Genomic DNA, 57,671 nt, shown 5'->3' with positions numbered 1-57,671 from the left:
ACTGCCGATCGTCGCGACCGCGTCGGTGTAGGTCTGCTGGACGTCGTTGAAGACGGCCGCGACCTCCCGTAGCGGCCCGGTGTCAAATTTGTTGGGGTCAAAGCCGATCCGGTCGGTCATTGCGGCCTGTCTCCTTCCGCCCGGCCCAAATCGCCGAACATTTTCGTGACGTCGCCTATCGCGGTGTCGAGGTCCCCGGTGCCGGACAGCGAGCCCAGGCCGGACGGGAGCAGGCCGGTCATCCGCTGCATGCTGGCCGTCCGGGCCCGCCGCTGGGCCTCGGCCACCTGGGTGACCAGCAGGTCACCTAGTTCGGCCGGCGCCATCGACCGATAAGCGCTGATCGGGAATCGCACCTCGGCGAGCTCACCGCGCCCGTTGACTGTCACGCTGACCGCACGGTTCTTGGCGACCACAGTGTGCCGGGTGTCGCCGAGGTCGCGGTTGAGGTCGGCTGCGGCCTCCCGCTGCTTCTCGATTTCGGCCTGAAGTTGAGAGATGTGGTTGAACAGGGCGTCGGTCATCGGGTCCTCCTGGTTCCATCAGTAGCGGCGTCCGGTAGTCCGGCGTTCGTCGCGGGCGGGGGTTCGGGTGGGCGGCCGGGTGGTGGGCATCCACGGCGTACGCGGGTCCTCCTGCTCCTCGGCGTCGGCCTCGTCGCGCCCGATGACCGCGGGTGTGACGTCCGGGTCAGTGCCCCAGACCTCTTCCTCCTCGGCCAGCCAGGTCGTGCGTTCCCGCTCCTTCTCTTGGCCGTTGCCTCCCATGCCACCCATCGGAGGCATGAACGGCGGCGTCCCGCCCAAGCCGTTCGTGGAGCCGGCGGCGCCCGCTGAGCCAGCCGTGCCCGCCGCTCCCACGACATCGGTGAGACCGCCCAACGGAGCACCTCCGGGCGCCAACCCTCCGAACAGGGCCCCGGCGCGCGAGTCGCCGGAACCACCCGCGGGAGCGCCGACCGCACCCCCACCGCCCGAGCCGCCGCCGAGCGGGTCGAATGAGAACCCGCTGTCGGCCGGAGGTGCGGCGGGATTCCAAGCCGAGTCGCCGCCCGCGTCGAAGCCCCCACCACCGCCGGAGAGGTCCGAGGCCGGCAATTGGAAGCCGTTGCTGCTGCCCGGCGTCAGCGGATGGGAAGACCCTAGGTCAAACCCGGATCCGCCAGACGCTCCGGCCGGTACGTTCGCGCCGCCCCCGTCGGGAGCGGCGAGGAACCCGTTCGGGTCGTCGCCGCCAGGGCCCGCGGGCAGCTGGTCGAAGCCGCTGGACCCACCGTCCGGAGCGACGCTGAACCCGTTGTTCGAGCCCCCAGCAGGTGTGCTCGTGAAGCCTGTGTTAGTTCCGCCGCCGCCGGGCGGGATGGTCGCACCCTGGTTGGAGTCGGCGGTGGCCGGTGCGTTCACGGTGCCGACTGGGTCGTTGCCGCCGAGTCCCGGCATCGAGCCGAAACCGGTCGAGCCGGCGCCCAGCGCGCTCGGGTCGATAGTGCTCGGCTGGGGATCGCCGGTGCCGGATGCTTCGCCGCCGCCAGTGAAGTCGGCCGGATCGGGCACGGTGGGCGTAGAGGAGCCGGTGCCGGTACGCCGGTTGCTGTTGCCGGCCCCGGTGGTGAGCAAAGGCAAGCCGTCCGGGCCGAGTCCACCGCCCGCTGGGTCGTTGCCGCCGAGTGCCGGGACGTTGCCGCCGCCGTTGAGCCCGTCGAGACCGGTGCCGCCGCTGAGGTCCAGCTGGCCGCCGCCCGGGCCGGCCTGGGCGTTGCCGCCGGCGATGTCTGGGAGGCCGCCGCCCCCTCCGCCGCTGAGGTTGGGCTGGTTGGTGCCGCCCCCCGATCCGCCGCTGAGGTCGGGGACGTTGCCACCGCCGCTGAGGTTGGGGATATTGCCGTTGCCGCCGCCCAGACTCTTGACGCTGTCGTCGAGGTTCGACTTGCTGTCGTCCGGTTTGGGGGTGGTGACACCTTCTCCGGGTGGGGGGAGATAGTCGTGCGGGTCGCTCATGTTGGTGCGGGTCCAGTCGAGGCTGTCGCGCAGCGATCCGTACGACGACTGCATCCGGCTGTCGAGGACGTGTGCGTTGTTCAGCCACACCGTCTGCATGTCGGTGTTGAGCTTGCCGAAGGCACCCCACTCGAGGATGTTGAAGTCGCGGGTGGTGCCGTCGCCCACGTCGAGGCGGACGTTCCACGTGTGAATGTCGGTCAGCCGCACCGACCGCGCCTGGTTGACCAGCTGATTGACCGCGTTGGTGACCATCTCGGTCGGCTCTGGCTTGCTGTAGAAGTCGTCCCAGGCGTTTCGTATCTCCTGCCAGAACTGGCGGATGTGGGACGCGTTGTCGTGCAGCATCTGCGTCCAGTCCTGGTTGGTCTTCAGGTCCTTCTGCAACAGGCTGAATTCGTCGTGCAGGTTCTCCAGTGTGCGCAGCAGCGCACCGGCGGCCTGGCCCTTGAACTTCGACGAGTCGCTGCCGACCTGGTCGAGCTGGCTTTTGACCTGGTCCTGCGCATGGTTGAGCCAATTCCACAGGTTGTAGAAGGTCTCGGCCGCCTCGTCGAAGGAGGCGGCGTTGAGAACGGTTCCCTCCGGGCCGCTCTTGAGCGCGGCTTGGGTGTGGGCGAGGAATTCGTTGGCGTAGTGGTCGTGCGGTGAGCTGCCGCCCCCGTCGAACCAGTTGATCGAGCCGGTGACCATGAGGTAGCCGGGCAGCGGCGCCGAGTCGAGGGTGTTTTGAAAGCCGTCCACGTAGATGAGATGACCGTTTGCGTCGATGAGCGGGGTGTAGAGGAAGAACTGGCCGGCCGGTGGGTTCTTCGGCGGCTTGAGGGTTACCGAGGCGCTGAGCGCGCTGATCCATGGCATGCCGAGAAAGGTGCTGCGGTCCATCGCCTCGGCGGCCAGCACCTCCATGAGACCCGACTCCCACGTCATGGTCGCGTCCCCCGGTTGCGGCACGTTCACTCCCTCTGCGTGATCTGAGACGGTCAGGCGCTCGGCGGCGGCGTCGGACTGGTCGTGCCGCCGCCGGGCATGTACTTGCCGAAGTCGGTCAATGACATGTTGGTGAGTTCGATGTCGTGGACCTCACGGATGATGTTCTGGAGGGCTTGGCCGTAGTCGGACAGCTTGGTCTCGAAGCCGCGCAGCTTCTCGTCGACCAGGCCGCCCATCGCGTTCGCCTTGGCCTTGAGGTCAGCACCGGGCGGGAACTTCTCTCCGCCGGCGACCACCTGCACGGTCGCCAACTGGAACCCGCGGGGGTGGCCCGAGTCGTTCGGGTTGACGCCGCCACGGACCGGGGCTACCTGGCTGTGGAGTCCGTCCAGCTTGTCCTTCACGCCGCCGATGAACTCCGGGCCCATGGTGATGCGGGTGCCGTCGTTTGCGGGCATCTGTCTCTCCTCCGTTGGGCGAGGGGCGCGGGTGAAGCGACGCCGCTTCACCCGCGACACCGCGGGTCAGGCGTTCGGGATCATCCGGGCAGCGGTCTGGTCACCGTCGCGGTAGTTCGTGGCGACCCGGGTGAGGGCGACCTGGTGGCCGCTGAGTGCGTCGTTCATCTGGGCCAGGCCCTGCTGCCACCTCATGTGCGCCTGCTCGTAGACGGTGACGTTGAAGCCCTTGTTGTCCGCGACGTAGTTTTTCGCGGCGTTGTTGACGTTGTTCAGGGCGTTCTCCAGGTTGTGCAGGATCAGGTGGAGCCGGGCCGCGGAGTCGTCCTGCACAGCGGTGTTGACGTTAAAACCGTCCATGGGTCTGCCTTTCAGATGAGTGGTAGTCAGCCGTTGGTGGCCCAGCCGCCGCCGGCGCTGTGAACCATGCTGCGGGCAGCGGTCTCGCTGTGGTTCATCGTCTTGCCGGCGTTGCTGACGCCAGCGTAGAGATCGTCGAGGGCGGAGGTGACCTTGTCGGCGCCGCTCTCCCACTCGGCGATGTTGGTCTGGAACGCGGACGAGGCGGAGCCCTGCCAGGTGCCGGCCATGTCGGAGGTGGTGGTGTTCACCCCGCTGCGGGCGTTGGCCACCTCCTGCAGGCCGACCCCGAGTGCATTGAGCAGGGTGCTAACCGCGGTGTCTGTGTGCTTGATCTGATCGGGTGTCGCCATGCTGCTTCTCCTTCGCTCGGCCCGGCAGGTTCGTCCGGGATCGCCTTGATGTCGAGGTCAGTTCTGTACGTCGCCGCTCAGCAACGGTCCGGTCGGCAGGAGGTCGAGCAGCGCGGGTGGTACCGGGTGGTCGCCCGACGACGGGTATCCAAGCCGCTCTGCGGTCGCCGCGTCCGGCACCGGATACTTCACCCCGGCATCAGTAACCAGGTAGCGGCTGTTGCCCAAGGCCTGGTCGAAACGGCCGGCCACCACCATGCCGCCGTCGCCGGCGGCGACGGCGACATAGGCGGCCGTCCGTGGCGTCCGGGTGATGCGCAGCCCGTCGGTCACCGCGTCGGAGGCGCCCGGTGTACGGTCGGCGCTGACCTCAATCTGGCCGTCGCCCATGTTTTGCCGGACGCACCAGTCGAGACCGGACGGCGGCCGCGTGATCAGTCGGGGCGGCTCCTGCGGCAGCGAGCCGGACAGCGCGGCCCGGCCCGAGACCGGGAGCTGTGCGAGAGCGGCCAGGCTGAGCGGTATCGTCGCGACGGCCTCGCCGCGATAGAGGGCAGCCGTCGCCGGGTCGGCGGCCACCACCGCGTACGCCATCGGGCTGAGTGTCATCAGCCCGTCGGACTGCAGCACGAACCGTCGCTGCGCCCCGTTCTCGGCACTGGCTGAGAACAGTTCGCCGATCCTCGTCGGGCGTCCATCCACCGACGGCCCGGCGTCGCCGCGCCCGGGCACCGGCACGGGCGCCAGGTCCGGTCCTGCCGGGAGCGCGCCCAGCCAGGTCGGCTGCACCGGCAGCGGAGGACCGTCGGCCCCGAGCACGCGAGCTAGCCAGTCTTCGGTCAGTCGGATCCGCCGCCCCTGCCAGACCATGACGTCGCCGGCCACGAGCAACGCCGATCCGGTGTCCAGTGGCCGGTCGGTACGCGGCCCCGCCTCGGCGATTGACAGCGTGGTGATCGGGACCGCCTTACCGGTCAGATCGCTGGTTGCGGCCGCGCACACCGTCCACGCCTGCCCGCTCACCCGGCCCGCGACCGGAAGCCCGTCGGGGGCGCCGACCACGCCGAGCGGGTCGCCGTGCGGCACAGCGCCTAGTGACTTGGCCGACGCCATGATGACCTGCGGGTCCTTGCCAAAAAACAGCCGCACGGAGGCGTAGTTGAGGATCGGGCGCAGCCGGCCGTCGACCAGCGCGTAGCGGCTTCCGGTCTCCTTCTCCACGATAAGCACGCCGGGCTTCTCCCAAGCCGTCGCACCGCCAGGGCGGACGAAGCCGTACGCGGTCACACCGATCGTGATCAGCGCGGCCAGCAGCAGGCCGCCGACCGTGCCGGTGAGCAACCGCCGGTTCGGGTTCTCCGCCGCGTCGGCATCGCCGGTGACCAGCGCGCTGACCAGACGGCTCCACACGTATGACTGTGCCTGGATCTGGTCGCGACGAGACTGCGCCATCTCAGCCCCCGATCGCCCGGGCGGCGCCGTACACCCCGAGGGCGGCGGCCAACACCGGCAGCAACGCGACGGTGCCGATCAGCTGGACGATGTCACCGACCCGACCCCAGACCGGCATTGCCCGCCGGGTCGGTAGCCGGCGGCCGAGGACGAAGCACACCACCAGGGCGATCAGGAGCGCGCCGGCCACGGCCGCCGGCCGCAACCGCGGATCCAGGTCGAGCGCCGCCACGGCGCAGGGAATCGCGATCGCGGTCACAGCCGGGATTCCGAGCGCCGCCCGGTGCCAGGCACTGATCATCGGCCGGCAGGCAAGCAAGCGGACGAACGCGGCGAGCAGCAGCAGCGTCCGGAACGTCCAGCCGGTGTCCGGTGCGGCCACCACGATCCCGGCGAGCGCCGCTACGCCCAGGCCTGCGTGCAGGCCGGTCATGTAGCGGTCGGCGGCGGCGGCCCGGGGCAATACGTCGTCGGCAGGCTCCGGATCGATGTCCTCCTGCAGATGTTCCGGCCGGGTGGGCAGCGGCGCCAGGTAGATCCCGGCCAGTCGGAACGCGGTCCACGGCACGATCAGGGTCGCCACGGTGGCCAGCACCAGCACGATCCCGGCGCCGGCCGGCGCCGGCGTTGCGGCGTATACGTCGGCGGCCGCCCCGGCCGCGCAACAGAGGCTGCCGGTGACGACCGCAGTGACCAGCGGCCCGGCGAACCCGGCGAGCGCCCCGACCAGCAGTGCTGTCATCGCCGCGACGACGCCCCCGGCGAAAACCTCCGGCGCGCCCGCGGTCAACGCACCGCCACCCGGCAGGACCAGGGCGATGAGAGCCGCATAGAGCACCGCTAGTCCCCCGGCCACCAGGGCGAACACGCGGTCGCCGAAGGCCCGGGCGAAAATGAAGGCGCAGGTCAGCCCGAGCAGGGCCACCAGGCCAGCGGCTGCGGCGCGGGGCGCGAGCTCATCACCAGCCAGTACCACCGGCACACCGGCGAGCCCGGCCGCTCCCAGCACGCCCGCCGCGGCCCAGCGGCCCATCTCCGGCCGCCACCGGCCGGCCCGGACGGCGATGCCGTTCGCCAGGCCGTCGGCGAGGTCGTCGAAGTGGACCGGCGGAATCTGATCGGACTGCGGCCGCAGGTACACCTCCGAGCCGTCGACCAGCCCTTCGCCGCCGACCGTGCGCTCCTCGGCCAGCGGCGCCTCGCCCAGACGCTGCAGCACCCAGCCACCGTGGGCGAGACCGGCGTCGGCCAGATTGACGCCCAAGTGGTTCAACAGGACCGGAAGGAGATCGGCGATCACCACCGATGCGGGGACGGCGATCTCGATGCGGCGGTCGGGCCCCCACACCACCAGTCGGCACATCGTCGCAGACGTGTCCGTGCCCCGGGTCTCCATGGTCACAGCATCTCGACGGGGCCGCACCCAAAAAGGTTCAGCGGGACGGGTGGAATTTCTTCCCCGCCGCATTGAGCCCTGACGGGCCGCCCGCGTTGTAACCGTGTCGGTTGATTAAGCCCACGAGAGGTGCAAGCCCTTGTCCACAGTATTCTTCGGGCGTCCGGCGCGACGTGCCGGACCCGCCATGCCCAGCGGCGAACTTCAGCTGCAGGAGCCGCCGGTGCTGCCGGAAACCCAGAACCAGGGCATGCGCCAGGCCCTGATGGTGCTCCCGATGGCGATGATGTCCGGCGTGATCCTGCTCCTTTTCGTCGGCACGTCCCGCGGGCCGGTAATTTGGGTCGTCCTCGGGATGATGGTGCTGTCGATGGGCGGCATGGCCGTGGCTCAGATGGCCTTCGGCAGCGCCGACCGGCGCCAGCGGGTCGCCGGGGACCGACGTGACTACTTGCGCTACCTGGCGCAGAACCGGCGCCGGGTACGGCAGAACGTGGCCCGGCAGCGAGAGGCCACCGCCTGGACGCATCCGGCGCCACGCTCCCTGTGGTCGCTGGCGATGACCTCCCGACGCTGGGAAAGGCGCCCCACCCACCCGGACTTCCTCGAGGTGCGCCTCGGCACCGGTGAGCAGCGGCTGGCCACTCGGATCGTGCCGCTGCAGACCAAGCCTATCGAGGACCTGGAGCCGCTGGCTGCCAAGTCGCTGCGGCGCTTCATCAACGCGTACTCGGCACTGGCCGACCAGCCGGTGGCGCTGTTCCTGCGCGGGTTTGCCCAGGTGCGGATCGCCGCGGCCGACCGCGAGGAGGCCCGCGCCTTCGCGCGGGCACTGCTGGCGTCGCTGGTCGTCTTTCACGCACCGGACGAGGTACGGGTGGCGCTCTGCGTCGACGAGGACGGATCCGCTGCCTGGGACTGGGCGAAGTGGCTACCGCATGCGCAACATCCGCTGGAGCAGGACGGTGCGGGCGCCGTACGGTTCGCCGCTGACACCGAAGCCGCGGTCGAGCGGCTCTTCGGTGAGGCTTTAGCCGCCCGGCCCCGGTTCGAAACCGGGGCCGCCCCGTCTCGTGACGAACCTTTCGTGGTGGTGCTGCGCGATGGCGGCCGGCTCGCCAGCGGCGCTCGGCTGTCCTCCGTCGGCTACCGCAACGTTGTTTTGATCGACCTCGATGACGATGCGCCGGCGGTCGGCAAGACCCAGCTCACCCTCTCAGTCGACGGCGACGACTTGATGATGGTGCAACGCGACCGGGTGGGCGGCGAGGTACGGCGACGGATGGCGAGGCCAGATCGGCTCAGTGAAGCCGCCGCCCGAGCCGTGGCGCGCATCCTGTCCCCGTACCGGCTCGGCGAGCTCACCGAGACGACTGAGGACACGTTGAAGTCCAATTTCGACATTGGAGCCCTGCTGGGGATCGCCGATCTGACGGAGCTCGATCTGGCCGTGCTGTGGGGGCCCCGGGCCCAGACCGACCGGTTGCGCGTGCCGATCGGCATCGACTCCAACGGCGACCCGGTGGAGCTGGACATCAAAGAGTCCGCGCAGGACGGGATGGGCCCGCACGGCATGCTCATCGGCGCGACCGGATCGGGCAAAAGCGAGCTGTTGCGCACGCTGGTCCTGAGCTTGGCGACCACGCACTCATCGGAGACGTTGAACTTCGTGCTGGTGGACTTCAAGGGCGGAGCGACCTTCCTGGGGTTGGACCGGCTACCGCACACCTCGGCGCTGATCACTAACCTTGCCAACGAAGAAGCGCTGGTCGGCCGGATGCGCGACGCGCTGCACGGCGAGATCGTGCGGCGTCAGGAGCTGCTGCGCTCGGCCGGCGGCTACAGCTCGGCGCTGGACTACGAGCGGGCCCGAGCCCAGGGCGCTGCCGTCGACCCGCTGCCCACCCTGTTCGTGATCGTTGACGAGTTCTCCGAACTGCTCAGCGCCCATCGCGACTTCATCGAGCTGTTCGTGATGATCGGCCGGCTCGGCCGGTCGCTCGGCGTGCATCTGCTGCTCGCCTCCCAGCGGCTCGACGACGGCCGGATCAGCCAGCTCGAGTCGCACCTGTCCTACCGGATCGGCCTGCGCACGTTCTCAGCGATGGAATCGCGGTCGGTGATCGGGGCCACCGACGCCTACGAACTGCCGTCCGCTCCCGGCAACGGATACCTGCGCGCCAACGTCTCCACGCTGATCCGTTTCAAGGCAGCTTACGTTTCCGGGCCATACCGGGCTCCGGCCGCGCGGACGTCGCAGGACGTCATCCAGCGGCAGGTCGTCCCGTACACGCTCGGCAACGTGCCGATGCCGTCGCAGCCCGAGCCGGTCGAGGCCGAGCCGGTCGAGGAGCCCTCGGACCACTCTGATGCCGACACTGTGCTCTCCCTGGTGACCGGCCAGCTCATCAATCAGGGGCCGCCAGCCCATCAGGTGTGGCTGCCGCCGCTGCGGCAGTCACCCACGCTCGATCATCTGCTGCCGACGGTCGCCCCGGACCCGGATCTCGGCCTCAGCGCCGCCGGCTGGGGCGGCAACGGACTCCTGACCGCCCCGATCGGGTACATCGACAAACCATTCCAGCAGCTGCGTGACCTATTGCTGCTCGAGCTCTCCGGTGCCGGCGGCCACGTCGGTGTCTCCGGTGCGCCACGCACCGGCAAGAGCACGCTGATCCGTACGTTGATCTGCGCCCTCGCCCTCACTCACACCCCGCGGGAAGTGCAGTTCTACTGCCTGGACTTCGGCGGCGGCGCCCTCGGATCGGTCGCCGGGCTCCCGCACGTCGGATCGGTCGCCGGGCGGCTCGACGCCGACCGGGTCAGCCGGATCGTCCGCGAGGTCACCAACCTCATCACGGCCCGGGAACGCCGGTTCCTGGCACTGGGGGTGGACAGCATGGCAACCTACCGGCAGATGCGCGCGGACGGCCGCGTCACCGACGACCCGTACGGCGACGTCTTCCTCGTCGTCGACGGCTGGTTCACCCTGCGGTCGGAGTTCGAGCACCTCGACGATCTGGTCCGGCGGATCGCGGCGCAAGGCCTCAACTTTGGCATCCACCTGATACTCAGCGCGGCCCGCTGGTCGGAGGTCTATCACGGCATGCGGGACCAGATCGGCACCCGGCTCGAGCTCAAGCTCGGTGACCCGGTCGACTCGGTCATCGACATGCGGCTTGCAGCCACCGTGCCTGCCGCCCCGGGCCACGGCCTCACCGCCGACAAACTGCACTTCCTCGCCGCGCTGCCTCGGATCGACGGGATTGCCGACGGCGCGAGCCTCGGCGACGGCGTCCGCGCGTTGGTCGCCATGGCCGACGACTTCTGGACTGGCCCCCGCGCCCCCGAGGTACGGACCCTGCCGGCGACCCTGCCGGCCGGGTCGCTGCCCGCGCCCGACGGCGACATCCGGATCGCGCTCGGCATCGATGAGGAACAGCTGGCACCGGTCTGGCATGACTTCGGCGAGCTGCCGCACCTGACCGTGCTCGGCGACGACGAGAGCGGCAAGACCAACGTCCTGCGCCACCTCGCCCACGCGATCACCAGCCGGTACACACCGGCCGAAGCGCGAATCATGATCGTCGACTACCGGCGGCAGTTGTTTGACGCGGTACCGGAGGGCTACCGGCTGGGCTACGCGGTGTCTCCGGACTCGACGGCAGCGGCGGTCGCCGACGCGGCCGCTGGGCTGATCCCCCGCATGCCCGGCGCCGACGTCACCCCGGCACAGCTACGCAACCGCGACTGGTGGCAGGGCCCGCAGCTGTTCATCCTGGTCGACGACTACGACCTGCTGTCAGGCCAGGAATCGCCGCTGCTGCCGCTGCTGCCCTATCTCGCGCAGGGCGCCGACATCGGATTCCATCTCGTGATCACTCGCGGCGCGGCGAACGCGATGCGAATGTCGATGGATCCGCTGATCCGCCGTATCCAGGAGACGAACACTCCGGATCTGGCGCTGTCGTGCCCTCCGAACGAGGGGCCGTTGCTCGGCAACGTCAAGCCGCGGCTGATGCCGCCGGGGCGGGCACTGCTGTGTACTCGTAGAGGCGGACGGCTGATGCAGACCGCCTGGCAGCCGGTAGACGGCCTGGTCAGCACGGCGAGCTAACCGAGTCGAAAGCACCGTTGAGCCCGGTTCGCCGAACCGTCAGGGCCGCCGCCAACGCCGGCGGCGGCCTTCTGCCACGATCCGCCGGCCCAGCCATGCCACCGCCACGACGAGCGCGGCGGCGAGTGCGATGATCGAGGCGATCGACTCCGAGCGCGGGACCCCGGCGGCATGCGCCATTACCAACGCAGACTGTGGACGAGGCGGCACCGTGTCGCCGTCGGGCATGTCCGGGGCGCTGACCGCGGCATACAGGTCAAGGTTGGCATTGTCAGCGGTATTCAGCAGACGCTGACGAACGTGTGCCTGATCGAGGCTCGGGTGGTACGCGCGGACCAGCGCGGCCGCGCCGGCTACGTAGGCTGCGGCGACTGCAGCACCGCCGACGACGTAGTTGCCCGTCCCGGACGGGCCGACCGAGAAAGCTTTGTCGCCCGGCGCAAGCAGATCAAGGCCTGAACGCGCCGACACCGGCTGCACCAGCGCCCCTGCTTGGTCCACTCCGCCCACCGCAAGGACATCCGGATCCGACGCGGGATACCAGCTCGGGGCCTGCTGCGACGAGTCGTCTCCCGCCGACTTGCCGGCCAATGCCGCGACCACAACGGCATCGTGGCCTACGGCGTACTTCACCGCCGCGCGTACCAATGGATCCGGCGTCGGGACCCCCACTGCGACCAAGATTACTTTGCAGCCTGCCCGCGCCGCCGCCTGGATACCAGCGGCCAACGCCGTCGGCGTCGTGTCTCCGCGCTCGTCGACGATGCGCACCGGATAGATGACGCTCGCCGGCGCAACACCAACGAACAGGCTTCCGGAGACCGGGCGAGCTGCGACCAACGCGGCGAGCGCGGTCCCCCGGCCCAAGCAGTCGGAGTCCCCATGCGTCCCATCGGCAATTGCTCGGCCCGCAAGGACAGCCCCCGGCAAACCACCGCCACGCGGGCTCACGCCGCTGTCGACAACGCCGACTTGAACTCCGGCGCCGCGGGTCAACACCCACGCATCGGCCGGCTGCACCCGCTGAAACGCCCACGACACCCCGGGCGCAGTCGTCGGTGACGATCCGACACAACCGCCACTGACCGAATCCGGCAGCGGCGGCACGGAATCGTCCGCGTATGCCGGCACACAGCACCAACCGGCAGCGAGCGTCCCGGACAGCACAGCAGCGCAAATCCGTACACGCCGAAACCCGTCCACAGCAACCTCTCGTCCCCCAGCTTGGGCAGCATTGCCCAGTCCGACCCCACCGGTCACGACGGATGCTATTAGTCAAAGTTCAATGCACCCGCACCCGCACCTGCGGCGCTGTGGTCGTCCGTGCTCGGGTGGTGACCTGCTCCATCGCGTGGCGTACAGTTCGCGGCGGAGGAACATCGACCCCATCGCTCGTTCCCCGGTCCACCTCCGCATGTCCGCGACCGCCGGCAGAAGCCGGCTCCGACATACTGGAGTACAACAGCGATGGACGCTCAACCAATTGCCGACCACAACAGCACGAAACCATTCGAGGCGGCCCCTCCGATCCTGCCGGCCTGGCAGGCGCCGGAGGCGACGACGCCCCAACCGGCAGCTGCCCCTGAGGACGTTCCCACGCCGGCCGCGACAGACCAACAGCCCGCCCAATGGGGTTGGCGCGGCCGCGCCAACCGGTTGTCCCACGGTGTGCTCACCTTCCCTGCGACACCCGCCGAGCAGGTCCATCGCGCCGCCCGCAAGCGGCTGCTGCGCCCGTTCGATCGAGCCATGACCGTGATGGTCGCCAACCCCAAGGGCGGCGCAGCGAAAACACCGACCTCGCTGGTCGCTGCCGCCACGCTCGGGTTCTACCGCGGCGGCTACACCTTGGCCTGGGACAACAACGAGACGCGGGGAACACTGGGGATGCGGGCGGAGTCAGCTCCCCAACCTCGTACCGTGGTCGATCTGCTCAACGATATCGAGGAATTCCTGGCCGCGGCAGCCAGCGTGGGCCGCCTGTCGGCCTATCTGCGTCCGCAAAGCGCCCGGTTCGACGTGCTGGCCTCCGACGAGACCCCGGGCGGCATGGAAATCATCGACGACGCGGCCGTGCACAAATTGTGGACGGCGCTGAGCAGGTACTACCGCATGATCGTGGTCGACACGGGCAACAACGTGCGAGCGCCGAACTGGCGGGCCGCGGCCGAGTTGGCCGACTGCCTGGTCGTGCCGACCACGGTGCAACGTGACGTCGCCGCCAGCGGCTTGTGGATGCTGGACCATCTCGTTCAAAGCGGCCACCGCGATCTGGTCACTAACGCCGTCGCGGTGATCTCCTGCGCCGACTCGCAGACCGACCCGCAGCTGTTCGCCTCGATCGTGGAGCGCTATCAGGCCGTTGTCCGCGATGTAGTGGTGATCCCCCACGACCCGTACATCCGCTCGGGCGGCCGGATCGAGTACGACCACCTCGGCGTGGAGACCCGGCGAGCGTGGGTGCTCGCGTGCACCTCCATCATCGACTCGCTGAGCATTCGCAATCAGGCCTGAGCGAATCCGCGTGCACCGCACCAGGTCAGGAACCGTGGTGCGGTGCACGCCGCATAGCCTCGGCAAGCCGCCACAACGCGTCGCGTACGTACGAATCGGGTGGCCCCTCGGGCTCCTCCGAGGGTGGCACTTCCCGCAACAGGACGATCTGCGACCAGCGGGGGTCCGCGGTCATCACGTCCAGTGTCCGGAACCGCCGATCGGCGGTGAACGCTACCTCACTTCCCGGCAACGCCCGGCCGGTGAGCGACCACACGACGGTGAGGTGATCCGGGGGCGCGGCCGGCGCGGGGGCGAGCGGCGCGGTGATCACCAAGTTCGGCAGCGGGTCGTGGACCGGCCACGTCACCGCGGCCGGGCCGCACACCGCGACCGCGGATGTCTGTCGGTCGGGAGGCGCAGGCGGCGAGGGCGGAATGTGCGCTTGGACGATCGTGGCGGGCGAAACGAGGTCGGACAGCTGGGGGATTCCGGCCGGTGTGTCCTCGAGAGCCGACGTGCCCGGTGCCACTTCGCCGGAGCCCTGCGCACGCGGGCCTGGCCGCATAATTGCGGCTGACTCCGGCCCGACTGCCGGGTTGGTCGGTGAACCAGGCGGAGGTGCCTCGGTAGCTATCGAGGCGGGTGCGGGTGGCACGGGCAGCACGACGAGGGTGCGCGCACCGACCACGGTCAGCAGGTCTCCGAATCGGTCCGTCAACTCCGCCCAGGTATTCTCTTCGCCGGGCTCGGGCGCGCGGGCTGCCACAAGCCGCATAGCGACGACGACCTCAGGTGCGAGCATCGCTGTCGCCTGATCGAGTAACGCGGGCAGCCGGTGAAGGTGGCGCATAGCGAATGAGCCGAGGTAGAGCAACGGATGTTCGGGGTGTGCCGGTACCCATCGCGCGTCTGCGGCGGCGTCCGTGTTGTCGACATCACGCAGCCAATAGCCGCATCGCACGACTTCGATCGCCCAGGTCGGATCGACGGTCCACCACTGCGGTCCCACGCTCGCCACGAGAGTCGGCGCGGAGGCCGCACGGTAGGCGAACCGTACGCCCGCCGGCCGCCACCCGCGGCTGCCTTTTTCGTCGATCGTGCTGACCACCGGCCTGCCGTGCTCATCGGTGTCGGGCACACCGGCGATCACTTCGACTACGCCACCGCTGCGCCGGGCGAGCCGCTCGCCGAGGTCGTGGATCCGGGTGCTGGCCGGACCGTACGGTACGAGCGTCAGCCGCCGCCGCATTGCGCGAGGGAGCAGTTCCAACGCGGCGTCTGCGTTCTCGGGCCAGCCGGACGGGTCGCCGATGAGAACGCTGGCTTGCTCGGGCTGGACCGGTACGGCGAGTACCGGGGCGGGCAGCGGCCCGGCACGGTGTTCCGCCGCCGGTAGCCAGACGCCAGCGGGGATCACGACGAACGGGTGGCCCGGGCCGGCTTCCAGAGTGGTTTCCCAGTCCGGAGCCGGGTGCCGGGCGCCGTAGCGGGCTGTGACTGCTCCGGCGCGGTATGCCTGCCAGATGCCGCCGTCGACGAAGAGCAGCCCGGGCGGTAGGAGGATCACCGTGCCGGTCGGCGCGACCACTTCGATGCCCAGCGCGACGGATAACGCTCCGGCCAGATCCGGCCGAGCACTGCGCGAAAGCACGAGACGAATCGAGCCGCATCCCACCGGTAGATGGTCGGTAAGCAGCAAGGCCAGGCGGCTGACCGTCGGCGGCGGGTCGGCGGTAACGACCACAACGCGACGGCCCGGTTCCAACGGAATAGCACGCAATACCCGCTCGGGCGGCGCGTCGCCGCGGCCCGCGACAACGGTGCGGCCGCCGGCGGCGAAGACCCTAATCGTCGAATCCGCGGAAGACACCCTCCGCATCCTTCTGCGCGGCGGCGGCGAACTCTTCGAAGCCCATGTTGCCGAGGTCGAGGTTGGCGTGGAACACAGGCATCTGACCGGGAACGATCCTGAAGTGACGGCCGTACTCGACGGTCTCCGCGTAGTACTCGCTGTGCGGGTCGGCCGCGGAGATCGCCAGGAACAGGTGCTCGGGCCCGGACATCGTCTGCTGGTCGGCGGCGAACACCACGGACAGATACTCATCGGGCGCCGCCGCCCGCACAAGGTCCTCGACGCTCGCGCCGGCCCAGGCAGCGTCCTCGACGATCACATAAGTCCAGGGGAGTGGTTCGTCGCCGACACCGCTGGTGTCACCGACCTTCAGGGCCGCGAGCACGGCAAGCCAGCCGGCTGCGTCGGAGTAGTCGGTACGCACGATCACGGCGTCATAGTCGCCGCGCTCGGTGCCCGAAGGAATGGCTCGCATGCTCCCTACGACGGATGAGAGGCAACGGGGGTTCATCCCGCAGCGGACCGACCCGGTCATGCCGCTGACCGGTCCTGGGGCGGTTGAGGAAACCTCGGTGCGGCCAGCTGTTGCCGCGACAGACTTACCCGGCTGCGCCCCTAGCAGCTTTGGGAAGGCTCGGGTGTGTGGTTGTCGCCATAGCGGCATCGGCGATTGCCTTCTCCTGGCACGCCGATTTGAAGGACAAGTCCAGTGTGGAGACGGTGCGAGGGTGGCAGTTTTAAGCAGTTTGCCGCACCTTAGTCAGGTCGGCGGCACCCCCTACCGCATGGTCCGCAGCTCCCCGCTTGCTGACTTCATGCTCGGCGCAATACCTGGTAAACATTGCCGCCTACATACGTCGGCACAACGGCCACTGCCTACGCCTGCTCAACCGCACGGTCGGCGACCTCCTTCCTCATCGCCTCACCTGGGCCATTCCCGAGCTCTCGCCTGCGCCGGGGCACCCAGCAGGGGGTCGGCGGCAGTAGAACTGCACCATGAGGTGTCCCCGGCGCGTCATCGATCAGTCGCCCAGCGCAGTTGCCTGGCGCAGTCGACGCGCTCCCATGCGAAGGCGGGTAGCGCTCGTCCGAAGTGGCCGTGCGCCACATGGCCCACGAGAACGGCGCCACCGCCGGCGCCTCGAAGGCCGACGCCGACGCTACTCGCAATCCGACGGTGTCCTGGTCGGCGAGGACGGCCCGGAGGAGGACAACGCCGCCCCCGGGGTGTGACGAGCCGAAGGACTTGGGCCATCGGCGTGCGCTGAGCGATCCTCGGCGCACGGCGGATGGCCCTCGCCGGCTGGGCTGAGTCAGCGGACGAGGCTCCACTGCTGGTCGCGTTCGGCCGAGACGAGGTCCCACTGCTCCAGCCAGTGCCCGTCCCACGTGCCGTCTGCCTTGGTCGGCGGCACATCCGTGCCCAGAATGTCCAGCACCTTGCCGGTGGCGTGGTTGCGCAGGCGTACCTGCCCGCCGCCCGCGTTCTCGATCGACCATTGCTGGAAACGATCGGCGGGGTTCACCGTCACCTGGAGCACCTTAGCGCCGTTCCAGGTACCGCCGGCCTCGACGCCCATCGCCAAGCCGCTGAACGCGTTCACAAAGACGGCGTACCCGGGTTCCGGCGCTGCGGTGAGTCGCCAGTACTGGTCCTGCTGGTCGCCGTTCGCCCACAGCTGGACGTGCGTGCCGGCCGTCCGGCTGGCGTCGAGATCGGGAAGTTCGGCGACCTCCCTCGTCCAGTCGTTGAGCAGGTGGTAATTCACGCCGACCTGGAATCCCCCGATGGTGATCGGCGGAGCGACGTGCGACGGTCCGGCGGGCGGCAGCGCGCTCGACGAGGAGCCGGACGAGGGAGTGGCCGTCACCGCTCGTGACACCGATGAGGAGGCTGCCGACGGAGGTGCCGGCGCCGCCCCGCCAATCCGGCTGTCCTTCTCGTACAGCGGCACGTACGAGGCGGTCGTGTCGGCGAGCTGCGGCACGTTGGCCCGGGGTGCGCCGTTGGCGACCCGTACCGCTGACTCCCCCCATTGGTAGGCGGCGAGCGCCAGCCGGTAGGGATCGGCGCCGTTGAGCTCGTGCAACTGGGCGACGAGGTCGCACATGGCCATGCCGAGGGCCGGGACAGCATCGTTCGGATCCCAGACCGAGGCAGTTTTCGATACCCGGTACTGCTTCCAGAGATCGGGCGGGAACAGGGCGATGCCCTGGCGGCCGTCGGAGGACCGCAAGTTGGGGTCAAACTTCGACAATGCCATCAGCTGTGCCGCGACCTGTGGACCAGTGATGGCGGGGCACACCTGGCCCGCTTTCCGCACTGCGGCCACGTCGGCGTCCGGAACCGGTGTCCCGCCCGATGCCGTGGGCGATGGCGGGGTTGTGGGCTTGCCAAGTCGAAACGGTGGCTGGTCGGCGTACCAGTTCGCATAGGCTTCGGCCTTCTCGACATAGGACTGGGCGGATGCCGGCACGCGCTTGGCCCGGACGACCGCCGAAATGCCGCTCTTGGTGACGGCCAACGCGAGCGGCCACATGTCCCCGGTCAATGTGGCGGCCCGCAACTGACCCACGACGTCACAAGTCTGGTGCGCCAGTGCCAGGACGTTCGCTGCGCCGTCGTTTCGGTTCGCATCGGACTTCGGCCGCCATCGCGTCCATGCTGCATCGCTGAGGCCGGCAACGCCGTGGCGGGCTCCGACCGCGAACTCGGAAGCCATCATGAGCTGGGCGGCGAGTCGCGGCGGATTCAACGTCGGGCAGGACAGCGACGCAGTGATGATCGCCTGTTGAAGAGCCAGCGGGACGTCCTTCCCGGTCAGCTTTTCCGCGCCCACCGCGAAGGGTCCCTCACTGATGATCGACAGAGCCCCGGCCCCCAGAATGAATACGACGGCGGCCGCGATACCGTATCGTTTGCGGCTGCTTGCGGACAGCTTCCATCCGAAATGTCGAAGCTTTTTCGTAACCGCGGTCATCAACGCACCTTCAACTCCGAAGCCTTTTGGTCTCATATTCAACGGTGAATCCGGCAGCAGAGTTCACTACTGCGCACATCCACCCCCTTCACCGTCCCCTCTCAGTGAGCATCGCCGAGCTCTGGGCGGGGCTTGCCGAACGGCTCACGGTCGCAGGGGTGGTTCGGCCGCTAGCGGCCGTGGAGGAGGGCGGTCGGTGTCCTGCGGACGTCGGCGATTGCAGCTCCGCCACGTCGGCCAGCGAGCCTCCTCCGATGCCGCGCGAGTTGTCGCGGACAGCTCCGGCGGTACGCGCCGGCCCCGGCCCATCGTGTGCCGCGCGGATTTTATGCCCCACATTGATGAGCTTCTCTGCAGCTGGCATCATGCCGTTGCCGTAAGCGGAGAGAAGATACCGATCGGACTGGATCTTTTGCCAGGCATAATCTGCCGCCTGCACGATGATGCGGTCCGGCAACGGAACGAACCGGGACGCCCGATCGGACGGTGAGATCGCCATCGCAGCCGCTGGGGACGGGCCGGGGGCTATTGGCTCCACTACGGGCTCGGACGGGCGGCCGGCGGGTGTCGAGGCGCCGTTCGGCCGGCCCGAGACCGTGGTCACGGCCGCCCAAGCCGTTTCCAAGGGCAAATCCACGAGCAGGTTGCTCAGCGTTGCCGCGATCCGACCCAGGTCCGTTTCCGGGAGTCTCCGCCGGTCGTCGACCAACGGCCGGCCGGGCCGGATCAGCCGGCCGAGATACGGCCAGAGCCCCGAGCGTGATGTGATGCCTTCAGCGCCAGCCCGCGGCTCAACCTTCACAGGGGTACTGAGCCGCAGAACGGTGTCGCCCAGGAGCGCGGCCAACCTACGGTCGGCCTCCTGCTGGTCCGCCATCATCGATTCCCTCCGGCTGGCCCTGACGACGGCGCCCTCATCCGACCGCTCCCCACTTGGCGGCGGCTCGCTGCGTCATGGTTTCGACCTCTTCCTTGGCCGCCCGGGAGATCGCCGCCGCGTTGGCCTCCTTGTACCAGGGCCGCAGGCGGATCAGCGCCGGGCGGACACCAGTGGCGAACAACAGTGCGGTGCCTTTGGGCAGAGCCCGGATCTTGTCGGCCGGCAACTTCTGTTCCTGCCGATACGAGATCGAGCGGGACGTGCCGTCCCGCCCGCGCGACCACGATGGTGTCCGCACGTCGTGCTGGCCGACCAGCCGGGCGATTTTGTCGACGAAGTCGGCGTCGTCCAGACCGGCGCCCAGCAGCTTGATCGTAGCCGCGCTCCATAGTGCGTCCATACCGGCCTCGCCCCAGACGCGCGCGCCCTGGCGGTAGCTCTGCAGCAGCGTGACGACGTTGATGCCGCGGGAGCCGAGGTGGCTGTACAGGTCAGGCAGGTCACTGATCCGGCACACGTTGGCCGCCTCGTCCAGCACCGCCGTCATCGGCGGGTCCAACCGGCCCCCCATGCGTTCGGCAGCCACCACACCGGCCCGCAGCGTCGCGTCAGCGAGGCCGGCGATCACTCCGGCCGCGGAGCCACCGCCGTCCTTCGAGAGCAGGTAGAGGGTGTCACGGCCGAGCACGTGCCGGGAGGGTACGAATTCCGGATGGAACGGGTCCGGGCTGACCCAGGCCGTGATGTCGGGGTCCAGTAGGCAGGCGACACACTGTCGGGCGGTCTCGTAAATTCCGTCACGGGTCTGCACCGCACCGCGTACGGTTCCGTTGAGCTGCTCCGCCATCGCCGTCATGCCAGCCCCACGGAGCAGGTCGATCGGCGTTCGGTCCGCCGGGTCGGCAAGCCAGCCGAGCATGTCCGTCAGTGTCATGCCGCCGCGGGAGGCGGCCAGAAACAGCGCGGTAAGCGTGTTCTGGGCCGCGGAGATCCAGAAATCCCGCTTCGAGGCGTCGTCGTTGACCGAGCTGACGAAGTGTCCGGCGAGTCGGCGAGCGCCCTCGATGGTGTCGCAGCCAGCGAGCATGTTCCACCACATCGCGCGCGGGGTGTGGGCGATCCTCTGCGGATCGAAGGTCCAGATTGTCCCGACCTTCGCCCGCTCCCTCCGGGTCACGGTGAATACGTCGGACTTGTTGGAGGTCAGCAGAACGGCCCCGGGAGCACGCAGCATCCTCGGAATGGCGATTCCGGTGGACTTGCCGGCGCGGGGCGCCATCAGGTCCAGTTCGACGTCCTCGAAGGACGAGCGAAGTTCCGGGCCGTCCGGCTCCAGGTCACCAAGCAGGTTGCCGGTGTCGTCGGGGTGCAGGGTGCGCCGGCCCTTCAGCGAGGGACGCAGTTCCCGGGCACGGGCCTCGCTGGCCTTGGACATCATGCTGAGCACGTCGCGCTGACCGGCCAGGCGGGGATTTCCGCCGGACGCCTTCCGAATGACCTTCACCCCAACCAGCAGGACCGGGACAAAGATGACAGCGGCCACCAGCACCATGCCGCCGTACACCGCGTAGGGCGGGGCAGCCGGCCAAACCAGCGAGGTGTGGCCGGTCAGCAGTCGCCAATACACCGTGAGTGAGAACGGCGGAGGGTGCCAGCCATGGCCGGTGACCGCCGCTCCGAGGGTACCGCCGATCCAGCCGACGGCGAGCGCGATGAGGTTTAGTACGGCCAGGCCGGGGACGAGCCAGGGCAGGACGTCGTCGCCCGGGGCGCGAGTGGAGGCACTCATGCCGTCTCCTGTTCCGGAACGCCGGGCTCGCCGGCCGGCTGAAGTTCGGCCGCCGCTGCGAGCCGGGCAGCCATCATCCGTTCGGCCTGGCCGTTCGTCACCCAGCGGAGGTTAGTGTCGTGCAGCCGCTGTTCGGTCTCGGTGATGGTGACCCGCACCGGGATTCCCGGACGGCCGCCGACCTTGAGCAGGAAGCGGCCGCGGCCGGGCGGCTCCTCGTTCTCGCCGTACTGAGCCCAGCCCGGCGGCGACGACCAGGAGGACACCATCTCGATCTCCCGACGGGAGAGGCCGACGATCTTGCCCAGCTCCTCCATCTCGGCCCGGGGCAGCCCGGCGCAGGCCAACATGCCCGCCCGCTCGACGAATCCCCTGGCCTTGGCCTTGTCGGACTCGCTGCCCAACGCCTCCGCGTCCTTCAGAGTGTGCGTGATCTTGGAGTCGGCGAGACCGAGCGAACGGTTCAGGCGGGTCAGCGCGTCGATGCGGTCGACGATGCCGGAGGCCGCCCGCAGAGGTCGCCACAGCTCGTCGAGAACCGTGAAGAACCATCGTCGCGGGGCCAGGCCCGCGTCGGCGAGCGCATGCGACGCGGCCACCGTACCGAGGCCGTCGGACCAGGCCGCGAGCATCGCCGCGGCGGTGAGCTGGCTGTCCGCCTCGCCAATCCGCGAGATGTCGATGCACACGGCAGTAGCGTTTGGGTCGATGTGGGTGGAGGTCGTGGCGGCGAAGGTGTTGCCGAGCGGGCCGTCGAGGATGCCCAGCAGGGATCGGTGCAGCGGATCGACGGCGTCGCGGTATCTCGACTCCTCACCACGGTCGAGCGTGATCTGCCGTACCTCCGGAGGCCCTCCCTGCAGGACCGCGAGAAGGTCCCCGAGATAGATCGGCCGGGCGTCCGGGGTGCGCTCCCGCAGGTGCCGCAGGCACGCGGAGAGCACGGACTGCTCGTGGTCGTCGATGGCGCGGCCACGCACGATGGTAAGCAGCGCGGCAACCATATTCAGCACCCGTCCGTGCGTCTCGGCCGCTAAGGCGTGTCCAGCCTGGCCGCCGACCCTCGCCGCGGCGGCACCCATCGCGCCAGGGTCGAGGACGTTCAGGCCGCCGACGCCCCGGCCGATCGAGATGACCTGCCCGCCGAGCGCCCGGACGGTGTCGGCATAGTCCGGTTTGAGGTCGCCGAGCACCAGGGGGATGACGCCCTGCGCAGCCAGCCCGATCAGCATCCGGTTGATCAGCGTCGACTTGCCGAGGCCGGGCATGCCGAGCATGAACAGCGACGGGTTGGAAATGTATCGCGCCCGGGTGAACCAGTTGAGCGGGTCCCCGCAGACGGTCGCGCCGGTCGACAGATGCTGGCCCAGTGGTACCCCGATCGTGGGCGCCCCGGAGCCGGACGCGAACGGCCAGAGACCGCACGCCTGTACGGTGGTGGCGCGCCACATCGCGGGCGGGTCCATCGGGGCCACCCGGCCGCCGCCGGCGCCGAGGGCACCGCGGTGCGGAATGCTGTCTTCGCGGTCTCGGCTGACCGCCAGCGCCCGGCGGCGCTTCTCGATCTGGTCGAGGCGATGCTGTTCACGCGCCGCCGAGCGCAACGCCCGACGGGACTTTTTAGCAAACTCGTCGGGGGCGCGGTCCTGCAGATCCACTGGCGGAACGACCAGTCCGCTCAACGCCGTCGGCGGCCGGACCGACCCGAACGGCTTGTTCTCCAGCGTCACAGCGCCTCCTGCAACTCGTGCGGGATCATGGTCTGCTCCCACGGCAGAATGCCGACCGGCAAGGCACAGCTGAACGCGGCCGCCTGCATCCGATCGGCCGCCCGCATGGAAAGCCGCGTCGCGCCGAGCAGGTTGCGCATCGTCACGTTCGCATCGGGTATATCGGCCGCCGAGTCCACGGTCACGGTCACCACCATGGAGAACTCGACCAGGCCGGCGCCCGCAGCCTCCTCGGCGGCCGTCTGCTCAGCCGCCGCCACCTCGGAGACCGCCCGCGCCCGCACCAGTCCGCGGGTCGAGTTGGCCATGAACTGGGCGGACCGCCGGTCGGCCTCCACGATCCTGGCCGAGGTCGCCGGGTCGATCGGCCGGTACAGCAACGCGACCCGTTTGCGGCGGATGCCCGGCACCGGATCGAGCAGTGAGCGCAGCACACTCGAGCGCACGGTCCCCCGGGGTGCGAGGGTGAGCAGCCAGCTGCGAGATACCCCGGAATCGTGCTGGTAGGTCGTAACCGTCTCGCGGGCCGCGGCCGGACCGGAATCCAACCATTCCAGACCGGTGGCGCCGTAGCGCGCGCGGAGGTCCAGCACATCGGCGGCGACCGCCGGGTCGTACGCGACCCGGACGACCTCGGCGATGCGTTCGGCGGAGAGCGGAGCCGCCGTTCCCCCGCCCGCGCCCACCAGGCCGCTGTTCAAGCCTTGAAGACGCAAGGCGAGGTCGGTCAGGATCTCTTCCTTGCCGCGCTTCGCGGCGCCGGGCATGCCGTACGTCAGGGTGATGTAGGTGTTCATCTCGGAGGAAGCGTTCGGATACTGGTCGACGATCTCCTCCATGACCGCCCGCGCGACCGGCGGCGCCTCCGCCGAGATGCGCGGCAGCACCTCGCTGGCCAGCCGGGTACCCGGGTCGGGGGCCGTCTCGACGATCACCGCCGCCCCCCGCAGGTCCGGCTCGTGGGCGAGCCGCGACAGCCAATCGCCCCACAGCGCCACCCAGACGTCCACCTGCTCGGGGTCCACCAGCGAACCGCCGTCCGGCTCGCAGCCGAGAACGACCGTGAAGAGGTTCCGATACCGGTGGTGCAGGACGCCGAAGCGGCGGTCGTACGGATCCCGGCCCTCCATCATGGTGACCCGGCTGAGCATTCCCGGTGGCCGGAACCGGCCGCCCGGACGCGCTGAGAGCGGACCGGAGACGTACAGGTTCTGGCGCTTGGCCCGCCGGCGTGACCACCCGATCCGCAACGCCAGTACGTTGTAGACGTTACGACCGTCCGGCGTCCGGACCGCAAGCGGGGCCAGCACCAGCGTGCCGGCGACCGCCATCACCACCGCCGCTGACAGCGAAAACAGGGACGCCAGCAGCACCACGACGAGGCCGCCAAACACGCCGACGGTGCCGACCAGGCCGAACGAGCCCAACCCAGCCTTGCGCGGACGGCGCCAGTTGCCGTACGTCCGCGTCTTGATGACTTCCGTGCTCATCACATCTCCCGCTCGGTCTGCGCCGTACTGGTTGTCGCACTTATTGGTGGTCATGGACGTCATGGACGCCCGGTAGCGCACTCTGGGCGAGGTTGGTGCCGTGCCGTGCCGCCGCCGCGGTCCCGTGCGCTACCAACGCGGCCGCGCCCGCCGCTGCCCCCAGGCCGGCGCGAGCCGCGCCGGCCGCCCGACCGCCGGAGGCGCCACCGGACGAAGGGGAGCCTTTGCCAGCGCTGGTGGCGCCCGTGGGCCTCCCGCCGCCGCCCGACCGGCCGCCGGCTGGCGAGCCGCTTCCGGCGGACCGTCCGCCGGAGCCGCCACGGCCACCGGGGAGGGAGATGGCACCGGTTGCCTGGGCGGCAGCACCGAGGGCGCCACCAGCCATTGCACCGGCCGCATCCGAGGATCCCAGCGCGGCCATCGCCGGCACGATGAGGCGCATGAGCGCCGGCAGTGCCACGGCCGACATCAGCAGCACTCCACAACCCGCAATTTTCTGCTCGGTCGCCTGCGTCCCGGTGTACGCGATCATGGTGGAACCGGCGTACAGGACCAGCCCCACCGTCGGCTTGTACATCAGCCAGGCGGCCATCCAGGCAATGTGCTTACGCCACCACGACGATCCCCATTGGGTCATGGAGGCGGTGGCTGCTAGGGGAAGCGTGCCGAAAAGCAGGACCATCACGCCGAGCCGCAAGTAGAGCAGGATGATATGGATGATCCCGGCGATCAGCAGCAGCAGGCCGACGAAGATCAGCAGAAACGTCGAGATGTCAACGTTGCCGCAGTCGGCGATACTCTTCAGCTGCTGCTCGACGCCCGCCTTGTACAGGTGGTCGCTGTAGCTGTCGGACAGCGTTGCCAGTTCGCTGACGACGAACGAACCCGCACCGGCCACGAGGATCACCCGCACGATTCCCTTGAGGGCGGTCATGCCGGGCTGCCCACGGCGATCCAGGGCCATGCGGGCCGAGGCGAACAGCAGGGACGCCACCGCGACGCCGATCACGAGCCAGTTGATCTGCAGCCCGATCTTGTGATTGAAATCCTTGTCCGGCGACAGCGTCGGCACTTTGCTCGCCACGTTGGCGAAGAGGCTGGCTGCCGCGCTCATGATGGCATTGGCGATCTTGCGAAGGACGCCGTCGATGCCGTCGGAGAAAAACTCCTGCACGCCGCCGAACGCACCGAAATACACGGCGTCACCAGTGCTGCAGTCTGCCATCTCAAACCTTCCACAGGATGAATCCGGCCGGCGAGGCGACGGGAACCACCGGCGAACTCAGGTCACCGGTAGAGAGAGGTTGAACCTTCCAGTCGCCCCCGGACCACACCACCGTGTAGTCGGTGGCGACCAGACTCACCTGCCCGACGCTGACCAGGAGCCGGACCGTGGCCTGGTGGTCCGAGTAGGAAATCAGCAGAAAGCCGGCGAGCGAGCCGGCGGTGTACTGCGGGACGTCCTGCGCCACCGTCGACCGCATCGCGACGAAGATGTCCCGCCCGGCGCCCGGCACCACCTGTTGGTCGGTGACGGCGTTCCAGTAGCGGCCACTCAGCTGACGAGGAATGACATTCGCGGCCATCACGGCGCCCGTGGGCGTGCGCGCGAAACACCACAGGAGCGGGCCCCTTGTCATACGCGGCCCGGCCGACTTGGAGAGCGGGACCGGCGCGCCGTTCAGCGGACGCCACGTCACGTCGTGCGGCGGCTGGACCGGCGCGTGTTGGTCCGAGTCGTCGGTTCGGCATCCGGGGGGGCGCCCGGAGCCCTCCTCGACGCCGATGGCCGGCACCGCCCGCCGGGCGTCGATCGACGGGCCGGCATCCTTGTGGGTGCCGTTACGCACCAGCACGGCCCCGGCGGCCACGAGCACGACGGCGAGGAATCCGGCCGAGAACCGCCATCCTCGCTGCTCCCAATAGGGCCGGTCGGCCGGCTCCTCCGCGGGCCCTGAGAAGATCGGCCAACGAGTCATCGGGCAGGCCCCTGGCTCGGACACTCCGCCGTCATTGGGCCAGCCCGTTGTTGAACACGAACTGGACCAGTGGTCCGGCCACCGCCACGAGAATGCAGCCGCCGAGCACCATGCCGAGCCGGCTCATGTGCTCCGATGCCTCACCGCGCCGGTGCGCCATGGCCATCATGGTTCCGGTGACGATGACGCCGCTGACGCCAGCCGCGGTGCCGGCCCACGCCACCAGGTTGAGACCGACCTTCACTAGATTCACCAGTTCGGTCGGGGCGGCGCCGCCCCGGTCCGGCTTCGGGATGTCGGCGGTCAGCACCAGCCGGGGCAGGAACAGGGCCGAGCGTACCCAGAAGAAGAGATCCGAAATGTTCGACGACATCGTCGTCTCCGATCAGCCGTTCGTTGTTTGGGCTAGAAGAGTGTGAGGTTCAGGAACCCGACGATCGGTCCTGCCGTCACGGCGAGAATGCACGCGACGATGACGATGATGAATTCCTGCCAGATCATCGAGCCCGCTCCCGGCACGCCACTGCGCAGCTGAAGTCCCAGCTGCATGCCGATGATGATCAATCCGGCCACGCCGGCCGCCGAGACGCACCAGGCCAGCAGGCCGAGAAGGTTTCTCTCGACGGGGGTACCGGACTTTCCCTGCGCATCCGGGCCGAGGACGCTGTCGGGGTTGAACGGCTCGACGGAGGGCGGCGGCATCGCCTGTGCGCTGGCGCCGCCGAGGGGTACGTCGCAATTGAACTTGACCGACTGCACCGTTCCGGAGAGCGCGCACCAATTGGCGGCCGTCACGACGATATCCTGTTTGGACGGGCCTGCTCGGACCTTGGCATCGACATAAATCGTGTCGCCGTCGGTAAAAGGCACGGACAGCGTCCAGTTGGCCCCAGCGCCCTTCCACCCAGAGCAGTAGCTCTGGGAGTCGTGGGTGCGAATCGTCGTGTCACTGCGCAAGCAGATGCTTCCCACGTACGCGCCACTGAGCTTGAAATTGATGGAATACCTGCCGCCCACCGCGCCGCGGGCCAGCGGGGCCGCAAAGGCCACCGGCCGCACGGCCTCCGGTCGGGATCCACCGCCTGCGCCGAGGTCGCGAATCGCGTGGGAAGGAGAGAACTCGAGCACGAGGGCAGCCACAACCGGCACTAGGGCGAGCAGGGCCGACGCCAGGCGCCACCATATCCAGGCGGCCTGTATCGGCGCTCCCTGGTCGAAGCGATCGACCCGGCCGGCCATCACGCGCGCCCCGGGGAACCAGCGGTGGGACCCTGCACCAGTCGGCCGAGCTTCTCCAACGGCTGCGGCAGGGTGGTCAAGTTCTGCCCGGAGCGCCACGACGCGACCCACGGGATGCGGTAGACCGGCGCGACTGACCGGAGCAGCCGGATCCGGTCGGCGAGAATCCTCGGCAGCCCACCTGGAGCGTCCGCCACTAGGACGACGGCGACCAGTTTCATGCCGGCCGGGTGGCGTCCCTCCCGCATCGCATTCAACGTCTGCGAAGCAGCCCGGAGGCCGCCGGCGTGCGTACGGGCGACCAGTAGAACCCGGGTCGGTTCGGTACGTTCGGGTTGGGGCCAGCGGCATCCCAGGTCCACGCCGCCGAGGACCGACGCCAGGGTGGTCGCGCCGCAGCCGCCGTGTGCGGCCACCCAGGCGAAACCGGCCGGGCTCAGCCCGCTCCTCTGCTCCGGCCCGATCTCATCGGCGCCGCCCCCAGTGGCGGGAGCACCGACCGCTCGGCTGCCCTGGTCTCCCACGACCGCCTGCGTATCAAGGCTCATCACCAGCTCCATCCCCATCGTCGTCCGGCCCGATGTCTCGCTTCTCGGAAATGTTTCGTCACCCGGTTGTTCGCTTCTCTAGGAACGGCCGGAATTCGTTTCGGTTCACGGAGCTGTTGATGGCGGCCGCTGAACCAAACTCGGGGAAATCCGTTCCTCTTCTGGAGGAACCGACTGTGGAGGTCACCGATCGCTGCCCTCATTCGGGGAGCCGGTTGACCCTAGGAGCAGGGGAGGCGCGGGGAAATCCATGGCCGACACCAACAAGCCGCCGGACGCCATCCAGATTGCTGGCGCCATCGTGTCCCTCATCGGACTGGGGCCGGCTCTCGTCGTCGCGCTGATCCTGCTGGTGGTGATCGTCGCCACCGACAGTTCTTCGAGCGTCTCACCGGATGCTCTGGGCGGCCCGTCGAGCAGTGCCGGCGTGTTCGGAAACGGCTCCGGAGATTTGTTGAGCGCGTTGACCGGTGACGATGGCAAGGGCCAGTTTGCGGCTGACGCCGTTCCGCGCGCCGATCTCGTGCCGATCCTCGAGGAGGCTGGCCGCCAGTGTGACCTTGTCAGTCCGGTCGTCCTGGCGGCGCAGATCCAGGTCGGGTCGGAGTTCGATCCGCAGGCCACCGGGCCGCACGGGGAAGACGGCATCGCGCAGTTGCCCGAGGGCGCCTTCGCGACGTATGGACGCGATGACGACGGCAACGGGCGGGCGAGCGCGGACGACCTCGAGGACGCGGTTTTCGCGCAGGCCCGCTATCTGTGTGCGTTGGGGGACTCGATCGACGGCATGCTTTCCGGTGGGCAGGTGACCGGCAATCGGCTCACTCTCACACTGCTGGCCTGGGATGTTGGTCTGACGGAACTGAAGAAGATGGGCCGCATACCGTTGCTAGGCCCGCAGAGCTATCCCTACCGGGTGCGCGCCGAGTTCGCCCGTTTCGAGGGCGGCCAAGCGGATCCGGCGTCGTCGGACGGGGCCTTCGGCGAGGACCAGTTCACCCGGATGTTCCCCGATGCCAACCCGTTCTATCGCTACACCGCGCTGACCTCGGCGATGGCCAAATATCCGGCGTTCGGGCAAGGTTCCACTGGCAAGCGCGAGATCGCGGCATTTCTCGCCAACGTCGACCGGGAGACGGGCGGATTGGTGTACGCCGAAGAACTGAACCAGTCGATCTGGGGCAACTATTGCGACCTGTCGACGCCGTACGGCTGCCCCGCCGGACGAACCGCCTATCACGGCCGAGGGGCCTTACAGCTCAGCGGGAACGCGAACTACAAGGCCGCCGGCGATGCCCTCGGTGTGGATTTGCTGAACCGGCCGAGCCTGGTCAGCACAGACCCGGTCATCGCGTGGGAGACCGCCGTGTGGTTCTGGATGACCCAGAGCGGGTCGGGCCCCGGGACGCCGCATGCAACGATCGCCGGCGCGGTGGGGTTCGGCGGCACGATCCGCAGTATCAACGGATCGCTGGAGTGCGGTGGCGGTAACCCGGACGCGGTCCACGCCCGCGTCGATGCCTACCGGCGGTTCTGCGCGGTGCTCGGCGTCACGCCGGGCGACAACCTGACCTGTTGACGTTTACGTGCGGCCGGCCCGTTGAGGCCGGCCGCCAGTGTTGCCGACCGGCTTGGGTCTTTGCTGACCCAGCACCCTGTCGCCGACCGGCTCCAGCCGCCTTGCGCTGACCCGACCACGGGTCGACGAGGGCGGACCCTGCTTCGTGATCTGGTGTGTCGCGTCCGGCTTACGCGTCCACGTCCGACCGGTGCGGCGGAGCGGGCGTGGCCGGGAACATCTCGGGCCGAGGCTGCCCCGCGTCGGCGGACCGGTCGGTCCAGTGCGCCGAGCTGTCGTCCGCCACCGCCGCGGGCGGCCGGAGCTGCGACATCACCATCGGGGCGGGTGCGCGGACTTCGGTCTCCGGCATATCCTCGTCAGCGACGTTGCCCCGCCAGATCCGCTGGATACGCAGAACGAGATAGGCGGCGGCCGCGAGCATCATCACGACGACGACCACGATGGTCAGCGTGCGCTTGTGCGGTGGGGCTTGCTGGGCGGCGGCAGGCGAATCCGGGGCATCGGACGCGGTGGCCGCCTCTTCTGGCAGCACCCGGGTTACCGAGGTGCTGGGATTGATCATCCCCCAGCCGAACGAGGTGTTCGGCACCGTGCCCTCACCCATCGGATCTGCGGTCACCTCGATGCGATGGACGACTTGGACGGCCGTCAGGTCGGGATAGGCGGCGCGGACCAGAGCCACTTCGCCGGCGACGAACGCGACCGCGTAGTACGTACCGGTTCCGGCGATGCCGCCCGAGCCGGTGATCCCCAAGCTGGTGACGTTCACGCCGGGCGCTGCGACGTCCACGCTGCCCTTGCGATAGCTGTCCGCGGTCTGCGCATCGACGCTGACGCCGGCCACTCGGATCACGGCGGCACCGTGCGGCACGTCGCGGTCGGTCGGTGCTCCGACGACCACGACCACGTCCTTTCCGGCCGCCTTGACCACGGCGTCGGCGACCTCGGGGGTCGTCGCATCCACCGCCGGCCCCAGGGCGATGATGTCGGCACCGGCGCTGGCGGCATAGGCGATCGCTTCCGCCTGCATCCGCGGCGGCGCCGGCGCGGCGGTGGACTGGACCTTGAGGGGCAGGATGGATGCCTGCGGGGCGATGCCGGTCAGCGCACTGCCCGGCGTCTGGTGGGCCGTCACCAGCGCCGCCATCGACGAGCCGGTGCCGATACAGTCGACGTCACCTCGGCCCGCGCGGTCCACGAAGTTCCGGCCGGCGTTGACCCGGCCGGCCAGCTGCGGCAGCTTCGCGTTGACCCCGGAGTCGACGATGGCCACGCGTTGGTTGCTTCCGCGACTCTGCGGCCACGCCAGGTCGGCCGCCAGCCGAAGGGCCGCCCAGTCCGGGTGGGAGTTGGAGGCGGCCCCCGCACACGATGCTGAATTTGGCACCGGCACGTTGCCTCGCGTTGGCACCGTACGGGGAACTGGAGCGCCGGTCGGCGTTGCCTCCACGCCGCTGCCCTTGCCAGTCCCCCGTGAGGGCCGGCTTGTCGTGCGTGGCGCGGGCTCGGGTGCCGTGCTGGTGGGAAGGTGCCCGTAGTGGACGCCGGACCCGACCGCGTCCCAGGGCATCACGAGCGCCCAGCCGGCGTCCAGCCGAACCGGATCGGTCAGCGACTTGCCGTCGGGCTGCGGTCGTCCCACATTGAGGTCGAAGATCTCGCTCGATCGGGCGTCACTGCGCAGGAAGCGGCCCGCTATCTCGGCCAGGTTCTCCGGCGAGCCGGAGTACTTCGACTGCACCATGTAGTACTTCACGTATTCATCGTCCGTTCCGGCGGCACGCGCGGCGCCCGGAACGGACCACAGGATCGCCATTGCCGCACCGCACGAAAGAGCGGCCCTGGCATGTTTCCAGATCATCGATGCGGAACCCTTCTGTCCGGGCCTACGGGATTGCGCCGTCACCGTTTCGACCCATCACGGTCGACGAAGCCCCGCATGATCAGAGCCTCCCGCAGAGCGCGAAGGGCATGGTTCGACCGCGACTTGACCGTGCCCGGAGGAATGTCGAGCAGCTCCGCGGTCTCGGCGATCGACCGTCCCATGTAGTAGAGCTCAATCAAAGTCGTACGCAGGCGCTCCGGCAGGGAAACCACCGCCTCTCGAACCTTGCTGGAGTCGAGCAGGCGGTTGACGGCGTCTTCGGTGCCATCGGCCGCGGCGGCGTCCACCGGCTCGGCGACGTATTCGATCGGGCGTACTCGGGCGGCCCGGATGTCGTCAATCGCCAGGCGCCGGGCGATGGTGAAGAGCCACGCCCGGTTCCAATAGCCCTCTGCGTTACGCGCATCCGGATGCCGCCACGCGCGGGTCATGGTCTCCTGCACGATGTCCTCCGCCCAGTGCAGATCACCGTTGGTGAACCGGAGTACGTAGGCGAGAAGCACCGGACGGTGCACCAGTTGTAAGTGCCGAAGGGCTGCCGCCTCGTCAGCGCTCGCCGGAACAGCCGGCTGTGGTTTTCCCTCCGGATCGGCGTCGGTAGCAATGGATAGGACCGGCGCGGCTCGGGCTTTCTGATGCGCATCGTCAAGGCCCGGCTCATCACGAGTTCGATGCAAAACTCAACCACTCCCCAAGGTCGTTGTGCACCCGGGACAGGCCGACCTCGGCAATGCGGACGCCTACCGGCCGGCCGTACGGCATAGACCTTCGCGGCATCACGCCATCGGATTCGCCGCCCCCGCAGCGCCGGCGTTACCGCGACTCCTCCACCTCCACGTAGGACGACGTTCATCGAAGGCGAAGGTTCATTCAGGACATTGCTACGTAGCAAGCAAAGGCGCCGGACCCGATTCAGCGGCCGAATGTGACCGCACCGCCGAGAACTGAAGGTCTACACCGGAAGGTCTGTCAGCGGCTTCCCGTTACCCCGGTCAGGTAAGCCGACACGACCGCATTGCCGTCAGCCCGGGTGACGGTGACGAACCCGAGTGCGCCCACCGCCACCGGCAGACGCCCGGAGATGTCCTCACTGTCCCGTCGACATGTCCAGTTCACGATGGGCACCGACCGGCCGGCCGTCGTCGAGGCGAACAGCCGGTAGCCGGTTCCGGGGTGCAGCCCTGCCACCGTGGCGTTCACGGTGACGCCGTGCGCATCGGGCGTGACGATCACCGATATCGATACGCCGGTCGAGCGGTCCGACGCCTCCGCCGTCGCGGCCGTGGTGACTATCCGCTGGTGTGCGCCGGTGCCGCCCTGAACCAGCTCGGCGGTCGCCACTCCGCCCGCCGTCAGCACGATGGCCAGCATCACAGCGGCGTGGACCAGCCCGCGGGCGCGGCCTCGACGAGGCCGGCCGGTCCGTCCGGCCGCTCTCGGCGTCGTCGGGCGCAGGCGGCTGACCACCGCCGCGCCGCTCAGCCATCGCGGCGATCCCCGGTCGGAATGGGGAGGTCGGTCCGGGCGGCGGGCGGGCTCAGGGGCGACCGTCCGCGGTGCGCTGGGCTCGGACGACCGGGCTGCGCGAGTTTCCCGGTGCCGCACCGGCCCGGTGCCGGGGTTGTCGTCCGGCTCCCGTCCCGGGGCGGCGCGGTTCTCGTCCCCCGGATCCGGGTCGACATCGGCGCCGAAGAAGCGGCGGAAGGACTCAGGCACCGGGCCCCTGCGGCCGAGGGGCCCGAAGTTCTCGAGGATTTCGTCAAGATCGGTCTGCGAGACCAGTGCGAGCGCGGCGAGGGTCTCGCAGACTTCCTGCGCGGCGGCGCGGCACTCCGCGCAGGCCGCTAGGTGCTCCTCGACCACCTCGCCGTCGATGGCGTCGGAAGTGCCCATGTAATAGAGCCCGAGCGACTCCACGACGTGGGACTCACCGCTGGTAATTTGGCTCACCTGCCTCCAACTCCCTGCCACGAACCTGGTCATCAAATGAGACGGTCGAACCCGATGGCAGGTTCACCGGAGCCGGCGATCGAGCTTGCGCCGGCACGCCAGGACTCGTGCTCCTCAGCCGTGGTAGCCGGCGAGGATCTTGGTAAACGCCCAGTCTGCCTGGCTGATACCGCTGCAGGAGTCATCGTTGTTGTACGAACCGCCACATTGCCGGTCCCTGTTCACCGACCAGAACGCGAGCCGGCCGAGGTGGTGCCGACCGGCATACTCGGTGATCGTCTTGGCGTCCTGCAGGTTGACCACGGCGTTCTGGTCGGTCCGGCCGTTCATCGAGGAGATCCCCGTGTGGCGGTATGCCTCATCGGTCGTCATCCCGTAAGCCTGGCGGAGCCGCGCCATCAGCCCGTCGGCGGCTTGGCCGGTCAACTGGCCCTGGTCGCCGGTGGTGTTCTCCCAGTCGAAGGTCATCGCGGACCAATTGTCGACGGACAGGCCGGCGCGCGCGGCCCGGGTGATCAGGGAACCGTCGGGCCCCCCCGTCCCGCTGCTCAGGGTGATGTAGATCTTTATACCCGCGTGGCTGCTGTGCAGAGCCTTGAGCGCGTCGATCATGCGTTGTTGCACATCCGCCTGTCCGTACGGTGCGCCCTCGATGTCGATGTCGATCACCTTGAGCTGATAGGCGTCGACGACCTTTTCGTAGGCGGCCGCCAGCGCCTTATCGTCGGGACAGAACGCCTCCAACGATCGACCGTTGGCACCGCCGAAGGACACCACCACGTCACCGCCGGCCGCCCGGATGCGGCGAATGGCGGCCTCGTCCGCGCCGCCGAGGAGCGGTCGGCCGGCATCCCACTTGGGCGTGCAATTGCCACCGTCCAGCATGAAAGCCATGGTGAACGCCTTGACGCCGGTAGCGTTCATCACCGTGGCGGGGTTCGGCGGGTTGCCCCACCCGGTGTAAAGGTATGGAGACACTGGGGGGAACTTACTGGAGGCGGCGTCGCCCGGGCTTGGCGCAGCGCTCGGGTCCGCGCTGGCCGACCCGCTCGGGCCGGGCGTAGCGTCCGGGGCGCCGGTGTTCGAGCCGCTCGGCTCCGGCGTGGCGCTCGAAGTGCTGCCCGGATTGGTCGTGGGATGGTCCTGGTCTCCCGGCTCGATCGTGCCGGCGCCGGGACGGGTCCACCTCTGATTCGCGCCGAATGTGCAGGTCCAGATCTGCACGGGGGCGCCATCCTCGTCCCGGAAGTCGGTGACGTCGAGGCACTTTGCCGCGTTGCCGTTGACCCACTCACCGCCGGAGAACCGGAACTGCTGCGACTCGCTGTCGGTGCAGTCGGCGAGTTGGAGATTCGACCCGTTGGTAATGGCGGACTCCGCCACGTCGAGGCACTTGCCCAGAGCCTGCAGCCGGTGTTCTTTCGGGTCTTCCGTCCAGCGCTGGCCCGGCGTATCCGCGCAGGTCTTGACCGTCACCCCGGCCGTGGGGTCCGCCTCGAGACAGAGCCCGCCGAATCCGCGGATAGCGCCGGCGGCCCCCGGCGCCGCGCCCGTCGACGCCTGCGCCTGCGCGAATCCGACGATGCCGACGGCAAGGGCTGCCGCCACCGTTCCTAGCACGACCAGCGTACGTGGTCTCGCAATTCTAGCCCGCATTGTTTTTTTTCCTTTCTGCAGGTGTGAACCTTGCTGTCAAGGAAACGGCCGGCGTCCGGATCGGGTTCACAGAAGCGCTTGATTCTTTATTCGGCGACGACGTATTGCTCCGCGAAAGGCACGTCCTTGTCCCGGTGCATGCCAGCCTTACAGCCGGCGAAAGGACCGTCGGGAGCCCGCAGCGTGGTCATGGTCGGAGCGAGAAAATCCCGGTGCCAGGTCGCCGGCCCGGCGAGCGTGGCGTCGGCTCCGGTGAGGTCCTGCCACGCCAGCCAGAGTCCGTGTAAATGGGCGACGGCCGCCGCGTGCTGCCACCACTGCGGACACCATGGCCGGCCGGAAGTCGCTTCCTCGGCATAGATCGGCAGAAGTAGCTGATGGACCCACATGGCCAAGAGCGCCAGCTCCTCGGAAAACTGCGGCTGTTGCATGTAGACAATGAAGGGTGAGCTGGCCCGCGCTTTTTCCGGTGCCGCTTCGGCTTCCGTCCGGGCCTCGTCGCCCGTGTCCTTTACCGCGGTCGCCGGGCCGGCCACCGCCTGCTGTTGATGTGTCTCTTGGTCCTCCACACCTCAAGGACGGAGAAGCACGGGCATTGGTTCACATCACCGGCGGCGGCCGTAGGTGAACCGATTGCCGGGTTCAACGTTTTAAGGGGACGCGGTGTACGCCGGGCGGAAGCGCCGGTCGGGCACGTTCCCGCTTCCATCGGCCTTGGAGGTGTCCGTTGCCACAGTTCCCGTCAGCGCTCAAGCATCGCTTCCGCCGAGTCCTCACTGCCTCGACACCGAGCCGAAGCGATGAAGCGGCAGCCGTGGAGAGAATACAAGTTCTCGGCGTCCGCTGCATTGGTGCTTGCTCTCTCAGGCGCGCTGTGCAGGTGCTCGATGTTCGTCTCCATCAGGGGTTTCGTCTCAGCCGGTAGAGATGGGCCGGCATCCGCCGTGGCGTCAACACGGGGATGAGCGGGTGTCCTCGGCACGCGTATAGCTCCACTGACCGGTGCTGTAAGGCGCCAGTCGCAATGTGTGGCGTCGAGGTCAGCGCTTGCTGTCCTCACACGAGAGGGTTATCGGCCTTCAGAATCGTGCGCCTCGAACTCTTTCGGCGTGAACCCGGACGGCCCCGACACCGTTTCTTCTATGCAGGGCCAGAAAGGCCTAAGCACTCCCCATTAAGGAGAACCATGGCTTCACCAACGGGAAACCCACAAGGTCACGACCCTACCTTTGGCGGCGCGGTGCAGGGAGCCCTCGAGCGCCATGGGGGCGACCCAACCTCGCGCCTCCGTATGACCAAGGCGGAAAAAGCCATCGGCCACGTGGCTAGCGGCGCGGGCGTTGCCGGTCCCGCCGCGCAACTCTTCAAAGGTAAGCTGGGGTCGGCCGGCGACAAAGTTCCGGGCACATTGACCGGCGCCGGCAATGTTTTGGCCGGCGGGGCCGACCTCATCAGCCATGCCACGCAAGTTTCACTGGGGAACCAGGGTCCTAACCGTACCCGAATTGCCGCTGACGTTGCTCAGGCAGGCGCCGGTGCGGCTCAGATTGCCGGCACGGTAACAGGAAACGAAACGGCGTCAAACGTTGGGGCTGTTGTCGCCAGTACCGCGTCGCTTTTGGGTGCTCATGCCAGGGGCAACCCCAAAGAGCCGCGACCGCTGAATGAGATGCCCTTGAGCGCTATTCCACCCCGCGCTCCGGGTGCTGCCCCGCTGACGAGCATAGCCGAGGGCATTGCCACGACCACTGCCACAAGCGCTGCCGCTGGCGGTTCAGCCACCGTTGCTGATCTCAGCGGGTCGACGCCCGGTCGATCGTCGGCCGGAAGGTCAACGGCAGCTCCTCGACGTGCCACATCGACGAGCAGGAGCCCGTCGCAGTCACATGGCCGTTAGGCGCCAGTAACCCGCCGGTCCGCACTCGGCTCTGCCTCGTGCGGACCGGTCATTAATGCGCCACATTAGATTCATTCGGACCGTTGACCACAGTCGCGGCACGAGGCACCGAGTCCCGAACCCGCACGGAGCCGATCGTGTGGGCGACTTCGTCCACGATCTCGGCGGCCGATGAAACCGGCGCGACGCTCAGGCGCTGCTGGCCCACCGCCTGGGTGCAGGCGGGCCGGGGCGGCACCTCGGCCGAACAGGCCGGCGACGCCCCCGGCGCCGCCGCTCTCCTCCCGCCAAGCGGTGCCCTCCGGGTCGGCGACGTGGCGGATCCAGTGCAGCAGCGCGAAGCTCGTTTTCGCACCTTGCCAGCCCGGAGCCGTGTCCGGTGCCGCGGCGGGCGACCGGTGGATGCCGAGTTCGCGCACCATGACGCGGTACTTGTCGTGGTCGTAGCCGCGGTCGGCGTCGACCTTCCGGAGGCCTGGACGGGTTGCCGCGGATCGGCGGATGGCTTGCAGGAGCGGGATGAGTTGGGTGACGTCGTTGTGGTTGCCGCCGGTCAACAGCACCACGAGCGGCACACCGCCGGCATCGGTAATGAGGTGATGAGGTGGTGTTTGGAACCCACCTGGCGCCTTCTACCGGACTCCGGCCGGTTTGGGCCGCCGTTAAGCTCCCCTCATGTGGCCGGCGTCGACAATCGGTCGCGACAAGGCGAGCTTGCCGGCGGCGGGCAGTTCGGCCAGCAGAAAGTCCGCGACGACATCCACGAAGCGCTACCCACACTCGGTGGCGCCCTGATCTGCTGGTGGCCCCTCCACCACTCAAAGAGTTAGAAGTCTTTCAGTCGTCAGCGTGTACTTCACCCAGCGTGCGACAAGAGCGGCGAAGGAAGCTAGCGCAGCTGCTGAAACCACAGCGGAAATGAGCCGCTTTCACAGCGAACTGGCATCCCGCTTGATCGCGGCCTCGATCGGGCGCGATCAGGGCAGCAATCGTGTGGTTCTTGCTGGCGCGGGCCAGCCGACGAGTCAGGCGCGGATGAGTGCGGACAGCACATCTGGGCCAACGCCTGCAGCAGTGAGCGAATCACGGCCTCCGAGAGGTGCCGATCTGGGGCGATTCCCACGGCGAGAATGGTCGTGTCCGGCACGTCTGCGATCCACTCGGTGATCGCCGTGTATGACCAACACAGTCGGCCACCACGGCGCTTCTACCCCGAGCCATTCAGGTCAGACACCATCACGACTTGCCAGGTCCTGGGCCAGCGCCCAATCAGACCAGCCCGTCCGATGTGAACTCCTCGACGGTATGCACGTTGTCCACATGGTAGAGGAGACGCTGCCAGAAGGAGCTTTCATGTCGCGGCCACTTGCCTGTTTTGTCCCGCCGCACGTCTTGGACCAGATGAGTCGTGCTGACGACCCTGAGATTGCCGACGCCGCCCGCGCCACATTGCGCACAACCGCACAGGTGCGCGGCCGGCGTCTTCGGACTCGCCCCCGGATTGACGGTGCAACGGTCGGCGCACAGCGTAGAGTATTCGACTGTCGGAACGTAGACAATATCGACGGAGCCATTCTAGTCCGCATCGAAGACCAGGCACCGATCGGCGACACATCGGCCAATCGCGCGTTCGACGCATTGGGCCTCGTGCGCGATTTCTTGCGGGAGGTTTTTCACCGTGATTCTGTCGATGGCGCTGGATTGGAACTCAAGGCCTATGTGCACTTCGCGAGCCAGTTCAACAACGCCGGGTGGGACGGAAGTGTTATCAAAATCGGCGATGGCGACGGCAAGGTGATGCGAGATCTGACATACGGGATCGATGTCGTCGCCCATGAACTGGCGCACGGCGTGACCGCAAATACCGCAAACTTCGAGTACCGAGGCCAGCCCGGAGCCCTCGATGAATCGATTGCTGACGTCGTCGGCACCCTGGTGCGTCAGTGGTCGCTAGATCAGTCGGTGGATGAGGCCGACTGGTTGCTAGGTGGGGCGATCTTCACCCCGGGAATTGAGCTGGACGCGATGCGATCGATGAAGGCGCCGGGCACCGCGTACGACAACAAGCTAGTCGGTAAGGACCCGCAACCCTCCCACATGCGTGACTTCATGGTCCTGCCCGAGACCGAGGATAGAGACCTCGGCGGTGTGCACATCAACTCCGGGATCCCCAACCATGCGTTCTACCTCACGGCCACTGCTTTTGGTGGTCACGCGTGGGAGAAGGCCGGACGGATTTGGTATCGCGCGCTGCTCAGTTCTACGCCGACGACTCAATTCGCTGACTTCGCCTCGTTCACAGCCACCGCAGGGGCTGAGATGTTCGGCCGAGCCAGCTCCGAATGGTCGGCTGTGGTCAACTCCTGGCACGCGGCGGGCATCGACGTGGAGTCCCGGCAGTAAGCTTGTTGTTTAACCCTGCTGGCGTCGCTAGCGCCCTCCTAGTTGATCATGGGAACCGCCATTGGTTGATGACGTTCATGCCGAAGAACGCAAATTCATGCCAAGGGCTGGAGCCTGAGGGAATCGCTGTAACGAAGCGGTTGATGCCGGGAGGTCGGCGTGTTCGGCGCGGTGGGCCATTCGCCGAGGCGGTTGCCGTGTCGTTTTGGGTCATGATCGCAGCGAATGGCCAGGCCCGCTCACTGACGGTCCATAGGTCGGGGCGGTGGGTGAAGATCACGGCGAGGCGTTCGGTGTCGCGGTCGGTGAGGTTGTCGGGCTGCTGGCAGGTTCAGCCGGTGGCCTGCTGTGTCGATAACGGAAGGCTCGGCGGGGCGATGATAGGAGACGGGGCGGAAGGCACGCGCGAAACATGGCGTCGAGAGTTTGATCCGTCGAGAACGAGTTGGGCAGCTCGCTCGGCGAGGCGCATGCCGTCGGGGGCAGCTCGACCGACTAGTTCGAGGCAGCTCCCGTATCGCGGCCGACGACCTAAGATTGGCCAATCTGTGCGCTCAGTGATGGCCCAGCTCATGTCTGAGCGCCCCGACAACCATCGCCGCTCGGCCCAGCACGTGCACCATTCACGTGGCGTGTGGGTGCGGCCTTGTATTGCACGGACACTGCCGGCGATCTACGTGACGACGGATCGAGCTTCGCCGGGCGGCTGTAACGCGGTTGGTGGTCCGGTCCGGGTGGCCAGGCATCGGCGGCGTCGCAGTGCTGTACAGCCAGCCGGTCAGGAACGACGCGAGGTTCTGGCCTGAAATCTTCGACGCCAGGTGGATAAAGTCGTCGGTTGAAGCGGATCGACCCCGGTAGACAGCCGGCCACTTCTTCTCGATCTCGGCCAACTCGGTGTCGTCGACCTTCAGCCGCAGCGCCTCGAACGCGAGCGCCCCGCCGTCGTAGACGTTCTCGTTGAAGACGTCGAGCACGGTGACCGACGACCTCGGCATGGCAACCGGCCGGTTAGCCGCGCGTAACTCGTCGCTGTGCTGGTAGATGTCCTCCAACGTGCGCTGACCGTAGTAGTCGGGGCCGCCCCCGGTCTCATCGGCGTACTTCAGTTCGCAGAACGCGGCCTGCCCCTCGTTCCGCCAGACGTCGCTCCACGTATACGGAGACACACTGTCGCCGTACCACTGATGCGCCAGCTCGTGGGTCAGCATCGGGTTCAGAACGTTCACCGGCCGGTCCATAAACGGCCTGCCGTAGGTCGGCAGCGTCTGCGTCTCCAAGCCGAAGCCGAACGGGCCGTCGACGAGCAGCGAGCCGAAGATCTCAAACGGATACTTCCCGGCCTGCTTCTGCATCCAGCCGACTTCTTTGGTTTCGTCGGCCAGCTTCGGCAGCTCAGAGCCGGCCAGCGAGCGCGAGACGCTGGATGTCGCGTCATGCTGCATCTGACAGTGCGGCGCCCGTTCTCTCCGGGAGCACCTGCAGTAGAGCCAGTAGCGCGTTGGTGGCCGGGGCCGGGGTGCCGTGGGTTTCGGCGACCCGCGCCACCGCGCCGAGGATCAGGTCGTGTTCGGTTGGGCGTCCGGCTAGGTGGTCGTACAGCATCGAGGTTCCGGTGCTCGGAGCGAGTTCGCGGATCATCTGGCGGGCGTCCGCGGCGTCTTGGTCGCTCAGCTCGACACCGGCGGCCCTCCCCGCCATTACGGCCTCCTGCAGCAGCGTTCCACCCAGCGAGACGATGCCGGGATCAGCGAAGACCTCCATGCGGCGGCCGGTCAATGTGGTGATCGGGTTCGTCGCGATGTTGACCATGATCTTCTTCCAGGCCGCGACGGCGAAATCAGGCCGCCGGACAATCCGCAGGCGTGCTCCGGTGAACAGCCGGGCGAAGTCCTCGGCTGCCGGGTCGTCAGGTACTGCGACGGTCTCGCCGAACGTCCAAAGCGCGTGCCCTGTCTCTATCAGTTCTGCGGCGATGTACATCACCGCCGGCACGATCGAAACCGCGGGCGGGAGCAGTGGGCGCACTCGGTCTACCTGGTCAATACCGTTCTGAAGGACGGCGACTTTCGTGCTGGGTCCGAGGAGGCCGCGCAGCCACGCAGTTGCCGTGTTGGTGTCGTAGGCCTTCGTGGCCAGCAGAATCCAGTCCACGGGCTGTGCCCGGGCCGGATCCGTGATTGCTTCGACGGGCTGAAGGAGGGTCTCGTTGCCGTGATCTACACGGAGTGTTTGCCGAGGATTGGGACGACGCCCGCAAATTACAACTTGGTGGCCAAGTTCAGCCAGAACAGCGCCGAAAAGGGACCCAATTGCCCCACCGCCGATAATTGCGATACCGCGAGGCCGAATAAGTTCATCAGACATGTAAGTTCTTCCGTTTCATTCGCGGTTTGCGTTTCAGTGAGCCGTCGTTCTTACCAAGGTAGGAGCTGGCAAACGTGCCGTCGGAAACCTCCGAAGACGCCGTCGTCGCATTGAGCCAAGGCCACCCCGCGGTCGTTCACGATTTACAATTTCCTTAGACTGCGACACCGGGGCGGCAGCACACTTCCGACGCCTATGCGGAATATCTGAAAGTGCGCAGTGCGCCATTCTCAGTATCGCTGACTTCTTTGTCGTCGACTGCGCTGGGCTGACGAAATAGACAGGGATGGCCGGGAAAAGGTACGGAGGAAGCCCCCCTCGCTTCCCCCGTTGGCACGCTTGCGCGTCTGCCCTTCTCGACGGAAAGCCAGCGCCGTGGTTCACGACGGCGGAATCTTGTGGCTACGGTCACACCTGTTCGGGCCAAGTCAACCTGGAACAAGGTCTCTGGGCTCTCTTGGCATCACTACCAAGGTTGTGGAGGCGGCATTGACGACCATCGGCATGAGTCGGATCCCGCAGTTCTGAAGGCGCTATCGAGCTCACGGTTGCTGCAGCGCCTGAGCGAGCCTGACGAGGTCGCGGCCGCCATCGCCTTGCTCGCTGGCCCAACCGCTTCATACATAGCCGATGACGTCCTTGATGCGCACATTAGCCACGACGCTGATGCTCAGCCTGCGGTCGCAACCGGCTGTTACGGCATAGACACGCCGTAACACCTGCGGGACGGTCAGCGAGCACTTCATTCCAGCAAAAAAACTACGTTCATGATGACCTGCTTCGGAACTACGGGCTTGACGCAACCGCGACCCTCTTGCGATGTGAAATGCGGCACACCCAGGCCGCCACAAGAACTCAGGAGAAATATTCTCGTCAACTGGGAGTGGACCAAAGATTTCCCGACGGCTTCTCATTCTCACTCAGCCGTCCCGGCACCCGGGTCGAGAACACCCGACGGATTCTTGGCGTGATCCTCCAGCGCGGCTCGGTCACCGCGCGTGACCTCGCCCAACAGACCGGCCTATCGGTCGTCACGACCAACGCTATCCTGAACAAAGTTGTCGACAGCGGACTGGTCGAACACGTGGGCTTACATCGGAGCAACCGAGGGCGGCAAGCCCGCGTTTATAGCGTTCCGCCGAAGCTGGTCCGCGCGGTAATCGCCGTCCCTAGCAACGACGGGCTAACGATGACGTGGACCGATGCCTTAGACGCCGCACCGGTGGTCATTCGGAACAAGCAACCCAACGGCCTGAATGCTGACCGCCTGAGTGATCTAATCCTTCGCACGTCGGGGGTGCATCCACCGCAATACGCAGTCATTGGGATCTCGCCTCACGCGGAAGCTGAAACGGCTTCCGGACGTCGCATCCTCGAGAGCAACCTCACCGACCTGCTGGCATGCCCCGTCCAAGTCCGTACGGTGGCGCAGCTCGCGGCGATCGCGGAGGGGCAGCTCGGGGCAGCCCGGGGGGTTCGCGACTTCTTTTTCGTCACCGGCCCCACAATGTCGATATGTCACGTCGTCAACAGCGTTCCCCGCGACGGCGCTCAACGCCTGGCAAGGTTGTTAGAGCTGTTCGAGAGCCGACTCGACCTGTGTTCGGCGAACGGATCGGCCGCCAGCCCGCACGACGCAACAGCGTCTGCGCTCGCGGCGGCCTGCCTCGTCGCAGACCCAGAACTGATCGTGCTCGGCGAAGGCTTGGCCCACGGGTGCAAGGCGCATCTGCCCGACCGCATCCGAACTATCTTCGGTGGGCTCCGGACAGTCCCTCCGGAGGTCGTAACAAGCACGATTCCTGGTGATGCAGCACTGCAGGGCGGCCTTCACGTCGCGAAAGCGGGGGCCATCGGCCGATTCCTGGACATCGCCGCGCCCACTGAGGTGAGGAGCCCTACGTGATGCGAACCAGCGGGACGACTTCATGGCGGCCGCGGTTGCCGCGATCACCGCCGCGACGCTGGCGCTCCTGACGGTCCTCTCCGGGATCGGCAAATTCGTCGGGCTCGAGTATGTGACCACCTGGGGCGCTCCCCGTGTCGCGGGCGGTGTGGCGCTCACGTTCTGGCCTTTCGACAGGTTGGCCCGGTTCGGTACCGGGTGGGCGCGGCGCGTTCGGCGGCGCACGAGCGAGCCCGCCGATCAGGCCCCCGAACCCGAGGGAACCCAGATCACCCATCAAGATCCGTGCTGGCGACGTGTTGCGCCATAGGAAGCCCGCGCAGGCGGCGGTCGCGCGATCATGACGATCCCTCACGGGTTACCCACCTGGTAGCAGGACGCGTTGTGCAGGACGTATTCGGTGTCACCACACCAGTGCCGGCACGCCAGAATCCGATCAACGCGTACGCGACAAGTACCAGAACCAACGCGCCGATGACCCGACCCTGCGCACTGTGGATCCCGCCAGATCGGACCCGACTCACCGTGTGGCACGGGGATCCCGCGTCTGCCGAGGTCTGTACCAGACTCGGCGGCGAGGCCCCGCGCTCGGTGCGGATTCTGCTGGACGCTTGGTCAGGCGAATCGGGTCCACATGGCGGTGGTCTCTTCGGCGGGCGTGGAGCGCAGTCGCCGGCATTACCGACCCGGCCGGGCGCCGGTCAGCCGAGCTGCGCCTGCAAGCCGACCTGGACGTCCGCCGGTCGTTCACGTACGTCTCCGGCCCGCTCAGATCGTCGTGCCCGGCGGCGCCGACGACGAGCAGCCCACCGACCTCAGCGGCTGGGCACGTCACAGCCGTGCCGGATACGAGTTGCGGCTGCTGGCAGGCGGCCAGTTCTATCACCGGTGCTGCGGAACTGGATCCGCCAGGCCGAGGCCGACGCCGGTGAACGCAGCGAACGGCCGAGCAACGACCCACTGAGACACCGGCTGGTGAAGGAAACGTTGAGCTGCGCCGGGACTACGAAATCCTCGAGGCCGCGAGCGCGTCTTTCGCGCCGGAGCTCGACCCGACTCGACGACGGTCATGACATTCATCGAAGAACACAGTGATCGCTTCGCGGTCGCGCTCCTGCGACGGGTCCTCAACGTCGCCGAGTCGACCTACTATGCGTGGCGCAAACGGCGAACGGCCTAGTGACCGCGACCTGGTCGGCCTTGACCTCATCTCCAACACTCATGAGTTCCGGAGGCGTCCGGGCGCCCTTACGGCGCTGACCGGGTGCATCGGCAGTTGCGCCGTGACAGCATCCGGATCGGCCGCAAGCGCGTCGAGCGGCTGATAGCCGGCAAGCGGCGGTTTCAAACGGTCGTTGCAACCGATGGTCCAGCGATAGTTTGTCGTCTTTATATAGGTAACTAGATGTGCAACTGCCGAAGATCGTTTACAGCTGGGTCTGAGTTTTCTGCTTGAGGCGTTCGTAGGGCGTCTGACCATCCAGAGCGCCGTGTGGGCGGTGGTAGTTGTAGTAGTCCTCCCATTCGCGCAGTTTGTCGTTGAAGACGCCGGTGTCGTCGATGACGACGCCGTCGAGCATGCGGTAGAACTCCTCGGCGTCGATGCGGTGCGAGCGCTCGACATTGCCGTTGAGGTGCGGCGATGCGGGTTTGATGTAGGTGTGCGCGATGCCTTTGTCGAGCACGTGCCAGTGGAACGCGGTCTGGAACTCGGCGCCGTTGTCGGCCTGGATGACCTCGACGCGAAACGGCAGGCGTTGCAGGACGTAGTCGAGGAACTGGATAGCGGTCTTCTGGTCGCAGCGGGGGTAGATCCGCAGCACGCGGAGCCGGGTGCAGTCGTCGATCGCGGTGAACTGGTAGCACCTGGCGCGCCGGCGCTGCTTGGGCAGTGTGCCAGTGATCGGCGCCTTGGTCGGGGCCGCGCCGGCGGGCACCCCGATGGGTTCGATGAACTTGACGTCCATCTGGAGCCGGTTTCCGGGAAGTGGCTTCTCGTAACGCTTCCAGCGTTTCTTGCGGCTGGTGTAGCGCTGGGAAGCGGGTAGCCGGTTGAGCCCGAGACGGACCAGGATGTTGTAGATCGCCGAGCTGGTGATCGTGATGTCGTGGTACCGCTTCAAGTACATCTGGATCTTGACCGGCCCGAAATGGTAGTTCTGCCGCAGATAGACGATCTTGTTGACGATGTCCGCGTGGGTGGCGTTCGGGCAGTGATGCGGTGCGCTTGAGCGGTCTCGCAGGCCGGCGAGGCCCTCGTCTTGATAGCGGCGCCGCCATTTGTAGAAGGTCGGCCGGCTGATGCCGTAGTAGCGGCAGGTCCGGGCGACGTTGCCGGTGACTTCCTCAGCGTGGCGCAGCACCGCCAGGCGGTACTGTGCCTGGCGGTCCTGCTTCTGTTCCAGCGATGGGGGCACAAAATCTCCTACGGACAGGAGACCCAAAAGTGTCAACAACGTCCGGCAGTTTTAGAACTAGAGCTTCAGGGCGCGTGGCCTTTAGCCACGGCGTTGAGGAGTTGCTGCAGTTCACGCGGTGGCGGGTTGGGTGTCCATGCCTGCCAGCAGCGGTTCAGCAGGAGCCATGGGGTGAGCCAGGCGCGGACGCCGCGTAGTGCTTTGGGCCGGCTGGGGTATCCGGCCGACGGACCGGTGGGTGTGCCCCCAGCAATATTCAATGAAGGAGGACAGACATGCTGGACGGCATCCATCGACGGCAATAACCTTCGCAGTGCGGACGGCAGAGTGAGCAGCCCTGGAGACTCCGTCTATTGCGCCGTACGGGGTGGTGGACCGGAGCGCCTTCTACAGCCGACACCAAGACGGCACTCGAACGGCAATCGCGCTGCTCGCCATAGGACAGTCCGACCGCCAGCGGCGGAACTCGTCTCGCCAACGCGTCCGCTAAACCTCGTCTGCGACTAACTGCATTGACCGGCACAGGCAAAGCTCAAAATCCGCCACGACCAGCGTCATACGTATACAGACCCATATGGCCATACTGGCCATCTCTCACCCTGCCGCAATCGGGGCATAGCAGTCACCAGCCTCTCGCCCTTCATGGCGCACAACGGACCCTCACGGCGGAGGTTCATCCGGGTGACGACGACCACACCGCCGTAATCCCGCATCGGACGGAAATGGTTCATGTGATTCGGTCGAGAAATTGCAACTGGTTCATGTAACGCAGGTCACCTACAGCACCCTTCACCCCTTCACCTCGGACTCATTCCGATGTTACCTTGATCACTTCCCTAAGGGATTGTCTAATTCGAGGTCGGATACGAGCATCGAAGAAAGCGCGAACGACGTTACCGAGCCAGAAGGAACTGCGATCGACCACCGGTTGCCGAGGTTCCATTTAAATAGGTCAGACACACGGAACCATCAAGGAAGGAGCTCTCCTTGCAGATGGGACGGTCCCGCAATCTGCCTTCGACCTCCGTGAAAGAACTGTACAACTCCTATGCCGACACATACGAACACCTGTATCGGCGCAATGACTATGACCAGTGGGTAGGACTCTATCTGGATCTTATTAGAAGATATACGGCGCCCGGAAGGCGCCTACTGGACATAGGCGCTGGCACCGGACTCGCGTCGATTAGGTTTGCGAGCGCCGGATACGACGTAACGGCATTTGACATTTCGCCAGAGATGTTGCGTCACGCAGCGGCCAAGCCAGGCTCCGAAAACGTTTCCTTTACGGTGGCAGACGTTCGAAATCTGCCAGACCTGGGCAAGTTCGATGTAGCAGTGACGTTGGGGGAGCCGTTCCTCTACCTGTTGGACGAGCATGAGTTGGCCGCCGCTCTCAATGGAGTGTCGGGCTCACTTTCGCCCGGCGGCCTGTTGGTCTTCGACCTGGCTACCGAAGGCTTCCTTCAACGGCTTAGATCGAAGTTCGTAATTGACGATGAAGACGGCAGTATGACATTCATGTGGGGCGCGGAATCCGAGCGTGACCCGCGCGGCGCAGACTACCTAATCGAACGATTCAGCACTGATGACGGGACCGCCTGGCGACGCTCCAGCCATCGACACTCGTACTCGCATTTCCCCCCCGATCTAGTTGATCTACTACTACGCAGGGCGGACCTAATCCCGCTTGGTGTCCATGGGCTATATAAGGGCACTTTTATGGAACATGCTGACGAGGAGCTGCACCGCAAGAGTTTCGTCATCGCCCGCAAACCAAACTGACGCCGGCCTCTACTGAGGTTGGTCCCAACATAGCCGCCGGTGCCCATCAAGCGGCCACCGGAACTCACGAGAAGACACGAAAGGAGGTATTGCCATGAAGAACCAGGACTGGGTGGAGTAACCCGTTATCAGTGAGGCGTGGCTTCGATCCGATACAGGCTCTTGGATCGAAGCCACGCTTTGGAAGTGGCGCAGCACAAACGACGAAGCAGATACCGTAAATATGTTTCGAAACTACGGCCTCGCGCCGCTGCGAAACCAACCATTCCGACGATATTGGGCGGCACTGACCGGCTCCGCCACTGGTGACGGGGTGCTATCGGTTGCATTACCTCTTACAGCGATTGTTCTAGGCGCCGACGCTGCAAAAATCGGTTGGTTGACCGCACTCTCATCGCTTCCCAGTATTCTGTTCGCGATACCAGCGGGCGGTTTTATGGCCCGTTCTCGCCATCCCGTAGTTGCCATGATCCTGGCCGATCTGGTCCGCTTTGGGGCCACGATCACCATCCCCATAGCGGCGTTACTGGGTGAGCTCAGCCTGCCTATCCTTGATGCAACCGGATTCGTTATATCTACCGCTTCCGTTTTCTTTTCCGTTGCTGACGCCTTTGTCTTTCCTTCGCTCCTGACAAAGGACCAGATCGTTGCCGGACAGTCACTTACCTACGGTGCCCGCACCGTGGCCTCGATGGCAGGGTCCGCTATAGCCGGACTTCTGGTTCCTCTGTTGTCCGCTCCGATTACAACGGCGGTCGACAGCGCGTCCTACCTCTGGTCGGCGAGCAGTCTTGCCCGTATAGGCCGGGTAAGCTTCCCTCACTCGGCACGCGGATCATCGCGCCTTTTGAGTGGCGGGCTACGGTTCATTTTGAACACGTCAACATTGCGACGTGCCCTAGGCCTCACAACTACTTCTAACTTCTTCGGTTTGATGTTTCAGTCGCTGTCCGCCCTCTACCTCACGCGTACATTAGGTTTGCCGGTCTATGTCGTCGGCATTTCCCTTGGCGCTGAGGCCGCTGGCGCATTCGGTGGATCTGTAGTCGCCTCGGCGGTAGCGCGAGCTTTAGATTTGCAACGCGGCCTACTGGTCGGCAGCCTCCTCTCGGCCGCGCCGATGACGGCGATTGCCATCGCGGCTGGGTCCAAGGCCATCTTGCTCCTCGTTATATCGGCTGCGTTCCTCCTTTCTGGCATAGGTCGTGCCCTCCAGGACATCAATGTCGCGGCCATCTTCGCGTCCACTGTTCCCACGTCGCTGCGAGCTCAGGTACGAGGCGCCTATCAGATGGTGAGCTACGGAGCGCGCCCCGTAGGTGCCGTGCTTGGTGGCCTCATTGGGCAGCAACTCGGCGTGCATCTGGCGATATGCGCTGCAGCGATGGGTGGCCTACTGGCTTTCCCATGGGCCCTGCGGCCTCGAAAAACGAAGTGATCGTGCGACTGCCAATTTCCGGATTATCGATGAACGTTTGCCCAATGCAAGTCTCTCGCCAGGCGACTATGGCGGGTGGATCGCTTGCGTGCCTGCAACGCGCATGTGCAGGAACGGGTTGGAGTCGGTCAGGAAGATCACCCGGACCGGACGTTGGCGGGATCGAGACAGGCGACAAGCCGTCGGCACCCAACGGAACTCCCGGGCGAACGGTCAGCACCCTCGGTAGATACTTCACCCGGTACAGCAGGACGTATTTGACGAAGGCGATGGAGATGCGGTCGTAGTTCCCGTTGGCGTGCTGGCCGCCGCGGTAGCACAGCCGACGGCGCAGGATGCCGGCCAAGACACACCAGCGGGGTGCGGGTCCAGCACGATGATCGTGTCCGCTCGGGCCGCCCGCAGGTGCAGGGAAGCGAGGCCGTTGCCGTCGATCACCCATAATTCGCCGGCGACCAGCGCTCGTCGCGCGGCCGTGAACGTCTCTTCGGGGACGACGTTCCAGGCGGGGTGGTAGCGCAGGGCGTCCAAGTGGGTAACGGACAGGCCGAGCAGGTGGCCGAGCTGTCGGGCCAGGACGGGTCTTGCCAGCCCCACCAGCACCGAGGATCGCGACCCGCTGCACCAGTTAACCTCCCTTTTGCGTGATGGGTCGCGGTCGCTCGGGACCCATGTGTGAGCTGCCGTCAACGGATGTCAAGGGCACGCGGGGGTCAGTGGTAGGAGTCTTCGATCAGCGGTTGCGTGGCGATCGCCCGTTGGCGCTGCCAGTGGCGGTGTGTCGGCATGCCGGGGTAGGCCGGCAGCGTCGAGTTGCGGCGCACATGCCCGCCGGTGGACGCTGATGGTGTCCATGACGCGGGCGAAGCGGGTGCAGTCGTGGACGTTGCCGCCGGTCAGTACGAACGCCAGGACCCGGCCGACGCCGTCGCACGCGACGTGGATTTTAGGGGTCAGTCCGCCCCAGGATCGCCCGATGACGTGATCCGGTTCGCCCGTTTCCGGGTGCCCCCTTTGCTCCTGCGGCGTGCTGGTGGGCGCGCACGACGGGGGGAGCCGGCCGAGATGAGCCGGTCAATGTCGGCGTTCGCGTCGGCCTGCGCCTGGGCGGCGACGAGCATCTTGTCGAACGTGCCGTTCAAAGCCCATCTGCGGAAACGTGTGTAGATCGATTTCCAGGAGCCGTAGCGGGCGAGAACGTCACGCCACAGCGGCACCGGAGCAGATCTCCACACGATGCCGTTCAGGACGCGGCGGTCGTCGTCACGAAGGCGACGGCCGGTCACCACGGAAGGCAGATGCGGCGACAGAGATTCCTACTCGGCATCAGTCAGCTCATAGCGGCGGATCACGCCGCACATCATCCACCGTCATGATCCCTTGGAGACACGCCCTTTGTACCCCGACCGGTCCGGGTGTTCCTGGCGGCAACTACCGGTGGACTTCCCACCCCGGCAGACCGTCTACGGCTGGTTCCAGCGATGGAAGGAACGCGGGATCACCGAACGGCTCCTCGACGAACTACGCGAAAAGATCCGCTTTGGCTGAGGGCCGTAACGCGCAGCCTTCGGCCGGGGTGATCGTGCCGGACCGGGGGAAGGTCGACTCGCAGTCGGTCAAGGCCGCCAACACCGTCAGCCGGGACACCCACGGCTACGACGCGGGCAAGAAGACATCCGATGCGCGAATGCTGTCAAGCAGCGAGCGGAAGGCTGTGTTTTGAGGGCGGTGGAAACGCTGTGGCTTCGTCGTAGAGGACGCGTTGAGTGAGGCAGTGGTGCAGGCAGCCGATCAGGCGGTTGAACAGGTTGCGTTGGGCGGCGGTGTGCCGGTCGCTGGCTTCGCGTCGGCGGTCGTAGTGGGCTCGGGCGCCGTTTGAGTGGGCCATGGCGGCAAAGGCCCAGATGTAGCCGACGCCGGCCAGGCGTTGGTTCTTGATCCGGCGGGCAAGCACGGTGGATCTTTTGCCGGACGCCCGGGTGACCGGGGCTGCTCCGGCGTAGGCCTTGAGGCCTCTCGCGTCGCGGAAGCGTGAACGATCGTCGCCGATCTCGGCGAATACTCGAGCGCCGGTGAGCTTGCCGATCCCGGGGAAACTATTGATGATCGGCGCGTCGGGGTGGGTGGAAAACGCTGCGTCCGCCGCGTCGGCGAGTTCGTCTGCGCTGATGCAGGTGGCGTCCAGCTGTCGCAGCAGCGCGATCCTCTGGCGTCCCATGGCCTGTTCAACCAGCGGAAGCTGACGCATCTGTGCTGCCCGCAGGGCGACATGAAGTCGCTCCGCCTCGGCATCGATGGTGTTCTTGCGGCCGGCTCTCTTCAGCAGCGCCCGCAGCTGCGGGCGAGACAGCTTCGCGGCCTGCTCGGGGGTGGGCGCTGCCGCAAGCAACACGCGGGCGATCCGGTGGGCGACGCCCTCGCGTCGGACGTTGACCGCGGCCAGAAAGCCGGGAAAGTACTCACGCAGGTGAGCTTGTTGCCAGCCTGGGTGCGGTCCCAGACAGCGTCTTGCTGAGCACGGGCAAGCACCGCAATAGCCTGGGCCAACTCGGTGTCGGCGGGCAGCACCCGATGGGCGGCCGCGTCGGTCCGGAGAATGTTCGCCAGGACCAGGGCGTCGAGGTGGTCGGACTTCTTACCGGCTACGGCGTGGCGACCGCGGTATCGGGCAACGGCCATCGGATTGATCGCGAAGACAGACCGGCCCGTCGCGCGAAGACAAGCGACCAGCAATCCGCGGGGTGTTTCGATCGCGACAGGTGTCGGCTCCGCGGGGCTGTCTCCGTGCTCTGCCAACAACATCAGCAGTTGGGCGAGTCCCTCGGCGTTGTCCTCGAGACGAGCCCGCGCTCGAAGTAAGCCGGTGTCGTCAATGATGACCACGTCGTGGTGCTCGCTGGCCCAGTCAATGCCGCAGAAGACTCTCAAATCTGGTCCACATCCCGTCTCGACGAACGTTCTCGCAGGCAGGGCACGCGTCTCTCTAATGGCAGGGCTCGACGGCCCGGCATCCGATTAGCCGTTCGTGACCCCAGCGGCCCGTGACGGCCTCGGTCCGAGCAAGAGCTCCACGGCTCTCAAACATGCCGGAGGTCATCCGTCGCGGGCGGCTCGATCCACGAGGGTAACGGTCGATCATCGATCCCCACGTCGCCGTCGTGGCCGGCCCAGGACTCGCCAGTCTTCTTTGGGGGCTCCGGCCCGCATCAACGGAAGGCGTCGCACCGGTGCCGGCCACCGACACCCCTCAGACCCGCAAACTGAGCCCGAGTTCTCGCCCATTAAATCAACGGGCGTAAGCGATTCATCGTCACCGACACGCTCCACCTGCTGGTCGGTGTCACGGTCTTGGCCGCCTCGGGGCAGGACCGTGACGGCGCCAAAACGACGTTGCTGAGCGTCTTTCTGTTCACGCCGATCCGGTTCGTATTCGCTGACCAGGACTTCGTCGGCCGGTTGATCGACTGGGGCCGCCCACACCTTGAGCACGGTGATCGAGATCGTGCGCAAGCGACCGAGCAGCGCGGTTCGAGGTCCACTCCCACCTTTAAAACACCCACTTGGAAAGGACGGCAACAAAGGATGCCCCATGATCGCAAACGCAAACAAGACCATACCTACTTGTCCGGCTCCGAGCCGACGTCACTCTCGGATCGGTGACGAGTTGATGTGCGCTGACAGAAATCATATGCACAGTCGAACTTTCCTCCACCGACAGATGTCACGGAAAGCATGGCGCTCTCCAAAGCCTCCTCAAAGCACCACGGGCCCTGCGGTCGGGAACCTTACCTGTATCTGTAGGCCGTCGGTGCCGGTCGACGAAGCAGCGATGGCGCCGCCATGGGCGCGGACAATGGACCGCGCGATCGCAAGGCCAAGCCCGGCGCCCCCGCTGTAATTAATGCGGGTGGCATATCGGCGACGGAAGGGCTCGAACAACGCCAGCACCTCGTCCTGTGGCACGTCATCGCCGGTATTCGTCACGCTCAAGTCTGGATCGTCGCCCACTTCGACGTCGATTGTCCCCTCCGCTCGATTATATTTTACCGCGTTCTGTACCAGGTTGTTGACCAGCCGCTCTATCAAAACTTGCTCTCCGAGCACTGTGCGTGGCCGTAACCGACTGGTAATTCTGATCCCGACATCAGCCGCCTCCGCCCGATGATGATCGAGGATTTGGGCCACAATGAGGTCTAGGCGCAACGGCATACGAGCCAGCAGCCCGCGGTCGCTCTCGCTAAGCACCAGCAGGCCCTCGATCAGGCGTTCGTTACGCTCGTTCGATTCCAACAGCTGCGCGGTCAACAGCTTCAACTGATCGCCGCTCAACGCCCGGGTCATGCTGACCTCAATGAGCGTACGTTGCACGGCCAGAGGGGTACGCAATTCGTGAGACGCGTTCGCGGTAAACCGTCGCTGCGCTTCATAGCCGACCGCGATCCGATCCATCATCTCGTCAATTGCCCTTGCCAGCGTTGCGAGTTCGTCACGGCCGGAGCCGGGCCGAAGCCGATGTCCGAGATTTTGGGGACCAACTTTCGCGATGGCCGGAGTCAGGTCTCTGAAAGCACGCAGGCACCAGGCCACTGTTAGGCGACATATAGCCAAAAGAGTCATGAGAACCACAAATAACCAGATCGACGTCGCAATGCTCGGCCGGCGGAAAAGTTGTTCGCAGACAAATGAGGGATTCTGCGGAGCCCGTAGGTAGGGTACTGCACACCAGGACGGACCAAAATCGCGCCATAACTGCCTTAGCCAGTCCGCAGCCGGACGAGCGAGCTGCCCAACGACTAGCAGGACTGCGCACAGCACAAGGATACGGCGGCCCGGTGATCGCATACTCATGCGCCAAACCGATATCCGACACGTGGCACGGTCACGATCACCGGCGGCTCCCCCAGCTTGCGCCGTAGCGTCATGACCGTCATGCGCACGGTGTTGGTAAAGGGATCGATGTGCTCGTCCCACGCTTGTTCGAGCAGTTCTTCGGCACTGATCACCCTGCCTGGGCTACGAAGCAGGACATGCAGGACCGCGAATTCTTTCGGTGACAGTGACAGCGGCAGCCCGTCGCGGGTCACGGTGTGGCGAGTGACGTCCAGGATAACGCCGTCGTGTTCCAGTGCAGCCGGTAGCGCTGGACTGGAACGCCGAGCCAACGCTTGAAGGCGAGCCACGAGTTCGGCGAATGCGAAGGGTTTGGTCAGATAGTCGTCGGCGCCCAACCCGAGACCTTCCACACGGTCACGGATGCCTGCTGCGGCGGTCAGCAGGAGCACTCGCGTCGGCAGGCCAGACGCGGCCACCCACCGGCACACCTCGTCTCCGCTCCTGCCGGGCATGTCCCGATCCAGTACCGCGACGTCGTATCGGTTGATACTGAGCCGTTCCAGTGCGCTGTTGCCGTCATAGACCACATCAACTGCCATGGATAGCTGGCGAAGACCTTCGGCAACGGTGTCGGCCATGAGTCTCTCGTCTTCCGCTACCAGCACTCGCACGCCGGAGCTCTCCTTCCTCGGAACCGCCATGTTTCGGCCTGTCAAGCACACGCTCGCACCGCACTGATAAAGGCACCATAAGGACGCCGTTGACGGTCGCCAGACTGCCCGCCTCACACCATGGTCCTGGTTCACGTGATGCACCGGAGGTGTGGGATGTTCAAGCTCCTGTCCAGATATATGTTGATCTTGCTGGCAACTGTGGGTGTCGCGGCTTGGGACGCGGTCCCCGCACACGCGGTCGCGAACGGCTTGGACGCAAACGACGGGGCTTATCCGTTCGCCACGCGTTTGAGCATGACAGGGCTGCCCGACCAAAGTGGAGGCACGCGTGATAGCTCCTGCTCGGGCGCGTTGATCGCCTCTCGCTGGGTGATCACCGCCGGACATTGTTTCCGTAATCTCGATGGCCAGCGGGTGAACCATCCAGTGGCCCGGCGGACGACAGCCACCATCGGCCGTACCCAGGTCACCGGTACAGGTGGTCATGTACTCGACGTCGTCGCTGTTGTTCAGTCGAGCACCACCGACGTGGCCCTCGCTGAGCTCGCGTCCAACGTCACGGACATCACGCCGATACAGGTCACTGCGGAGACGCCGACCCCTGGAGAGGTAGTCAGACTCGCAGGTTTCGGGCTCACCTCGGACCAGGACCCACGTTCGCTCCCGTCACGGCTCCAGACCGGCCTGTTCACCGTCGATAACATCGGTAGTTCCTTGCTGGAAACCTCCGGACACCAGCCAGCCCTCGATACCAGCCCATGCCTGCACGACTCAGGCGCCCCCTACTTCCGGGAAAGCGGAAACGGACGTCCCACGCTTGTAGCCGTGGTCAGTTCCGGCCCCAGTTGCCCCCACCGGGGCGAGGACTACAGCGCCCGCGCCGACAACATCGGCGGATGGATTAACAGCACCGTTGCTACCCGCGACCACCCGGCCAGCGATCAGGAGCCCCTGCGGGCATTGGCCGTGGCGGCCGCAGCCGGATTGGTCGCGGTTTTCGCACTTCGGAAAATGGGTCACCTCCGCGAGGAAAAGAACCGACGATCGGTGACGCCTGGTGCGTAGGCCGGCGTCACCGCTCGACATGCAAGGAACGGTCTGGCGTCGGCGCCGACATGTCGCCAGAAAGATCACAAGTCTTGGTCCGCGATGCAGCGCCTGTGGGACAAGGCCTGCTCGACCCCCACCATGGTGTTCAGAGGCGGACCCGCCGTCTCAAGAACCAGGCTAACAACACAACCCGAGAGCAACAGTGAGTATCGCCACAATTTCTTTCGAGCGTCTCGTGAACCTCAATGCGTCGTGCCACGTCACACAGTTGATGCGTAGACCAGTCGGCAACCGGATCGGAGATCGTGGACGGACCACCCAACTATTACCCCCGGTGAGCAGCAGGCCGGCCACTGACATTCGCACCTGTTACTCACGCGGAATGGGCGGCGCATGCAGTTTTCCTATCGAGCATTGAGGTTTACATGATCGACCGACGCAATTTTATTGGCAAGAGCCTCGGGATTGGGGCAGGCACGGCACTTGCGGCGACTGTCGCAACGGCGGCTCCCGCGATGGCGGCCAGGAAAGGCGACGACCACGTGCCTGTTGCAGGTCTGCACACCTTCGATACGCCGAAGCAGGTGAAGGCTGGGCTGCTGAATGTTGGCTACGCCGAGATCGGCCCTGCCAATGGTCCGGTGGTGATCTGCCTGCACGGGTACCCATACGGCACGAGAAGCTTCGCTGTCACTGCGCCGTTGCTCGCCGACCGAGGCTATCGCGTCATCGTGCCGTACCTGCGTGGCTACGGCACAACACGATTCTTGACTGCCGACACCTTCCGAAACGGGCAGCAGGCTGCGCTCGGCGTCGACCTCATTGCTTTCATGGACGCCCTCAAGATCAACAAGGCCGTCCTGGCTGGTTTCGACTGGGGTACATCGGTCGCCTGCGTCACGGCGGCGCTCTGGCCAGAACGATGCAAAGCTATCGTGGCAACAACCGGTTACGCGATCACCAGCCTGGCAGCGAATCTGCAGCCGGCCTCCGCGGAGGTCGAGCATAACTGGTGGTATCGGTCTTACTTCGCCACCGAGCGGGGCCGGCTCGCCATGGAGGACCCACAGAAGCGACGTGATCTGAACCGGCTGGACTGGCAACTGACCTCGCCGACCGTCGACGACGCCGTCTTCGACAGCGTCGCTGTCGCGTTCGATAACCCCGACCATGCCGCGATTGTCATTCATCACTACCGATGGCAATTGAGTATCGCTGCAGGAGAACGGCAGTACGACGCGCTTGAAGCGAAGCTCGCCAAGTTGCCGGCCATCACTGTACCCAGCGTCGCCTTGGACCCGGACCGTGACCCGTTCACCCCGCCGGGCGAGGGCGCCTCCTACCGAAACCATTTCACCGGCCGGTACGAGCACCGGACCCTGAAGGGTATCGGTGCGCACGTCCCGTGGGAGGCTCCGGTCGCTTTCGCTGACGCGGTCATGACCGCTGCGCGTCTCTGACGTGGCCGCGGACCGGTGTGTAGAGCCTTCTTCTCCCACGACTAGACACCTTTCGGGTTGGGGGTCTGGCGCTGATCCACTGTGACGCTTGTGGGTGATCGTCTCGGTAGCCGTCGTCGAGTCTGCTGAGCTGTATGCGATACGGCGACGGTGGTGGCGTTGACCAGCAGGAACGGGCACGACGAGAGCGCGTGCGGCGGCAGGCGGCGCAGTTGTTCGCGCTGGGTAGGTCGGCGGTCGAGGTCGCCGGGTTGCTGGAGGTTTCGACGAAGTCGGCCTATCAGTGGCGGCGGGTGTGGGTTGCCGGCGGGGTCGAGG

The 57,671-nt window shown here is 66.7% G+C and carries 46 protein-coding genes and 2 pseudogenes (1 of these 48 running past the window's edge); 12 read left to right on the top strand and 36 right to left on the bottom strand.

Features of this window, described 5'->3' with window-relative positions; genetic code table 11:
• From ACIA5C_RS45030 to eccD, 8 genes are all read right to left on the bottom strand, one after another.
• A protein-coding gene (locus ACIA5C_RS45030) for a hypothetical protein (protein WP_396066765.1) crosses the window boundary here: on the bottom strand, positions 1 to 120 show its beginning. The gene continues 219 nt to the left of window position 1, outside the view; the window shows 120 of its 339 coding nt (coding positions 1-120); the start codon lies at positions 118 to 120; its stop codon lies beyond the left edge, outside the window.
• The gene (locus ACIA5C_RS45025) at positions 117 to 524 is read right to left on the bottom strand and encodes a YbaB/EbfC family nucleoid-associated protein (protein ID WP_396066763.1); all 408 of its coding nucleotides are present in this window, start codon (positions 522 to 524) and stop codon (positions 117 to 119) included. The genes ACIA5C_RS45030 and ACIA5C_RS45025 overlap by 4 nt, the downstream gene beginning before the upstream one ends.
• A gap of 18 nt (positions 525 to 542) precedes the next feature.
• On the bottom strand, positions 543 to 2,951 hold the full coding sequence (locus ACIA5C_RS45020) for a hypothetical protein (RefSeq protein ID WP_396066761.1): 2,409 nt from the start codon (positions 2,949 to 2,951) through the stop codon (positions 543 to 545).
• A gap of 29 nt (positions 2,952 to 2,980) precedes the next feature.
• Entirely contained in the window at positions 2,981 to 3,388 is a 408-nt protein-coding gene (locus ACIA5C_RS45015) for a hypothetical protein (protein ID WP_396066759.1), read from the bottom strand.
• Positions 3,389 to 3,454: 66 nt separating this feature from the next.
• Positions 3,455 to 3,748, bottom strand: coding sequence for a WXG100 family type VII secretion target (locus tag ACIA5C_RS45010; RefSeq protein WP_396066757.1), 294 nt, complete (start codon positions 3,746 to 3,748; stop codon positions 3,455 to 3,457).
• Positions 3,749 to 3,774: 26 nt separating this feature from the next.
• On the bottom strand, positions 3,775 to 4,101 hold the full coding sequence (locus ACIA5C_RS45005; RefSeq protein WP_396066755.1) for a WXG100 family type VII secretion target: 327 nt from the start codon (positions 4,099 to 4,101) through the stop codon (positions 3,775 to 3,777).
• 57 nt (positions 4,102 to 4,158) lie between these two features.
• Positions 4,159 to 5,553: a type VII secretion protein EccB gene (gene eccB / locus ACIA5C_RS45000; RefSeq protein WP_396066753.1), complete on the bottom strand. Its 1,395-nt coding sequence runs from the start codon at positions 5,551 to 5,553 to the stop codon at positions 4,159 to 4,161.
• A 1-nt stretch (position 5,554) separates the two neighbouring features.
• Positions 5,555 to 6,949, bottom strand: a complete 1,395-nt coding sequence (gene eccD / locus ACIA5C_RS44995) for a type VII secretion integral membrane protein EccD (RefSeq protein WP_396066751.1) — start codon at positions 6,947 to 6,949, stop codon at positions 5,555 to 5,557.
• A gap of 187 nt (positions 6,950 to 7,136) precedes the next feature.
• Here eccD and eccCa point away from each other — a divergent pair, with 187 nt between their 5' ends.
• Positions 7,137 to 11,066: a type VII secretion protein EccCa gene (gene eccCa / locus ACIA5C_RS44990; RefSeq protein WP_396066749.1), complete on the top strand. Its 3,930-nt coding sequence runs from the start codon at positions 7,137 to 7,139 to the stop codon at positions 11,064 to 11,066.
• 39 nt (positions 11,067 to 11,105) lie between these two features.
• On the opposite strand, the gene ACIA5C_RS44985 is transcribed toward eccCa, so the two are convergent.
• The gene (locus ACIA5C_RS44985; RefSeq protein ID WP_396066823.1) at positions 11,106 to 12,065 is read right to left on the bottom strand and encodes a S8 family serine peptidase; all 960 of its coding nucleotides are present in this window, start codon (positions 12,063 to 12,065) and stop codon (positions 11,106 to 11,108) included.
• 750 nt (positions 12,066 to 12,815) lie between these two features.
• Here ACIA5C_RS44985 and ACIA5C_RS44980 point away from each other — a divergent pair.
• Positions 12,816 to 13,580 (top strand): MinD/ParA family protein, encoded by a 765-nt coding sequence (locus tag ACIA5C_RS44980; protein WP_396066747.1) that lies wholly within the window; start codon positions 12,816 to 12,818, stop codon positions 13,578 to 13,580.
• Positions 13,581 to 13,605: 25 nt separating this feature from the next.
• Here the strand turns inward: ACIA5C_RS44980 and ACIA5C_RS44975 are convergent, their stop codons facing one another.
• From ACIA5C_RS44975 to ACIA5C_RS44920, 12 genes are all read right to left on the bottom strand, one after another.
• Entirely contained in the window at positions 13,606 to 15,213 is a 1,608-nt protein-coding gene (locus tag ACIA5C_RS44975; protein ID WP_396066745.1) for a hypothetical protein, read from the bottom strand.
• A gap of 193 nt (positions 15,214 to 15,406) precedes the next feature.
• Positions 15,407 to 15,949 carry a DUF6924 domain-containing protein gene (locus ACIA5C_RS44970; protein ID WP_396066743.1) on the bottom strand — a complete coding sequence of 181 codons (543 nt, stop codon included), beginning with the start codon at positions 15,947 to 15,949 and terminating at the stop codon, positions 15,407 to 15,409.
• Positions 15,950 to 16,727: 778 nt separating this feature from the next.
• The gene (locus ACIA5C_RS44965) at positions 16,728 to 18,395 is read right to left on the bottom strand and encodes an RICIN domain-containing protein (RefSeq protein ID WP_396066741.1); all 1,668 of its coding nucleotides are present in this window, start codon (positions 18,393 to 18,395) and stop codon (positions 16,728 to 16,730) included.
• 88 nt (positions 18,396 to 18,483) lie between these two features.
• Positions 18,484 to 19,275: a hypothetical protein gene (locus tag ACIA5C_RS44960; RefSeq protein ID WP_396066739.1), complete on the bottom strand. Its 792-nt coding sequence runs from the start codon at positions 19,273 to 19,275 to the stop codon at positions 18,484 to 18,486.
• A 34-nt stretch (positions 19,276 to 19,309) separates the two neighbouring features.
• Complete coding sequence (locus ACIA5C_RS44955; protein ID WP_396066737.1) at positions 19,310 to 21,064, bottom strand: TraM recognition domain-containing protein; 1,755 nt, start codon at positions 21,062 to 21,064, stop codon at positions 19,310 to 19,312.
• Positions 21,061 to 22,794: an ATP/GTP-binding protein gene (locus ACIA5C_RS44950; protein ID WP_396066735.1), complete on the bottom strand. Its 1,734-nt coding sequence runs from the start codon at positions 22,792 to 22,794 to the stop codon at positions 21,061 to 21,063. Before ACIA5C_RS44950 ends, ACIA5C_RS44955 begins: the two co-directional genes overlap by 4 nt.
• Positions 22,791 to 24,284: an SCO6880 family protein gene (locus ACIA5C_RS44945; protein ID WP_396066733.1), complete on the bottom strand. Its 1,494-nt coding sequence runs from the start codon at positions 24,282 to 24,284 to the stop codon at positions 22,791 to 22,793. Before ACIA5C_RS44945 ends, ACIA5C_RS44950 begins: the two co-directional genes overlap by 4 nt.
• A 40-nt stretch (positions 24,285 to 24,324) precedes the next feature.
• The gene (locus ACIA5C_RS44940; RefSeq protein ID WP_396066731.1) at positions 24,325 to 25,482 is read right to left on the bottom strand and encodes a hypothetical protein; all 1,158 of its coding nucleotides are present in this window, start codon (positions 25,480 to 25,482) and stop codon (positions 24,325 to 24,327) included.
• A 28-nt stretch (positions 25,483 to 25,510) separates the two neighbouring features.
• Positions 25,511 to 26,263, bottom strand: coding sequence for a hypothetical protein (locus ACIA5C_RS44935; RefSeq protein WP_396066728.1), 753 nt, complete (start codon positions 26,261 to 26,263; stop codon positions 25,511 to 25,513).
• A gap of 31 nt (positions 26,264 to 26,294) precedes the next feature.
• Positions 26,295 to 26,636, bottom strand: coding sequence for a hypothetical protein (locus ACIA5C_RS44930; RefSeq protein ID WP_396066724.1), 342 nt, complete (start codon positions 26,634 to 26,636; stop codon positions 26,295 to 26,297).
• 32 nt (positions 26,637 to 26,668) lie between these two features.
• Complete coding sequence (locus tag ACIA5C_RS44925; protein ID WP_396066722.1) at positions 26,669 to 27,502, bottom strand: hypothetical protein; 834 nt, start codon at positions 27,500 to 27,502, stop codon at positions 26,669 to 26,671.
• Positions 27,502 to 28,050: a DUF6668 family protein gene (locus tag ACIA5C_RS44920; RefSeq protein ID WP_396066720.1), complete on the bottom strand. Its 549-nt coding sequence runs from the start codon at positions 28,048 to 28,050 to the stop codon at positions 27,502 to 27,504. The genes ACIA5C_RS44925 and ACIA5C_RS44920 overlap by 1 nt, the downstream gene beginning before the upstream one ends.
• A 250-nt stretch (positions 28,051 to 28,300) precedes the next feature.
• On the opposite strand from ACIA5C_RS44920, the gene ACIA5C_RS44915 reads away from it, so the two are divergent.
• Positions 28,301 to 29,629 carry a glycoside hydrolase family 19 protein gene (locus tag ACIA5C_RS44915; protein WP_396066718.1) on the top strand — a complete coding sequence of 443 codons (1,329 nt, stop codon included), beginning with the start codon at positions 28,301 to 28,303 and terminating at the stop codon, positions 29,627 to 29,629.
• A gap of 169 nt (positions 29,630 to 29,798) precedes the next feature.
• Here ACIA5C_RS44915 and ACIA5C_RS44910 read toward each other — a convergent pair whose 3' ends face one another.
• From ACIA5C_RS44910 to ACIA5C_RS44885, 6 genes are all read right to left on the bottom strand, one after another.
• Positions 29,799 to 31,448, bottom strand: a complete 1,650-nt coding sequence (locus tag ACIA5C_RS44910; RefSeq protein ID WP_396066716.1) for a S8 family peptidase — start codon at positions 31,446 to 31,448, stop codon at positions 29,799 to 29,801.
• An 86-nt stretch (positions 31,449 to 31,534) separates the two neighbouring features.
• Positions 31,535 to 32,194, bottom strand: a complete 660-nt coding sequence (locus ACIA5C_RS44905; RefSeq protein WP_396066714.1) for a sigma-70 family RNA polymerase sigma factor — start codon at positions 32,192 to 32,194, stop codon at positions 31,535 to 31,537.
• 292 nt (positions 32,195 to 32,486) lie between these two features.
• Positions 32,487 to 33,467, bottom strand: coding sequence for a zf-HC2 domain-containing protein (locus ACIA5C_RS44900; protein WP_396066712.1), 981 nt, complete (start codon positions 33,465 to 33,467; stop codon positions 32,487 to 32,489).
• Between the two features lie 114 nt (positions 33,468 to 33,581).
• Entirely contained in the window at positions 33,582 to 35,075 is a 1,494-nt protein-coding gene (locus ACIA5C_RS44895; protein ID WP_396066710.1) for a ricin-type beta-trefoil lectin domain protein, read from the bottom strand.
• A gap of 134 nt (positions 35,076 to 35,209) precedes the next feature.
• Positions 35,210 to 35,692, bottom strand: a complete 483-nt coding sequence (locus ACIA5C_RS44890; RefSeq protein ID WP_396066708.1) for a DUF4913 domain-containing protein — start codon at positions 35,690 to 35,692, stop codon at positions 35,210 to 35,212.
• Positions 35,693 to 37,091: 1,399 nt separating this feature from the next.
• Positions 37,092 to 37,583: a transposase gene (locus ACIA5C_RS44885; protein WP_396066821.1), complete on the bottom strand. Its 492-nt coding sequence runs from the start codon at positions 37,581 to 37,583 to the stop codon at positions 37,092 to 37,094.
• A 790-nt stretch (positions 37,584 to 38,373) separates the two neighbouring features.
• On the opposite strand from ACIA5C_RS44885, the gene ACIA5C_RS44880 reads away from it, so the two are divergent.
• A complete protein-coding gene (locus tag ACIA5C_RS44880) occupies positions 38,374 to 39,423 on the top strand; it encodes a M4 family metallopeptidase (protein ID WP_396066706.1) in 1,050 nt (349 codons plus the stop codon).
• Between the two features lie 623 nt (positions 39,424 to 40,046).
• Here ACIA5C_RS44880 and ACIA5C_RS44875 read toward each other — a convergent pair.
• Entirely contained in the window at positions 40,047 to 40,868 is an 822-nt protein-coding gene (locus ACIA5C_RS44875; RefSeq protein WP_396066704.1) for a M1 family aminopeptidase, read from the bottom strand.
• Entirely contained in the window at positions 40,858 to 41,790 is a 933-nt protein-coding gene (locus ACIA5C_RS44870; protein ID WP_396066702.1) for a 2-dehydropantoate 2-reductase, read from the bottom strand. The genes ACIA5C_RS44875 and ACIA5C_RS44870 overlap by 11 nt, the downstream gene beginning before the upstream one ends.
• Positions 41,791 to 42,616: 826 nt before the next feature.
• Between ACIA5C_RS44870 and ACIA5C_RS44865 the strand changes: the two genes are divergently transcribed.
• Entirely contained in the window at positions 42,617 to 43,696 is a 1,080-nt protein-coding gene (locus ACIA5C_RS44865; protein WP_396066699.1) for a winged helix-turn-helix transcriptional regulator, read from the top strand.
• Here the strand turns inward: ACIA5C_RS44865 and ACIA5C_RS44860 are convergent.
• Positions 43,689 to 44,051, bottom strand: coding sequence for a hypothetical protein (locus tag ACIA5C_RS44860; protein ID WP_396066697.1), 363 nt, complete (start codon positions 44,049 to 44,051; stop codon positions 43,689 to 43,691). The genes ACIA5C_RS44865 and ACIA5C_RS44860 overlap by 8 nt on opposite strands.
• Positions 44,052 to 44,945: 894 nt before the next feature.
• On the opposite strand from ACIA5C_RS44860, the pseudogene ACIA5C_RS44855 reads away from it, so the two are divergent.
• Positions 44,946 to 45,101: pseudogene (locus tag ACIA5C_RS44855) on the top strand (IS3 family transposase); the annotation flags it as partial.
• A 22-nt stretch (positions 45,102 to 45,123) separates the two neighbouring features.
• On the opposite strand, the gene ACIA5C_RS44850 reads toward ACIA5C_RS44855, so the two are convergent.
• Complete coding sequence (locus ACIA5C_RS44850) at positions 45,124 to 46,101, bottom strand: IS481 family transposase (protein WP_396066819.1); 978 nt, start codon at positions 46,099 to 46,101, stop codon at positions 45,124 to 45,126.
• A 1,005-nt stretch (positions 46,102 to 47,106) separates the two neighbouring features.
• Between ACIA5C_RS44850 and ACIA5C_RS44845 the strand changes: the two genes are divergently transcribed.
• Together ACIA5C_RS44845 and ACIA5C_RS44840 are read left to right on the top strand one after the other, a co-directional pair.
• Entirely contained in the window at positions 47,107 to 47,898 is a 792-nt protein-coding gene (locus tag ACIA5C_RS44845) for a class I SAM-dependent DNA methyltransferase (protein ID WP_396066817.1), read from the top strand.
• A 223-nt stretch (positions 47,899 to 48,121) separates the two neighbouring features.
• Positions 48,122 to 49,336, top strand: a complete 1,215-nt coding sequence (locus ACIA5C_RS44840; RefSeq protein ID WP_396066695.1) for an MFS transporter — start codon at positions 48,122 to 48,124, stop codon at positions 49,334 to 49,336.
• A gap of 696 nt (positions 49,337 to 50,032) precedes the next feature.
• On the opposite strand, the gene ACIA5C_RS44835 is transcribed toward ACIA5C_RS44840, so the two are convergent.
• Together ACIA5C_RS44835 and ACIA5C_RS44830 are read right to left on the bottom strand one after the other, a co-directional pair.
• Positions 50,033 to 50,293, bottom strand: coding sequence for a transposase (locus tag ACIA5C_RS44835; RefSeq protein ID WP_396066815.1), 261 nt, complete (start codon positions 50,291 to 50,293; stop codon positions 50,033 to 50,035).
• Positions 50,290 to 50,646, bottom strand: coding sequence for a transposase (locus ACIA5C_RS44830; protein WP_396066813.1), 357 nt, complete (start codon positions 50,644 to 50,646; stop codon positions 50,290 to 50,292). Before ACIA5C_RS44830 ends, ACIA5C_RS44835 begins: the two co-directional genes overlap by 4 nt.
• Before the next feature lie 70 nt (positions 50,647 to 50,716).
• Between ACIA5C_RS44830 and ACIA5C_RS44825 the strand changes: the two genes are divergently transcribed.
• The gene (locus tag ACIA5C_RS44825) at positions 50,717 to 50,884 is read left to right on the top strand and encodes a transposase (RefSeq protein ID WP_396066693.1); all 168 of its coding nucleotides are present in this window, start codon (positions 50,717 to 50,719) and stop codon (positions 50,882 to 50,884) included.
• 145 nt (positions 50,885 to 51,029) lie between these two features.
• On the opposite strand, the pseudogene ACIA5C_RS44820 reads toward ACIA5C_RS44825, so the two are convergent.
• The 3 genes and pseudogenes from ACIA5C_RS44820 to ACIA5C_RS44810 all read right to left on the bottom strand — a co-directional run bounded on the left by ACIA5C_RS44820 (position 51,030) and on the right by ACIA5C_RS44810 (position 54,840).
• Positions 51,030 to 52,264 (bottom strand): annotated as a pseudogene (locus ACIA5C_RS44820) (IS110 family transposase).
• Positions 52,265 to 53,089: 825 nt separating this feature from the next.
• A complete protein-coding gene (locus tag ACIA5C_RS44815) occupies positions 53,090 to 53,953 on the bottom strand; it encodes a sensor histidine kinase (RefSeq protein WP_396066691.1) in 864 nt (287 codons plus the stop codon).
• A gap of 227 nt (positions 53,954 to 54,180) precedes the next feature.
• The gene (locus ACIA5C_RS44810; protein WP_396066689.1) at positions 54,181 to 54,840 is read right to left on the bottom strand and encodes a response regulator transcription factor; all 660 of its coding nucleotides are present in this window, start codon (positions 54,838 to 54,840) and stop codon (positions 54,181 to 54,183) included.
• A 156-nt stretch (positions 54,841 to 54,996) separates the two neighbouring features.
• Here ACIA5C_RS44810 and ACIA5C_RS44805 point away from each other — a divergent pair, with 156 nt between their 5' ends.
• The 3 genes from ACIA5C_RS44805 to ACIA5C_RS44795 all read left to right on the top strand — a co-directional run.
• A complete protein-coding gene (locus ACIA5C_RS44805; RefSeq protein ID WP_396066687.1) occupies positions 54,997 to 55,908 on the top strand; it encodes a S1 family peptidase in 912 nt (303 codons plus the stop codon).
• A gap of 410 nt (positions 55,909 to 56,318) precedes the next feature.
• Positions 56,319 to 57,353, top strand: a complete 1,035-nt coding sequence (locus ACIA5C_RS44800; protein ID WP_396066685.1) for an alpha/beta fold hydrolase — start codon at positions 56,319 to 56,321, stop codon at positions 57,351 to 57,353.
• 134 nt (positions 57,354 to 57,487) lie between these two features.
• On the top strand, positions 57,488 to 57,671 hold a 184-nt coding region (locus tag ACIA5C_RS44795), incomplete at its 3' end, for a helix-turn-helix domain-containing protein (RefSeq protein WP_396066683.1).

Source organism: Actinoplanes sp. NPDC051343 (genome assembly GCF_044455125.1).
Classification (GTDB): Bacteria; Actinomycetota; Actinomycetes; order Mycobacteriales; family Micromonosporaceae; genus Actinoplanes.
This window is presented reverse-complemented; position numbering and strand designations above follow the sequence as displayed.

Bases quoted from the DNA above. Each gene is read 5' to 3' on its own strand.
- ACIA5C_RS45025 (WP_396066763.1), bottom strand. From the start codon at position 524: ATGACCGACGCCCTGTTCAACCACATCTCTCAACTTCAGGCCGAAATC.
- ACIA5C_RS45015 (WP_396066759.1), bottom strand. From the start codon at position 3,388: ATGCCCGCAAACGACGGCACCCGCATCACCATGGGCCCGGAGTTCATC.
- ACIA5C_RS45010 (WP_396066757.1), bottom strand. From the start codon at position 3,748: ATGGACGGTTTTAACGTCAACACCGCTGTGCAGGACGACTCCGCGGCC.
- ACIA5C_RS45005 (WP_396066755.1), bottom strand. From the start codon at position 4,101: ATGGCGACACCCGATCAGATCAAGCACACAGACACCGCGGTTAGCACC.
- eccB (WP_396066753.1), bottom strand. From the start codon at position 5,553: ATGGCGCAGTCTCGTCGCGACCAGATCCAGGCACAGTCATACGTGTGG.
- eccD (WP_396066751.1), bottom strand. From the start codon at position 6,949: ATGGAGACCCGGGGCACGGACACGTCTGCGACGATGTGCCGACTGGTG.
- eccCa (WP_396066749.1), top strand. From the start codon at position 7,137: ATGCCCAGCGGCGAACTTCAGCTGCAGGAGCCGCCGGTGCTGCCGGAA.
- ACIA5C_RS44980 (WP_396066747.1), top strand. From the start codon at position 12,816: ATGACCGTGATGGTCGCCAACCCCAAGGGCGGCGCAGCGAAAACACCG.
- ACIA5C_RS44970 (WP_396066743.1), bottom strand. From the start codon at position 15,949: ATGACCGGGTCGGTCCGCTGCGGGATGAACCCCCGTTGCCTCTCATCC.
- ACIA5C_RS44965 (WP_396066741.1), bottom strand. From the start codon at position 18,395: ATGACCGCGGTTACGAAAAAGCTTCGACATTTCGGATGGAAGCTGTCC.
- ACIA5C_RS44960 (WP_396066739.1), bottom strand. From the start codon at position 19,275: ATGATGGCGGACCAGCAGGAGGCCGACCGTAGGTTGGCCGCGCTCCTG.
- ACIA5C_RS44955 (WP_396066737.1), bottom strand. From the start codon at position 21,064: ATGAGTGCCTCCACTCGCGCCCCGGGCGACGACGTCCTGCCCTGGCTC.
- ACIA5C_RS44945 (WP_396066733.1), bottom strand. From the start codon at position 24,284: ATGAGCACGGAAGTCATCAAGACGCGGACGTACGGCAACTGGCGCCGT.
- ACIA5C_RS44935 (WP_396066728.1), bottom strand. From the start codon at position 26,263: ATGACTCGTTGGCCGATCTTCTCAGGGCCCGCGGAGGAGCCGGCCGAC.
- ACIA5C_RS44930 (WP_396066724.1), bottom strand. From the start codon at position 26,636: ATGTCGTCGAACATTTCGGATCTCTTCTTCTGGGTACGCTCGGCCCTG.
- ACIA5C_RS44925 (WP_396066722.1), bottom strand. From the start codon at position 27,502: ATGGCCGGCCGGGTCGATCGCTTCGACCAGGGAGCGCCGATACAGGCC.
- ACIA5C_RS44920 (WP_396066720.1), bottom strand. From the start codon at position 28,050: ATGAGCCTTGATACGCAGGCGGTCGTGGGAGACCAGGGCAGCCGAGCG.
- ACIA5C_RS44915 (WP_396066718.1), top strand. From the start codon at position 28,301: ATGGCCGACACCAACAAGCCGCCGGACGCCATCCAGATTGCTGGCGCC.
- ACIA5C_RS44910 (WP_396066716.1), bottom strand. From the start codon at position 31,448: ATGGCGATCCTGTGGTCCGTTCCGGGCGCCGCGCGTGCCGCCGGAACG.
- ACIA5C_RS44880 (WP_396066706.1), top strand. From the start codon at position 38,374: ATGTCGCGGCCACTTGCCTGTTTTGTCCCGCCGCACGTCTTGGACCAG.
- ACIA5C_RS44875 (WP_396066704.1), bottom strand. From the start codon at position 40,868: ATGCAGCATGACGCGACATCCAGCGTCTCGCGCTCGCTGGCCGGCTCT.
- ACIA5C_RS44870 (WP_396066702.1), bottom strand. From the start codon at position 41,790: ATGTCTGATGAACTTATTCGGCCTCGCGGTATCGCAATTATCGGCGGT.
- ACIA5C_RS44865 (WP_396066699.1), top strand. From the start codon at position 42,617: ATGCGGCACACCCAGGCCGCCACAAGAACTCAGGAGAAATATTCTCGT.
- ACIA5C_RS44845 (WP_396066817.1), top strand. From the start codon at position 47,107: ATGGGACGGTCCCGCAATCTGCCTTCGACCTCCGTGAAAGAACTGTAC.
- ACIA5C_RS44840 (WP_396066695.1), top strand. From the start codon at position 48,122: ATGTTTCGAAACTACGGCCTCGCGCCGCTGCGAAACCAACCATTCCGA.
- ACIA5C_RS44815 (WP_396066691.1), bottom strand. From the start codon at position 53,953: ATGACTCTTTTGGCTATATGTCGCCTAACAGTGGCCTGGTGCCTGCGT.
- ACIA5C_RS44805 (WP_396066687.1), top strand. From the start codon at position 54,997: ATGTTCAAGCTCCTGTCCAGATATATGTTGATCTTGCTGGCAACTGTG.
- ACIA5C_RS44800 (WP_396066685.1), top strand. From the start codon at position 56,319: ATGATCGACCGACGCAATTTTATTGGCAAGAGCCTCGGGATTGGGGCA.